We start from the raw sequence: 56842 nt of genomic DNA, 5'->3' as shown, positions 1-56842 counted from the left end.
TAACATTCCTTTACTGCTTGGAATTGAATCAGATCTTCTTGGATCTATCTCGGTAGCCATTCTCATTGCTCTTGAAAAAGCTTTAAAGCACGCCTCAACTATGTGATGTGAATTACTTCCTCGTATTTGGTTAATATGCAGAGTAATACCGCTGTTATTTACAAAGGCAATAAAAAACTCTCTTACTAGTTCAGTATCATAATTTCCTATTCTAGGGGCTTTTAATTGAAGATCATAAGATAGATGCGGTCTACCAGAGCAGTCTAAAGTGACTTGAACTAATGCTTCATCTAATGGGGCAAAGAAATGTCCAAATCTGCTTATTCCTTTTCTTTCTCCCAAGGCTTTTGAAAATGCTTTTCCTAATGCGATTCCTACATCTTCATTTGTATGGTGATCATCAATATGGGTATCTCCAATTGCTTTTATTTTTAAATCGAACAAACCATGACTGGATATTTGATGAAGCATATGATCTAAGAATGGTATTCCGGTATCAATCTCAGAAATTCCATTTCCATCTAAGTTTATAAATACAGAAATATCTGTTTCATTCGTTTTTCTTTTTATTTCAGATTGCCTTAGAGATGACATTTTTATGCAAAAAACTTAGTTTACATTCCATTAATGCAGTAACCCGCATCAACATAAATTGTTTGGCCTGAAATGCCGCTAGAGAGATCACTTAATAAAAAAGCAGCTGTATTACCTACTTCTGTTTGAGTGACTGTTCTGCGTAAAGGAGCCTTTTCTTCAACATTGTGAATCATATCTAAAATGCCACCTATAGCAGAACTAGCAAGTGTTCTAATAGGCCCAGCACTTATTGCGTTAACTCTGACTTGTTTTTCTGGACCAAGTTCTGCAGAAAGATATCTTACTGAAGCTTCTAAAGCTGCTTTTGCAACTCCCATCACGTTATAGTTAGGAATCGCTCTTTCTGAACCTAAATAAGTTAATGAGACAACTCCAGCACCAGCACTAAAAAGTGGTTTTGCTGCTTTACATAAAGGTGCTAACGAATACGCACTTATATTAAGAGCCCTATCAAAACCCTCTGAAGTGGTAGCACTATAATCTCCAATCAATTCATCGCGTCCTGCAAATGCTAGGCAGTGAACTAATCCGTCAATTTGACCCCAATTGTCTTTTATATTTTTAAAGATTTCTTCAATTTGAGCTGGATTTTGAACATCAAGAGGCAAAAATAACGACGGGTTTAAAGGTTCAGTTAGTTCTCTAACTTTAGACTCGAATCTTCCCTTATCATCAGGCAAATATGTGATTCCAAGTTCTGCGCCAGCTTTTGAAAGTTGTTGAGCGATACCCCATGCTATTGAACGATTGTTGGCAATTCCCGTAACAAGAATTTTTTTGCCAGTTAGATTTAGAAGCATTTTGTTTATTATTTCTATTATTCTCCTATATAAAAGTACCTATCTTTACGGATTACTGCAAAATATACAATAATTTTCAAATATCAAAGAATTTTTAACTTGAACATGGTAAGAACAAATTCTACGGTTTTGGAATTAGGTTTTCAATTACCGAATTTTGAAATGTTAAATGCTAATTCTCCAAATCATCAATATTTTAATTTTCATAATCTAGATAATCGGCATTTACTTTTAATGTTTATTTGTGCCCATTGCCCATTTGTTAAATATATTGAGAATCAAATTTTCACCTTAAGTAAAGAAATTCAAAATACTGTTCAAACAGTTGCAATTTCTAGTAATGATATTGTCACTCATCCTTCAGATTCTCCTAAAAATTTGAGATTACAAGCACAAACACAGGGATGGAGTTTTCCTTATTTATATGATGAAAATCAAAATTTTGCTAAGAAATTAAAAGCGGCTTGCACCCCAGATTTTTATCTTTTTTCAAATGAAGGAGATGGTGATTTTTTATTGTATTATCATGGCCAATTAGACGATAGTAGACCAGGTAATAATATCCCTCTATCCGGAAAAGATTTGCGCTCTGCCGTAAAAGATTTGAATCAAGATAATTCTTATCCTTCAAATCAAATGCCTTCTTTAGGTTGCAATATAAAATGGACTCCTGGTAAAGAACCAAGTTGGTTTAAATGAATTAAAAATTTTTTTTACCCATAGAAATATGGTTTAGGGTTAATATATTTACTATGCAGATACCTCCATTTACTTTAGATAGGCAGTTCCAAGAAATTGGCTCTGAAATTGAGAGTGAGGTTTCTAAAGTTTTAAAAGGGGGCCAGTATATTGGAGGACAAGAAATTGCCAAATTTGAGGAGAGTTTTTCAAATCTGATTGGTGTTGAAAATACTATTGGATGTAATAGTGGAACTGATGCTTTAGTATTAGCTTTACGCGCATTAGATATTGGTGTTGGTGATGAAGTTATTACCTCATCTTTTAGCTTTTTTGCAACTGCAGAGGCTATTAGCGCCGTCGGTGCTAATCCTGTTTTGGTAGATATAGATCCAGAAACTTATCTCATTAATACTGAACTAATAGAACAAGAAATAAATTCTAATACCAGGGCAATTATGCCAGTTCATCTATTTGGCAATGCAGTGAATATGACCTTAATAAAATCTTTGGCCAAGAAATATAACTTAAAAGTAATCGAAGATTGTGCTCAGGCAACATGCACAATGTGGGAAACTTCCAAAGTTGGTAGTATCGGTGATATAGGCTGTTTTAGCTTTTTCCCTACTAAAAATTTAGGAGCTGCTGGAGATGGTGGAGCAGTAACAACTTCAGATCAGAAGATTGCCAAAAAAATTAGAGAACTGGCTGTTCATGGCAGCCCAATAAGATATCATCATACCCAAATTGGATATAACAGCAGACTTGATACTATTCAAGCTGCCATATTAAATATTAAATTTAAATATATTTCAAAGTGGATTAATAATCGCCAAAAAATTGCTAATAATTACCTTGATTTATTAGAAAAAAATCCATTTATTAGTTTTCCAAAAATTAGCTCTGATTCAATTTCCCATTCTTGGAATCAATTTGTAATCAAATTAAGAAACGATAAATATTTTTTAAATGAAGATTTTTCAAATTTATTTGATACTGATTGCAAAAAATACTATTCCTTAAGGAATTTGGTAAAACAACAACTTTTTGAAAAAGGTATTAATTCAATTATTTATTATCCAATTCCAATACACGCACAAATAGCTTACAAAAATAAAAATTTTTCTAGAACAAAACTTATTAATACAGAGAGAATTTGTACAGAAGTCCTTAGTCTTCCAATGTTTCCTGAAATTTCTTATGAAGAGCAAGTTTATGTAGCAGAAAATTTAAATAAAGTTTTAAAGAATTGTATAGAAGAAATTCAAATTTCAGCATAAAGTGATTTAAATAATCTTTGCTGCATGTTGTGATTGACAATAGGGCTTGAATAATTATTTTTTTCTAAATTAGATATATCCCCATTTAATAATTCTGAATTTGACACTTTAGATAATTCAGGAATCCAATATTTTATATATTCGCAAATAGGATCAAATTTTTTTGCTTGGGTATATGGATTAAAAATTCTAAGAGGTTTTGGATCCATGCCGCTACTGGCGCTCCACTGCCATCCCCCATTATTTGCAGCTAAGTCTCCATCAACCAAAGTCTCCATAAATTTTTTCTCGCCCATTTGCCAGTTGCATATAAGATCTTTTACCAGAAATGAAGCGACTATCATCCTACATCTGTTATGCATCCAGCCAGTACTATTTAGTTGACGCATTGCAGCATCAACTATAGGTACTCCGGTCTCTCCGTTGCTCCAATGCTGAAACCATTCATTATTGTTTTGCCATGGAAAGTGATCCCATTTTTTTCTATATGGACCTTTTTCAAGCTCAGGGAAATGAAATAAGCAATGTTGATAAAATTCACGCCAAACAAGTTCTTTTTGCCAAGTTTCGATCGATAGATAATTTCCTTGATTTGCAAAATCTGAATTTAAATTTAATGTGGCGTTCCAAATTTTTCTAATGCTAATTGTGCCGAATCTGAGAGATGCACTTAGAAAAGATGTCCCATTATGAGAAGGAAAATCTCGTGCAGAATTATAAGAATATATTTTTTTATCGTTAATGAAGTTTTCTAATAATGTTTCTGCAGCATTCTCTCCAGGTCTACATGGACAAATATTCGAACTAGGAAATTTGATATTTATGATAAATTTCTCTAGAACCGAATCAGATGAATTTATTGTCTTATCTTTCAATTTATTTTCTATATCTTTAAACTGGAAAACAACTTTATCTTGGTCATATGGACCTAATAAATTCATTTTTGATTTAAGGTTTTTATAAAAAGGGCCATAAACTGAATAAGGTTTATTATTTCCGGAAAATATTTTTAAAGGTTCTACTAATAAGTGATCCCAAGTTTCAATAACTTTAATATTTTGTTCTTCTAAATTTTTTTTTATTTTTAAATCGCGATTAATCTCATAAGGTTCAATTGATCTATTCCAAAAAACAAATTTAGCATCTATTTTTTTTGCTAATTGAGGAATTATTAATACCGGATCTCCTTCTTTAATAACTAATCTACTACCCATTTTTTTCCAATTATTTCCTAATTCTTGAAGCGAATTTCCTAGAAACCAAGCTCTTGAACTTGCATTGAAATCGTGTGGGTAATTTTTATCAAATATGTAAGTTGAAGTAATAGCATTTGATAATGAAAATGCTTTGATTAAAGCTTTATTGTCAAATATTCTTAAATCTTTTCTATGCCAAAAAAGTATTCTAGGTTTATTCATAATTTTTCTAAAAATTGTTTAGCCCTGTACCATGCGGTCACAGTTTTTGCGTCAAGAATCTCATCCCCACTAGAGATAAGATTATCTAGTTCCTTCGGATCTAAAATTAATACTTCTATATCTTCATCTAAATCTCCTTTAACCTCGGAATTTAGTTTGCTCAAATCACGTGCTAAAAATAAATAAATTTCCTCATCTGCATAACCAGGAGCTGGGACAAGAGTTCCTAGTTCATCCCATTTGTTTGCACTAAATCCAGTTTCTTCTTGTATTTCTCTTTTAATTGAATTAATAGGTGTTTCACCTATTTCTAATGTGCCTGCTGGAAATTCTAATAAATACCTTGAAACAGCAAATCTATATTGCCGAAGAATGATAACTTTATTGTCTTTTGTAATAGGTACGGCTAATGCTGCACCGGGATGCTTAATGTATCCATATTCACCTTCATGTCCATTTGGAAGCTCAATTCTATTTATTTCGAAACTAAATTTTTTTGACTTTAACTCAGATATTTTTTCTTTAAAAATGGATTTTTTTTTAAGGTTTTTGTTGCCCATAATTTTTAAATAAAAATAGCCTAACAGTTATTTTTTGGTTTTGTAAATTAATAAATAGACCATTTTGGGTCATCAAACTTTGTGATTTTTTGGCTTCTACTTAAGATTTCAGATAGTGGTGTAATAACGAAATTCCGATTCATGAATCTAGGGTGAGGTAATGTTAATTCCTCCTCAAACATATGAAAATCTTCCCACCAAAGAATATCTAAATCGAGACATCTTGATAGCCATTTCTTACCCTTTGGGGTCTCTTCTCGTCCGAAAAATCTCTCTAACTTTTTTAGCTCTTTTAAAAGTAATTTTGCGTTTTTATTTGATGGTTTTGGGAAAGAATTACTTTTTATAAGTAACAGAGTGTTTAAATAGTTTGGCTGCTCATTTTCAACACCATGAGGTAATGTCTCATAAATTGAAGACCAAAAAAAGTTTGCATGAAATTTTTTTTTCTCTTCTTTTTTTTTGTTAGAACTATCTCCCCACTCATTTATTATTTCCTCTATTTTTGGTTTGCAAATTAATAGTGACTCAAGAGGGCTTCCGAATTTACTATCAATATTTGCTCCGAGGGATATACATAGTCCATTTTTGATATTAAGATTTGATAATTCCACTACAAAAAACAAAGTTATTGGATAAATTCTATATCAGGCATTTTTAAAGTGATTTTGAACCCCGAGTTAAAAGAAAAAGAAGAAATAAAAGATTTAATGAAGTCAAAGGATTCTTTTAGAGCTTTCCCTTTGGCAGCAATTACAGGTCATAGCTTATTGAAATTATCTTTACTCTTGGCAGCAGTTGATCCCAGTTTAGGGGGAGTGATTATTGCTGGCGGAAGAGGTACTGGTAAGTCAGTATTAGCAAGGGGTTTACATACTTTACTTCCTCCTATTGAGGTATTAGATAATGAATTAATACTGGAAAAGCTAACTGAGAAAAATAGTGGAATTTCATTAAGACCTATTGGCAGGAACCTAGATCCAGATAAACCAGAGGAATGGGATATTAGTACTAATAAATTGTTGGAGCAGGTAATTGGAAGTGATTATTTGAATCAAATTGAAGAAATTCCAAAAAAAGTAAGAGAGGCCCCATTTATTCAAGTTCCTATTGGCATAACTGAAGACAGGCTTGTTGGATCAATTGATGTTGCTGCATCTTTAAGTACGGGGGAACAAGTTTTTCAACCTGGAATTTTAGCAGAGGCTCATAGAGGTGTTCTTTATGTAGACGATATAAATTTATTGGATGATGGCATTGTGAATTTAATTCTTGAAGCCACAGGTAGAGAGAAAAATAATATTGAAAGAGATGGTTTAAGCCTTTCTCATCCTTGTAAGTCACTTTTAATAGCAACTTATAATCCTGAAGAAGGTGCCCTAAGAGATCATGTTTTAGATCGTTTTGCCATCGTGCTTTCCGCAGATCAATCTATTGATAATGCTCAAAGAGTTGAGATTACAAAATCTGTTTTATCCCACGCAGAAAATAATATTAAATTTTCAGAAAAATGGTCGGAAGAATCTGATAATTTATCCACTCAATTAATTTTGGCAAGGCAATGGTTAAAGGATGTCAAGATAACAAAAGAGCAAATAACCTATTTAGTGAACGAAGCTCTTAGAGGAGGAGTAGAAGGGCATAGGTCAGAATTATTTGCAGTGAAAGTAGCAAAGGCTAATGCAGCTCTTAGAGGCGATGAGAATGTAAATTCTGAAGACCTAAAAGTAGCAGTAAGGTTAGTCATTCTTCCACGAGCAATGCAAATACCTCCAGAAGATGATGATATTCAACCACCACCTCCAGAGGATCAGAGTCCACCACCCCCACCTCAATCAAACAATGAAGAGTCTGAACCTGAAACTAGTGAAAATGATAATGAGCAAGACCAAGAACAAGAAGAAGATAATTCTGATGGAGAAGAAGAATCTACTCCCGAAATACCTGAAGAATTCATACTTGATCCTGAGGCATGTAATGTTGATCCTGATTTATTGCTTTTTTCATCAGCTAAGGCAAAAGCAGGGAATAGTGGTAGTAGATCAGTCATATTTAGTGACAGTAGAGGAAGATATGTAAAACCCATAATTCCAAGAGGTAAAGTCAAAAGAATTGCTGTAGATGCAACATTACGAGCTGCCGCTCCTTATCAAAAATCAAGAAGATTAAGGAATCCCAATAAATCCATAATTATTGAAGAAAATGATTTTAGGGCAAAGCTTCTTCAAAAAAAGGCGGGAGCTTTAGTAATTTTCCTAGTTGATGCTAGTGGCTCAATGGCTTTAAATAGAATGCAAAGTGCCAAAGGTGCTGTCATAAGACTTTTAACAGAGGCATATGAGAATAGAGATGAAGTAGCTCTTATTCCTTTTAGAGGTAATCAGGCCGAAGTGCTTTTGCCACCAACAAGATCAATAACTGCTGCAAAAAGAAGATTGGAAACAATGCCTTGTGGTGGAGGATCTCCTTTGGCACATGGACTAACACAATCAGCAAAAGTAGCAAAAAATGCTCTTTCAACAGGAGATATAGGTCAAGTGATTGTTGTGGGGATTACTGATGGCAGAGGAAATGTACCATTAGGATTATCTCTAGGACAAAATGAGGTTGAAGGAAAAGATAATGAAAATATCAATTTAAAACAAGAGGTTCTTGATATCGCTGCAAAATATCCCATGCTTGGAATAAAACTTTTAGTTATTGATACAGAGAGAAAATTTATAGCGAGTGGATTTGGTAAAGAATTAGCAGAGGCAGCTCAAGGTAAATATGTTCAACTGCCAAAAGCTACAGATAAAGCAATCGCAGCTATGGCTTTAAATGCAATAAATGAATTCTAAATATTTCTTATGGGTAAATTTCGTTAAGGAATTTTGAAAGTCCAATCGTTAGATCTCTTATAGATTTAGTTAATTCTTTATCTTGTGTTAATTTTTTAAAATCATCACTCATATCATCTATTTTGGTTGAGATAGACCTAGCAGCATTAATTGTCAATTTAATATCATTAAGGGTTTCTTTGTCATCAATAGTAGACAAAATGTTATTCAAATGATTAGCAGCAATTGTAATTTCTTTTATTAGAGGTTCAATTCTTTGTAATTCTTGTTTGGACAAATAAATTAATTCATCAAGATTTTCTTGCGTGCTATCAAACTGGTCAATTGAGTTCACGATGTTCTCAATTAAGTTTTCTTGATTTGTTTCTTTTAGAAGTTGGCTAATTCTATTAGTTATATTTGAGAGACTTGATAGTTGTTTACCAGTGATAGTATCTCCCTGACAAATAATTAACTTGGTATCGCATTTTTCGGATATAGGTTTTGCAATGTTTTTGGGAATTGTCTTATCACTAGTTTCTAAAGCGACTTGAACATCTCCTCCAAGGAAAGAATTTGTAACTACCCTTGCAAATGCTGGCCTAGGAAGAATAATTTCAGGATTATTTAAAACTATTTTTGCTTTAATTGATTCGTTCGTAAACAAGATATCTTCTATCGATCCTACTAAAATTCCTCTGTAAGTAACTGGAGATTTTTTTGATAAACCGCTTGCGTTATTAAATTCTGCAAAAAGGTACCAATTTTTTGAAGATAATCTTACTCCTCTGAGCCAGAAAGAAAAAAATGTGAATATTAAAATTCCCCCTAATAAGGAAAACCCAACTATTGAATCTCGTAAGCTTCTACGCATAATATCTAAATGTCTTTGGGTTGCATTGGACCATCGAGTTTTCCATTCCTAAATTGAAATACATAGGGGTCATTACTCTCTTTAAATTCATCGATTGAACCTGCCCATCTAAATTTACCCCCATAAAGCATTAAAACTTTATCTGAAGTCCTTTCTATAGTACTAAGAACATGGCTAACCACAATAGATGATCCGCTAGCTTTATCATTTGTTTTATTAATTAAATCTTCAATTCTTGATGAGGCAATTGGATCTAAGCCTGCAGTTGGTTCATCAAAAAGTAATAAGGGTTTAGTTTTTGTAGTAAGAGTTTGATCAGTAATTAAAGCTCTAGCAAAGCTCACTCTTTTTTGCATGCCTCCACTTAATTCATTTGGGAGTTTATTCTCAACATTAAATAATCCTACTTCAGCTAAGCATTCACATACTATTTCGTGAATTAAATTTTTAGATAGGTTTTTATTTCTCTTAAGGAGAAAGCCAACATTTTCTTCAATAGTTAAAGATCCTAATAAAGCCGGGTTCTGAAAAACTAGTCTTACATCAGGTGGATTATTTTGATCTAATCTCAAATATGTTTGCTTCTCACCAAATATTCTTAATTCTCCTTTGGTAGGTAAAATTAGTCCTGCTAATATTTTTAATATGGTTGATTTACCAGAACCTGAGGGGCCAACAATAGCTAATTTTTCTCCATCATTAAGTTCAAAATTTATTTGATTAAGCACATTAACTTCCCCCCAGCTTATTGAGAGGTTTTTTGTTTCAACTGCATGCTTTGATTTTTTCAAAACTTATATAAAAACATCTATATATTTTATTTTGCCTATTTTTAGAAATAAAAAAAGGATGTATGAATTTGATTTATAATGATTTTATATAGTCTAGAAATTTGAGAAAAATAATTTAAGAGGTTTTTTAATGAATAAGCGTAAAAAAAGGGTAAGAAGGTACTATAAAAACTTTAAAAAGACTAATTTTGTCTTGTTAAACAAAATCTTAAGAATTTTGAGTTGGCTTTTGCCAGGACTGGTAATAAAAAGATGGATGCTTACATCGGCGATAGGATTTTTGACTACATTATTTGGCTTGGTAATTTGGACAAATTTAAGACCGCTCTATTGGCTTATTGAAATCTTTTTTGGGGTAATAACAGGTTTAACACGTATTTTGCCTGTTTCATTAATGGGACCATTGATTTTTTTTATTGGATTAATATTAATCGGGATTGGACAAAATAGAAGTATTAATGCTATTCAAAAAGCGCTTGTTCCAGAAAAAGATACATATTTAGTTGATGCATTAAGAGTTAAAAGTAAATTAAATAGAGGTCCAAATATTGTTGCAATTGGGGGCGGTACAGGATTATCGACTTTACTGAAAGGCTTAAAAAATTACAGTAGCAATATTACAGCAATCGTAACTGTGTCTGATGATGGTGGAAGTAGTGGAATTCTCAGAAAACAATTAGGTGTACAACCTCCAGGAGATATTAGAAATTGTTTGGCAGCCTTATCAAACGAAGAACCTACTTTAACAAGATTATTTCAGTACAGATTTTCAGGGGGAAGTGGTCTCGAAGGTCATAGTTTTGGAAATCTATTCTTGTCAGCTTTAACAACAATTACAGGCAGTTTAGAAAAAGCAGTTCAAGCCTCTAGTAAGGTTTTGGCCGTACAAGGTCAAGTTTTACCTGCAACAAATATTGATGTTATGTTGTGGGCCGAATTAGAAGATGGTGAAAAAATTTATGGTGAAAGCAAGATCAGTAAATCAAAAAAATTAATTTCGAGAATTGGTTACTTACCAGAAAATCCATCAGCTCTACCAAGTGCTCTTGAATCTATAAAAGAAGCTGATTTAATTGTTCTCGGCCCAGGTAGTCTATACACCTCTTTATTGCCTAATCTTTTAGTACCAGAGATAGTAGATGCTTTATTGCAAAGTAATGCTCCTAAAATTTATATAAGTAATTTGATGACTCAGCCTGGAGAAACAGATGGACTCGATGTCTATCAACATATCAAAGCAATAGAAAAACAATTATCAAATTTTGGAGTTAATACTCGAATTTTTAACTCAATATTATCTCAGACTCAATTCGAAAAATCTCCATTAGTAGACTATTACGAAAGTAGAGGGGCAGAGCCTGTCCAATGTAATAAAGAAAAATTATTATCTGAGGGTTATTATGTTTTGCAAGCACCATTGTATTCAAGAAGAATAACTCCAACTCTTAGACATGATCCAAGGAGACTTGCAAGAGCAGTTATGTTTATATACAGAAAATTAAAAAAATTAAATTAATAAGCATCTTGAAGTTCGTAGAAATCTGGCTGAATATAATCTTTCCTTAATGGCCATCCTCTCCAATCTTCGGGCATTAATAGTCTTTTGGGATTTGGATGATCAATAAAATTTATTCCATACATATCAAAAGTTTCTCTTTCTTGCCAATCACTTCCTTTAAAAATTTTATACAAACTAGGGATTGATAAATCAGAATCTCTTTTTAGGAAAACTTTTAATCTGACTTCTTTAATTTTTTCAATTTTTTGTAAATCATCAACAGTTATAAAATGGTAGAAACTCACGAGATTTTTTCCTGGTCCCTCATCATATCCTCCTTGACATTGGAGATAATTAAAACCGTAACTTCTTAAGGCAGATACTGCTTCATATAATTTGCTAGGTTCCACAGAAATGTTTTCAATTCCTATGTGATCATCAGATAAAGATTGATTTGGAATTCCATCTTTAGACAAAGATTGGCTTATAAACCCTTCTTTTTCTATTAAAGTATCTGAGGATGTGGCTGTACCGTCTTTTTCCATCAATCTTCTACAGGATTAATAATTTTAGTTTTTTCGGTATTTTCAGGTAATTCGGTTATTTTTTCTTTTTTGGAAGGGGTTATTACGTTAGCTGAAGTTTTGTTTAGATATTCACCTGTATTTTCAGAGAAAACGAGATTCATTTCATGATCAGATGTTATGTATCTGTGGGTTTGCTCTGTTTTTGTGCGCTCTAAAATTGATTCATTACCAACTTTTTTTCTTAATTTAATAACAGCATCAAAAATTGCTTCTGGTCTTGGTGGACATCCTGGAAGGTATAAATCAACTGGTATCAATTTATCAACTCCTCTTACAGCAGTTGTAGAATCTGCGCTGAACATTCCGCCTGTGATTGTGCAAGCACCCATGGCAATCACATATTTTGGTTCAGGCATTTGTTCATAAAGTCTTACAAGCGCGGGTGCCATCTTCATTGTTACTGTCCCTGCAACTATTATTAGATCTGCTTGCCGTGGTGAGCTTCTAGGTACTAATCCAAATCTATCAAAATCAAATCTTGATCCAATTAAGGCAGCAAATTCTATAAAACAACAAGCAGTTCCGTACAAGAGAGGCCATAGACTGCTTAGTCTGGCCCAATTATGAAGATCGTCTAAGCTTGTCAATATAATATTTTCGCTTAAATCTGTAGTAACTTGGGGTGCCCCAAGAGGGTTGCAAGTCCCTTCTCGAATTTCTCTTATTGCTTTTGGGGATAATTGTGGATTCAATTTTTTAACTCCATTCTAAAGCACCTTTTCTCCATGCGTATGCTAAGGCAATAACAAGTATTGCTATGAAGATTAAAGCCTCAATAAAAGCTAATAAGCCTAATCTATTGAAGGCAACAGCCCAAGGATAAAGGAATACTGTCTCAACATCAAATATAACGAAAACCAAGGCAAACATGTAATAACGAATATTAAATTGAATCCATGCTCCCCCAATAGGCTCCATTCCAGATTCATATGTAAGTTTTCTTTCCCCTGTTCTGCCTTTTGGGGCAACGATGAGATTAGTAACTAGAGCTAATACTGGAACAGCTGCGGCAATTAGAAGGAAACCTAAAAAGTATTCATAGCCAGTTAATAAAAACATCTTAAAAAATTAATTTTGAATAAAAGTCGCTTAATTAAGCAAAATCTTTTAAAGTTCTTAAAGAACAATAATAAACCGTGAGTGAAAACATTCAACCAGCCTCTGAGGAAAACAAAATAGTTGAAGACTCTCAGAAAGAAAACCTTTCTGAAAACTCCACAGGAGTAAATGTTGAACAACCTACTCTTAATTTAGAACAAAATAGATTCGAATGTAGAAGTTGTGGATACATTTATGATCCGTCTGAAGGAAATAAAAAATTAAACATACCTAAAAATACTCCTTTTTCAGAGTTGGATGGGAATACTTTTGCTTGCCCTGTTTGTCGAGCCGGTAAAAATTTTTATAAGGATATTGGATCTAGAGCAAAACCTAGTGGATTTGAAGAGAATTTAGTTTATGGATTTGGATTTAATAGTTTACCTCCTGGACAAAAAAATATATTGATTTTTGGAGGTTTGGCGTTTGCTGCTGCTATGTTCCTTTCTTTGTACTCTTTGCATTAAAATAATTAAATGAAAAATTTTTTTACCAGTATTCCTAACCTCCTTTTATCTGTAGTTCTCTGTTTTGTTTTAAGCAGTTGTTCATCTACAGGCGTCAAGATGAATGAAAGCAGCCCTTGGAAAACAATTCAGTTTGAAGATCAGGCTAATGCTTTAGATGTTGATTTTATAGATGATAATCATGGGTTTTTAGTAGGCTCAAACAGATTGATTATGGAATCTACTGATGGTGGTGAAACATGGGAAAAAAGATCATTAGATATTTCTGCGGAAGAGAACTTTCGCCTTCTCGATATCGATTTTAAGGGTTCTGAAGGTTGGTTAATAGGGCAACCCTCTCTTGTAATGCATACTTTAGATGAAGGTAAAAATTGGACTAGGCTTTCACTTGGGAAGTTACCAGGCCAACCTTTCTTAGTTACCACTATTGATGAAGGAGTTGCTCAATTGGCAACAACCTCAGCAGCTATTTATGAAACTTCCAATAGCGGTGAAACATGGGAGGCAAAAGTGTCAGATCCTTCGGAACAGGGAGGTATAAGAGATTTAAGAAGAACATCTAGCGGTGATTATGTGAGCGTAAGCAGTCTTGGAAATTTCTTCTCTACTCTTGATAGTGATAGTAATACTTGGATTGCTCACCAAAGAGCAAGTAGTAAGAGAGTGCAAAGCATTGGTTTCAATCCAGAAGGAAGTTTATGGATGCTTTCAAGAGGTGCGGAAATTAGATTTAATGAAGATTCTAATAATCTAGAAAGTTGGTCAAAGCCTATTATCCCTATTCTTAATGGTTACAATTATTTAGATATGGGATGGGATCCAAATGGTGACATATGGGCTGGCGGTGGTAATGGCACTTTAATAGTAAGTAAAGATCAAGGTGAAACTTGGAATTCAGATCCTCTTGCTTCTGCATTGCCTACTAACTATATAAAAATAGTTTTTCTTGATAAGGAGTCTTTAGATAATCAAAAAGGATTCATACTTGGCGAGCGTGGTTACATTCTTAAATGGAATGGCTAAATCTGTAATAACTAAAAAAAAATAATAAAAAAAATATTAATTTTGGATTAATTTAACAACTGTCTGTAACCAAGCTGTTAAATTCTTCGCGAACTTATGATTTTACACTGTAAGATCATATGGTAAACATTTGTGATTATGGCCGCAGGTTCAACGGGTGAACGCCCATTCTTTGAAATAATCACCAGTATTAGATACTGGATTATTCATGCAGTAACATTACCAGCTATCTTTATAGCAGGCTTTTTATTTGTATATACAGGCTTAGCCTACGATGCTTTTGGAACTCCTCGTCCAGATAGTTATTTCCAATCATCTGAATCTAAAGCACCTGTTGTAACACAAAGATATGAAGCCAAATCTCAACTAGATTTAAGAACAAAATAACAATGACTAATTCTCAAGCTCCAATGCAGGCTGCGGAAGTCCGCGTTTATCCTATTTTTACTGTCCGTTGGCTAGCCGTTCACGCTCTAGCTATCCCATCAGTATTCTTTTTAGGTTCTATTGCTGCTATGCAATTTGTAGCCCGATAAATTTAACTATCATGCAAGTAAACGAAAATCCTAACAAAGTTCCAGTTGAACTTAATCGTACAAGCCTTTATTTAGGCTTATTATCAGTCTTTGTATTGGGAATTTTATTTTCCAGTTACTTTTTCAATTAAATTAAAATCATGAGTAAATTAAAAGGACCAGATGGAAGAATTCCAGATAGACTTCCAGACGGTAGACCAGCAGTTGCATGGGAAAGAAGATGGACTGAAGGAACTCTTCCTCTATGGCTTGTAGCTACAGCAGGAGGGATTGCAGTTATCTTCGTTTTAGGTATATTTTTCTATGGTTCATACCAAGGCGTTGGAGCTGGAGGCTAACAAATCCTTACCTTGACCTGACAATCACTTATATCAAATAAGCCTAATAAGAATCAGTAAATATCCTTAGTTTATCTTTTGTGGAGCTTGGGATATTTTCTTTTTGGGTTATCAATCCATCTTTTAATGAAAAATGGGATTTACTTTTTGGTCTTTCTTTTTCAATTAATTTAGCTACTTCATATATTATTTTATTAGCCACTTCAGTATTTGATCTAAGATTATCTAAAACCATCTCTACAGAAACTTCTTGATGAGTTTGATGCCAGCAATCATAATCAGTAACCATAGATAAGGAGGAGTAAGCTATTTCAGCTTCTTTAGCTAATCTTGCTTCTGTGTGGTTCGTCATTCCAATTATTGAACATCCCCAACTCCTAATATAAATTAGATTCTGCTCTAGTTGAGAAAGCGGGACCTTCCATTGCTAGATAGGTACCCCCTCTATGCAATTGTCTACCGCCAGGAATATTTTTTTCTCCGATTTCACTTAGTATACGTGATAAATTTGTGCAGAAGGGATCTCCCATAGTTACGTGAGCGACAGCTCCCTCGTTAAAGAAGGTTGCAGGTCTATTTTTTGTCCGGTCAATAAATTGATCTGGAACCACTATATCAAGTGGCCTTATCTGTTCTTGTAATGAACCAACTGCTGATGGAGCAATAATCCATCTTACTCCTATTGATCTTAGAGCCCAAATATTAGCTTTGTAAGGGATTTCAGAAGGATTTAAACTATGTGTTCTGCCATGCCTAGGAATAAATGCTATCTCTAGGTTTCAAAGATTATATACTTTTATTGAATCAGAAGGTTTACCATAGGGAGTATTAATTTCTAGTTCTCTTAAGTACTCTATTTGATCCATTGAATAAAATCCACTTCCACCAATCACTCCTAATCTTGATTTTTCAATTGGTAATAAATGTTCTTTATTCATAGTGATGTAAATGACTTTTAATCATCTGGTACTAATTGGAGGGGGACACTCAAATGTTTCTTTATTGAAGAAATGGTTAATGTTTCCGAAATTAATGCCAGAAATTCCTGTTTCAATTATATCTAGAGATTCTCATTTGGTTTATTCGGCGATGTTCCCATCGGTGATTTCAAAATCAATCACTTTAGAAGAGAGTTTAATTGATGTAAGATCTTTAGCAAAAAATGCAAAAGTATCTTTTATAGAAGAAGAAGTAAAGGATATTAATTTCAATTTAAAGAAAATTGTTTTAAGTAATAGACCTTCAATTAATTATTCGAAGTTGGTGCTTAATTATGGAAGTCAAACAATAATTCCAAAAGAATTTGAATCACTAGTTAAAAATCGAAATGCTTTTTCAATTAAACCTTTTTTAAGGGCTTATGACTCAATACTAAAAGAGGACATTTTTGATTCAGTTAATGAACTCCCATTTGTAATTGTTGGGAGTGGCCTTGCTGCAATTGAAGTATCATATGCTTTGAGAAAAAGATGGAGAGATAGACCCTTAAAACTATTATGTGATTCAAGAAAAATTAATAATAGAATTCTAAAAAGTTTACGGAATTCCAATATTGATTTAGTTGAAAAACTTAATTTTGATTATGGCAAGATTCTTTTATGTACTGGAAATACGTCTCCGTCATGGGCACAAAAAAAATTATTAGATTCGGATTCTTATGGCAGAATAATTACAAATCAGAATTTGCAGATAAAAAGTTTCTCTGGAATCTTTGCTATTGGTGATTGCGCAGTTGTAGGTTCAGCAAAAAGACCAGCATCGGGAGTTTTTGCAGTAAAAGTTGTAAATACATTAGTACAAAATCTAAAAAAAGATATAGAGGGAAGATCATTAAAAAAGTGGTCTCCTCAAAAAATCGGATTGCAAATAGTAAATATATTTCCAAGCCATCATCCAAAGGCTTTTGCTATTTATCGCAATCTTGTTTTCGGCCCTTCTTTTATTTTTTGGATTTTAAAGCATAAAATTGATCTCAATTTTATCAAAACGTTCAGAGCAAAAAGGCTAATTATGAAAAGTAGTGAAAAAAATATTTCATTGAATGATTGCAGAGGATGTGCAGCTAAAATTCCTCAGTTTGTTTTGAATAAATCATTAATAAATTCTAATTTAAATTCTTTTGCTTCATCTCCTGAAGATTCAGTGGAGATATATCAAAATGGTCAAGATATTATCTTACAAAGTTTAGATGGCTTTCCTGCTTTGGTAAGTGATCCTTGGCTTAATGCAAAAATTACTACTTTGCATGCATGCTCAGATTTGTGGGCATGCGGAGCAAAACTTTCATCCGCGCAGGCCTTAATTTCATTACCAAAAGTTGAAAGGGAATTTCAGAGTTATCTCTTTTCTCAATCACTTCAAGGTATTAAATCAACAGTTCATGATCATGGAGGTGAATTACTTGGAGGCCATACTTTCGAGGCAAGAAGTTTAGTAAATAAACCTTATTCATTAGGAATAGATATTTCTTTAACAGTTCAAGGTATTTTAAAAAATGGAGCAAAACCATGGCTTAAATCTGGAATGAATATTGGAGATATTCTCATGATGTCTAGACCTCTGGGCGTTGGGATTTACTTTGCCGGTCAAATGCAAAATATTAATAAGCTAGGTAGTTCTTCTGAAGTAATTAATAATTTAGTAAAGAGTCAGCAATATTTAATTGATGAAATTTATCTTTTTCAAAATCAATTTAAAGAATCATTAGTCAATGCTGCTACTGACATTACTGGATATGGATTTATTGGACATCTTAAGGAAATGGTTGAATCATCAAATTTATATAGGAAAAGCAATAATCTTGAGCCATTAAAAGTTTTATTAGATTTATTTGCATTTAAAGCTTATCCTGGAGTATTTGATTTAATAAAAAAAGATGTTAAAAGTACTTTCTTTGAATCTAATAAAGAAATTTTTGACAAAATTTATAAAGTAAATAAGCAAAAAAGAATACTTAATTTTTTAAACGAAAATTCATTAGAGCAAGAGACTTTTAACGAGAGAATATCATTATTATTAGATCCTCAAACATGTGGACCCTTGTTGATTAGTTGCAATCGTAAATATGAAAATGTTTTAAAGGATAAATGGTACAAGGTTGGAGAGGTTGTAAAAATGTAATTAATTTCTATTTAATTTGTCAATTTCCAAATATCTCAATCTTTTGATTTCCTTTCCCATCTCCTTCCCTGGATCCCATCCTTCTTTTTTTAATGTTTCTCCATCTTTTTTTGATTTTATGAATTTGTAAATAAATAACCACTTAAACAATTTACGCCAGTATGGTCCTCCATCACAAATTAATAATTTGACCGTCTCATCATTAAGGTTTCTCTCCTCAATAAATTCTGTCCAACTTGATGAAGAAAAATGATTGAAATTTTTTTGGTTTGTATTTAAAATCTTTTTGATTTTTAAATAATCTTCTAATATTTTTATCTCACTATTATTGACCAAAAATCTTTGACATGCTTTGTCTAAATCCTCTGAATCTTTTAATAAGTAAAGCATATGATTTCCCTTTAACTTCTTAATCCAATTTAGTCCTCTTAAAAACCTTTTATCGACTTTAATATTTTCATTTAAGATTGAGATAATTTCCCATTTATGAATTATCGAAATTACATTAGTCAAACTATCTTGTTTGCATATTTCAGCTAGTTCCATCCTTATTCGTACGCCTAGTGCAGGAGGGTAAATCATTTTCTGATGAGTTTCTGAACTTTTCCATGGCCATTGTCTAACTGTTTCTTGAGATTGTTTGAGGGAATTATTTGAAATATTAAAATCTAACCTTGAAGCATATTTTGCACATCTAATTAATCTACTTGGATCATCTGAAATACTATTACTGTGAAGTAAGTTCAATCTTTTACTTTTAATATCAGAAACTCCTCCATAAAGATCATAGATTTTCCTTGTCGAGACCTCGAAGGCGATTGAATTTATAGTGAAATCTCTCCTCTTAAGATCCTCTTCAATAGTACTTTTATTTACTATGGGATTTACGCCTGGAGCAGAATAAATTTCTTTTCTAGCAGAAGCAATATCAATTTTATAATCATTAATATTTATTTCTACAGTGTTGTATAAATTAAATTCCTTGATTAAACATAAATCTACATTTACAATATTCTTTTTTATAAATTTTGCAAGAGAAATAGAGGATCCTTCAATAACAAGATCTATATCTACAGGTTTAGAAAACGATTTTTTGTGGAATTTACTAATTAATAAATCTCTTAAATAACCCCCAACGAAAGCTACTTTAGTATTGTTATTGGATTCTATGTATTTAGCAATTAGGTTATATAGATTAAATGGAGTTTTGATTAATTCCCCTTGGATGTAATCAGAGATATCGTTCATGAGTTTTAACTTACATAACGAATTGGAGCTAATCTGGGATCTAGAATTTTACTTCCTTTATCACCAAATTTTACTGCTAAAGATATTTTTTCCCCACTCCCAAAAATATGTATGATTTCACCTTTCCCAAACTTTGAGTGAATTAGCTTATCTCCAACTATCCAGCTTTTCCCTTTACTGGGACCTGAATATAATTTCCTTACTGCATTTATTGGTTTGCTAACAAATTCATTTGGATTGTTTCGATCAACTCTAGTTAAACGATCAAGATGCCAATCTCTTCTAATTGAAGCACCACCAGTTTGTGGTAATTCGCCATCCAATAAATCTTCAGGTATTTCTGAAAGGAATATTGAAGGAATTGTTGCTTCACGCATTCCACCCCATAATCTTCTTTCTCTGGCATGACTTAAGAAAACTCTTTCTTTAGCTCTAGTAATACCTACATAGCATAATCTTCTTTCCTCTTCAAGAAGTGAGGGAGTATCTATTGATCTATGGCTAGGGAAGAGACCTTGTTCTAGTCCAGTGATAAAAACATTTTGAAATTCTAAACCTTTACTATTATGCAGAGTCATGAGAGTTACAGAGTTGGGATTGTTTTTCTTCGTATCATTATCTGTTGTTAAGGCTGCTGTAGAAAGAAATCCCTCTACATCTCCACTTTCTGTTTCTTCTTCATATTGAGTAGCTGCATTAATTAGTTCTTGTAAGTTATTTCTTCTATCTTCAGATTCTTCGGTCCCACTAGAAAGTAAGTCACTTAAATAACCACTTTTTTCTAAGATTAGTTGTAATAGTTGAGCAGGGCCTGAATTTTGAAGATAACAAAGTAGATCATTCATAACTTCAGTAAATTTATTAATTCCTTTTGATGATCGGCCTATTGTTTCTTCAAGACTTTGCTTATCATTGAGAACCTCCCATAATGGGATATTTAACCTATTAGATAGTTCATTAAGTTTTTGAATAGTAGTCTTACCAATCCCTCTTCTAGGAACATTTATGATTCGTAAAAGACTAACGTTATCTGAAGAATTAACCAGAACTTTCAAATATGCGATTGCATCTTTAATTTCTCTTCTATCATAAAAACGCAATCCTCCAAATATTGTATAAGGAATGCGCCACCTTACAAGAGACTCTTCTAATACTCTTGACTGAGCTCTGGTTCGGTATAAAATCGCAAAATTTTTCCAAATTGGTTTTTGATTATGGTTATTGAGTGATTTTATTTTATTGGTAATTGCCTCTGCCTCGGAAATTTCATCATCACAGCTGAGTAAAGTTAAAAGTTCCCCTTTTTCTTTAGTAGCCTTTAAAACTTTGTCAATTCTTTCAGAGTTGTTTTCAATTAGTGAGTTTGCAGCATCAAGGATATTAGAAGATGACCTATAATTTTCTTCTAATTTAATTAAAGATGATTTTGTTTCTTCATTAAGAGAAGTTTTAAAATCCTCTTGAAAACCAATTAAAATTCTGAAGTCAGCTGCTCTGAAACTATAAATACTTTGATCAGCATCCCCAACTACAAAAATTGATCGATCTTCCCAATTGAAGAATTTTTTTGGTTCAGTATTTCCAGCCGTAATTAATTTTATAAGTTCATATTGTGTTCTATTTGTATCTTGATATTCGTCAACTAAAATATGTTTAAATCTTTTGTGCCAGTAATCTCTGACTATATCATTTTGCCTCAATAAGAAAACTGGCAAAAGTAGAAGATCATCAAAGTCTAAAGAATTATTTTTTGAGAGAGAAATTCTATATCTCTTGTAGGCTTCTGCAACTGTTTTATCAAAATTATTATCTGCTTTTTCTAAAAGATCATTAGAAGTTAAGCATTGATTTTTAGCATTACTTATTAATCTTTTAATCTTTTTGGGATCATATCTTTTTGGATCAAGATTCATATCTTGACTAATAATTTCTTTTACTAATGTTTGAGAATCTGTTTCATCGTAAATTGAAAATTGCCTTGTCCATTTTAGCCCTTCTGGATCAGTATATTTTTCAATATCGTATCTAAGAAGTCTTGAAAATAAAGAATGGAAAGTACCGATCCAAAGGTTCTGAAGCCTTTCTTGGTGAACGTTTGTTCTTAATTGATTTTGATCAATATCTTTGAGAGTTGTCCAAGGCTGACCAAATTGATTTAAAGCTAATTCTTGGGCTAGAAGAACCTCTAATCTTGCTTTCATTTCTTTGGCAGCTTTGTTAGTGAAAGTGACTGCGAGAATGTTATAGGGATCTATAGAGTTACCCTCAATAAGGTTTGCAATTCTGTGAGTAAGAGCCTTAGTTTTTCCGCTACCTGCACCGGCAACAACTAATAGTGGTCCATAAACATGTTTTACCGCTTGAAGTTGTTGATTGTTTAGGGACTTAAAAAGGAAATTGTTGGTTTGAGGCACTTTTGGAAGGGTTTTTCAAAAATCAGACTTTACTATGAGATTCGGATTCCGTTTCTAGAACTTCTAACATTTTTTTTAAATTGATAAGTTCATTATTGTTATTAATTATTTCTTCAAATTTATTTTGAGGCATCTTTAATTTCATACTTCTGTCTAGAATTTCTTTTTCCAATCTCTTTTTATAAGAGGAAATAAGTTTCTTTGATAATTTTAAATCCTGTTGATCCAAAACTTTATTAAAATGTAGTTTTATTTTAGCGGAAAAAAATTTTTTATTTGAATTATTTCAACTATCACTTTGGAATGAAGTTATTAATTAAGAAGCGTTGCGTTAAGTTTGAAATTATATTGTTTTTACTACCTTTGTATTATTCTTAAGATCGGTCTTTAATTTTTTACTACAGGAATGTCAGTTTCAAAGAATAATCAACTATTGTCAGCCGATAAGAAATTAAATGATTTAAGCAATATAAAAGAATTTATTAATACTGCAAACTCAAGATTAGATGCAATAACCTCAATAACCAATAATTCACATGCAATCGCAGCAGACGCTGTAACAGCAATGATTTGTGAAAATCAAGATTCACTTAATTCAAAAATATCTTTAAATACAACTAACAAGATGTCCGTTTGTTTAAGAGATGGAGAAATAATCCTAAGGATTGTTGCTTATCTTTTAATTTCAAATGACGAATCAGTTTTAGAAAAAAGTTGTTTGAAGGATCTTAAAAATACTTATCTTGCTCTTGGGGTACCTCTAAGAAATGCAAGAAGGGTTTTTGAATTAATGCGAGATGCAACTATCTCTGATTTGAATTCAACAGTTAATAATATGCGTGGAAACAAAGGCTTTCTTCCTAAATTAATATCTGAAACAGAGTTTCAATTTGAAAGGATAATTAATCTTTTAAACTAGCTAAATTCCTTATCTCTGAAGTATGGGACGTTTGTATAACTGAGTTATTTTCAAGATTTTTAATAGTAGAAAATCTGGATCTTACATGCGTGGATAAAAAGGAAATTCTTTCTTCAGAAATTGTTGATTTATAAATAGTTTTAATGTGTAAATTATTTTGTTCATCAACAAAATAATTGGATGATGAAATGAAGGATTCTGCATAACCTTTATTTCTTAAAACAATTCCTGAATTTTCATCTTTGGGTAAAAAAATCAGAATAGTTTCATCTCCCTCACGGATATCGTTATTGTCCCAATCACTAATTGCTTGCCAGTTTATAGAAATGGCTATGCTCTCTAGCTTTAAACTAAATTTATAATTTTTAAAAATTTCAACGACTTTTTTATTTTTTTTGTTGATATGTTTTATGTATATTTTACTGGTTGAGTTTTCAAATTCCTGAAAAGCTAGAGTGTGAGTACTTCTAATAGATTTCCACTCTCCTATACTTTTATCAATGAATTGATTAATTATTGTTAGATTCTTCGTCAAGTTTATCTTCTACAGAATGATTTTCTGCTTTTTGTATCATTCTTACCATTGAATCCACCATTAATCTCTTTGCAGTAGTTACTTTTAATCCAGAAGGAGTAGTTGATATTTGTTCCCCAGGGCGATCATATGAAGTTGGTCTAAATGGAGTCATCTAATAACTTTAAAAATTAATCGATTTCTATTCTTGCATGAATCATTATTTATATAGTTATTGTTTGCGAAAATGTCATATCTTTCTTCTTGATTGCAAAATTATCAACTGTTTTGTTATTTAGGCATTTTATTTTTTGCCAATCCTGAAATAGTCGCTAAAGCAAACATTCCCAATAGAGCAATCCCAAGAAATAATCCTGCTCCCTGACTAACTCCAGCTCCTACTGCGACAAGTATAGAGTCACTGATTAGAAGACTTATTAATAATGCAGGAGTAAATATTTTCCAGCGAGTTCCTCCAATACCAATTGCGTAGCTTAGAAAATCAAAAAGGCCAGTCATTAGTAAACCAGTCATAAGAAAGAAATTTTCTTCTAGCTGGTTTTGATTAAAACTTTCAATCTTTTTCATTGCTTTCGGGCCTACTAAATTACGTACAGGAACTCGACCAAAATTTCTTGCAATAAAGAAAGCAGCTTGGCAAAAAACAATATCAGAAAAGATTATTGTGATGTAACCTTTTTGAAATCCTAGTAATGAACCAGCTAGCAGAGAATAAGCTGAACTTGGAAGAGCGGGTAAAATAATACTTACTCCTCTAAGTATGAATATTCCAAAAGGTGCCCAAATTCCCATACTTTCTATTTTGTTTCTCAGAGGTTCAATCCCATAATTTTGGATTAAGTAAATCAATACAACGAATATTGCTATAAAAAAAACTACTGAGAGAAATTTTTGTATTTTATTCATTATCTTTCTAATTAACTTATTGGAAGTAATTTTTGAGTTTAATATTTGATTCTATCTATAATGGAAATACTAATCAATAAAAATTTTTACAAATTTTTAATCTTATATTTACTCTAGATAAAAGATTTTTGTATTTAACAAGTATTCATGGTTGATTCTAAGAATAAAGTTAGTTCAATATTTATTAGCAATAGCATTGGCCTAGTTCTGTCAATAATCGTTTCCATTTGTATTTTTATAAAACAAGCAAATGCTTTGCCTCATGAATGGGTTGGAGTCCCTAAGAGTGAATATGGAGAACAGTTGTGGGATAGGCAAAGTATTAAAAGGAATGAGGATGGTTCTGTGAGAGTATTGAGTAAATATATTCCTAAAACAAAAAGTGATATTACTAAGGATATTCTCTATACAATGGATATAAATTGTTTTGAAAAATCATTTAGAGACGTTGATGTCACTATTGATGAAGTAAATAGTAATTTTAATGATTTAGCTGATTGGCAAGATCCAAATGGTGATGAATTGATTTTGGGTGTTATTGGTCAAGTCTGCAGAGTAGAAAACTAACAAATTTTAAATTCTAGAAACAAAATAAAAAGTAAGTTTCTACTACTTTAGAAAATATAAAACCCCTTCATAGAAGAGGTTTTAAAGGTGCCAGGACCCAGATTTGAACTGGGGACACGGCGATTTTCAGTCGCCTGCTCTACCAACTGAGCTATCCCGGCTCTAACCTATATACTTTAAATTAAGATGTGTAGTTTGTGAAACCCTTTTAATTAAAAATTTTATATCTTCATCAAATATCTAAAAAAAACTTTTATTTTGCGTTCATCGCTAACAAGGCTGTACCAAATGAAGTGGTTTTTTTACATGAAACTATTGGTATATTGATTATATTTTCTCTTATTTTTCTCCACTGAGGGTTTTTTGAACCTCCACCAATAGTTATAATTTTTTTTGGAAGTGAACCTGTTAGTTCGCCTAGCTTTTCCCATCCTTTTAGTTCGATGTTAGCTAGACCCTCGAATAATGCATGTAAATAAAGTGAGTCGCTTACTGGCCTTGGACCAAGTATCGGCTTTAAATTAGAATCATTAACAGGAAATCTTTCTCCTTTGCTATTAAGAGGTAAAAGATTTAAAGAAGTGTTTTTTGATGGATTTATTTGTCGACTGAGCTCTTTTATTTCTAAATCAGAGAAAAACTTAGACAATATACCACAGCCTGCGTTTGATGCCCCTCCGCATATCCAATTGCCGTTTACTCTATGGTTTGTAATTCCTTGTTTTTTTATAGGATTATCAATAATTTTCTTAACTACAATAGTTGTTCCTAAAACTGTGAGACCATCTTCTTTCCCTAAACCTGCAGCTATTACACTTGCATTAGAGTCAGTAGTGCCTGAGATTAATATTAATTTCTTATTCAAGTTAAATCTCTCTGCTAAATCAAAGTTCACTTGTCCAATAATTTTCCCACTTTTTATTATTTGAGGCAGGCATTTTCCCCATGAAGTATTGAGATAGCTTTTTGGCCATGATTCTTTTTTTAGATCCCAACCAAGTTTTAGATTATTACCTTCTTCTCCATAAGTCCAATCTTTTAAAAACCAACCAGTGATCCAATCAGATTGATGTCGTAAAAGTATATTTGTCCCATATTTATCTATTAGTTTTAATGCTTTAGCAAGACTACTGTATGGAGTTCGCAGATGATCTTCTCCAGAAGTTAATGATTCAAGAAGGATCTTATGTTCATTACATGCTTGGTCATAAGATATTGCTTCTCCTATTGACTCTCCTCGTAAAGTTGATGCTGTTAAAGTTCCTGATGTGCCAGATATAGCCAATTTTTGAAGGTTACTTTTTACCTCAATAGGTAAACACCCTAAGAGTTTTTCACAAGAATTGATCCAAGAATTTGGATTTTTAAAGCTACATAAATAAGGAACTGAATTTGAATATATCAATTCTTTATGAATATTTATTATAGATATTCTTGCGCCACTAGTTCCAAAATCTAATCCCCCATAAAAATTATCAGGCATAGAATTAATATTTTTATAAAAATACTTTGGAGGCCTCCGCTAATTGGGCTGCTTTTTCTTCTACCTTTTCCCAAGGGAGAACTAGATCTCTTCTGCCAAAATGTCCATAGGATGCAGTCTTTCTGAAAAATGTACCACCCATTTTTTTTGGTAGATTTCTTAGATCAAATTCTTTTATAATTGCTGCTGGTCTTAAATCAAAGTACTTATTAATGAGCTCAGTCAAATTAGCTTGTGAAATAACGCCAGTATCAAAAGTTTCAACAAGAATGGAAATCGGTTTTGCAACTCCGATTGCATAACTTAATTGTACTTCTGCCTTTTTTGCTAATTTTGCCTTAACTATACTTTTAGCTACATAACGTGCTGCATAAGCAGCTGATCTATCCACTTTTGTGGGATCTTTACCCGAAAATGCCCCTCCTCCGTGTCTTGCGTAACCCCCATAAGTATCTACTATAATTTTTCTTCCAGTAAGTCCGGCATCTCCTTGAGGCCCCCCTACGACAAATTTGCCCGTGGGATTTACTAGAAATCTTGTTGTATGAATGTTTGGTTTGATTTCTAAATCTTCAGTAGCAGGAATTACAACATTCTTCCATAAATCTTCTTTTATTCTTTGACGAATTTCTTCTTCATTTGTCATGCCATCTATCTCAGGATTATGTTGAGTTGAAATTAAAATGGTATTAATCGATAGTGGTACTCCATTTTTATAATCAATACTTACTTGAGTTTTACCATCAGGGAGTAGATAATTAAGTACGTTTTCGTGCCTTACCTTTGAGAGTTGAATGGCTAATCTATGAGCCAAGCTGATGGGTAAGGGCATTAATTCAGGCGTCTCATCGCATGCATAGCCGAACATTATGCCTTGGTCGCCAGCACCTGTATTTTCTTCCAAATCATCGTTATCATCATCTGCTTCGTTTACTCCTTGAGAAATATCTGGTGATTGCTCGTCAAGTGCTACTAAAACCGCACAACTATTTGCGTCAAAACCACCTGCTCTATAGCCCTCATATCCAATTTCTTTAATTACATTTCTTACAAGTTTTATATAATCGACTTTTGCTTTTGAAGTTATTTCTCCAGTAAGTAAACAAAGACCCGTATTAACAACTGTTTCGCATGCAACTCTGCTTTCTGGATCTTCTGTCAATAAAGCGTCTAAAACAGCGTCACTAATTTGATCACATATTTTGTCAGGATGACCTTCAGTTACGGATTCTGAAGTAAAAATGAAATCACTCATTTACAAATAATATTAGAATTAGGAAATATCCTAAATTAGATTATCGTTACAAATCAATTATTGTTAATTAAAAATACTTGTATAAGAATAATGAGGCTTAAGTTCTGATATTCGTGCACAAAATAAATTAAGTGAAGTTATACTGATTCAGCTGAAGCTGAGGGAATCTCTTCGTTCTCGTCAGTTTGTTCAAATAACATTTGTTTATATTTAGCAGCCATTTCTTCAGCTTTACTAAAAACTTTTTGAGGGTCAGTTAGCATATCTCCTGGTTCGGGTTCAAGTGCTTTAGTAGATAATGAAATTCGTCCTCTTTCTGAATCAAGGTCAATTATCATAACTTTCATTTGGTCATTCACATTTAAAACATTATGAGGAGTCTCAATATGTTCATGACTAATTTCAGAAATGTGCAATAGACCACTAACTCCACCAATATCAATAAAGGCTCCATAAGGTTTAATACCTTTTACAGAACCAACAACAACTTCTCCTACCTCAAGTCGGTTCATTTTTTTCTCAACCAAAGCTCTTCTATGACTTAGTACTAATCTATTTCTCTCTTCATCAACTTCAAGAAATTTTAAAGGTAAATATTCGCCTTCTAAGTCATCTTTAATTTTTCGAGCACTTATATGAGAGCCAGGGATAAAACCTCTCAAGCCCTCTACTCTTACAAGAGCTCCACCTCTGTTTGTTGCAAAAACTTCAGAATATATAGTTGCATCTTCTTTTTGGAGTTGTCTAACCCTTTCCCATGCTCTCTGATACTCAATTCTTCTAATGGAGAGGGCTAATTGGCCATCTTCATTTTCCTCACTCATTATAAAAAATTCTCTACTTTCTGAAGGTTGTAAAACATCATTAAGTCCTTCAACTCTATTTATTGAAACTTCCTGGACAGGCATAAAAGCAGCTGTTTTTGCCCCTATATCTATCATGGCTCCTTTAGGCTCTAGAGCAAAAACGGTACCTTTAACTAGATCGCCAGGCTTAAAGTTATAGTCATACTTACCTAAAAGTGATGCAAATTCTTCTTGCGTGAATCCTGCATTTTCAAAATCGGTATTTGTTCTGCTCGAGGAAGAGTCTGCTGAAGGGATATCGGTATTCTCAAATGATAAATCTACCTCATTTTGGGATTCTGAATCTTTGCCTAATTCAGATGAATTTTTAATTTCTTGATCTTCAGAAAGTTCTTTAATGGTTTGAGAAGAATTTTCGTTCATTTTTTGTATCGCAGACTACCTTAGGTAGTTAGAAAGGAATGCTACAAGCCTGCAAACTAATAGCAAAGAACATTTGTGATATGTATTCTACACTTTAAGATGCTGTATTTTATGAAATTGAAGCTAATTGGTTTTTTGAATTTCCTTTGAGAGACTCAAGAGTAGAAATAAAATCTTTGACCCCATTAAATTTTCTGTAAACCGAGGCGTACCTTATATAGGCAACTTCGTTTTCTTTCCTAAGATTTTTAAGTATTAATTCTCCGATTTTTGAGGATTTAATATCTTTATTAGAGTCTTGAACTATTTGTGATTCAATTCCATCTACGAAATTAATAATTGCTTCACTACTGAAGTTAGTCTTTTCACAAGCTCTTGATATACCAGTAAATAATTTTTGTTTATCAAACAGTTCTCTGCTACCGTCTTTCTTTATAATTGAAACTGGCATTGATTCAACTCTTTCATAAGTTGTAAATCTAAAGCTGCAATTTAAGCACTCTCTTCTTCTTCGAACACTTTTACCACTATCAGCAGATCTTGATTCCAAAACTCTGCTATCTGTGTTTTGACAGGTTGGACACTGCATGTGGTGAAATAAGTTACACTTTAACCCTAATAGTAGAGTAATACTTTAATTATGGAAAGTAAAAAAAAAACCTCTTAGTAAAGAGGTTTTTTAAAAGTTCATTTTCTATCGAATTTAGGTGGATCTCTAAAAGCGACAGCAAAGAATAATGTAACAACTGCGAGAGTTAGGATAAGAACGTAAGCAAAAGCTTCCATAAGATTAAGTAAATAAGTTTAGTTTAAACCCTTCCTGGGATTCTTCTTGTGGTTTCGTCACCAAGTTTCTTGAATAAACCAAATTCAACTTGGTCTCCAATCTCAGCATCAATACCAGCAAAGGAATTTCTGTAAAGAGTTCTTGAAGCATGCCACCAGTGGCCAAACAAGAATAGCAATCCGAAACATAAATGTGCATATGTAAACCATGCCCTCGGTGAGCTTCGGAATACACCGTCAGATTTATATGTCTCTCTGTCAAACTTGAATGCTTCTCCAAGTTGAGCCTTTCTAGCTAATCTTTTAACAACTGCAGGATCTGTAAATGTTTGTCCATCTAGATCTCCTCCATAGATAGTTGCAGTGATACCAGTCTGTTCAAATGAATACTTTGCTTCAGCTCTCCTAAATGGAATATCTGCCCTTACATTACCTTCTTTGTCTTCAAGAATGACAGGGAAGTTTTCAAAGAAATTAGGTATTCTTCTAACTTCTAATTCATTACCTTCCTTATCTTGAAATGCAATGTGACCTTGCCAACCAGTTGGTAATCCATCACCATTTACAAGAGCTCCAACTCTAAATAGTCCTCCTTTAGCTGGACTATTGCCAACATAATCGTAGAAGGCTAGTTTTTCTGGGATCGATGCATATGCCTCTGATTTAGTGGCACCATTGTCTATAGCTGCTTGAACTCTTCTATTGATTTCAGTTTTGAAATAGCCTGAATCCCATTGATATCTGGTAGGACCAAAAAGCTCTACTGGGGTTGTCGCTGAACCGTACCACATTGTTCCGGCAACAACGAAAGATATAAATAATACAGCTGCTAGAGCGCTTGCTAAGACTCCTTCAAGACTTCCAAGTTTTAGTGCTCTATAAAGTCTTTCTCCAGGTCTATTGGTGATATGAAAAATACCTCCAATAATACCCATAAGTCCCGCCGCAATGTGATTCGCTACAATACCTCCTGGATTGAAAGGGTTAAACCCTTCGACTCCCCATGAGGGCGCTACAGGCTCTACATGACCAGTTAACCCATAAGGGTCAGAAACCCAAATCCCCACATTTGCGCAATGAAAAGCTCCAAAACCAAAACAGGTTAGTCCTGCAAGAAGAAGGTGAATTCCGAAAATTCTTGGTAAATCAAGAGCAGGCTCACCAGTTCTTGAATCTTCCCATAAATCTAAGTCCCAGTAGGTCCAGTGCCAAATAGAGGCCAACATCAATAGACCACTAAATACTATGTGAGCTGCTGCAACCCCTTCGAAACTCCAGAATCCAGGATCAACTCCAGTAGCACCCGTAATATCCCATCCATTCCAACTACTTGTGATACCTAGTCTTGCCATGAAAGGCATAACGTACATCCCCTGTCTCCACATTGGATTGAGAACAGCATCAGAAGGATCAAAAATGGCTAATTCATAAAGAGCCATTGAACCGGCCCAGCCGGCTAATAATGCAGTATGCATAAGATGCACAGCAAGTAGTCGACCTGGGTCATTAATAACTACTGTGTGAACTCGATACCAAGGCAATCCCATCGGTTAATTTCTAGTAACTATGCTGTATAAACAGCTAAACATCACGATAGTAAGGGTTTTTTAGTCTTTGAGGGATTTTTGTAAATAAATTTATTTTCTTGCAAAAATTGGGCAAATCAATTAGCACAACTAAGTTTATAAGGAATTTTTGGCTAAAAACTGTTAATATTTTGGTCACAATTCTCAAAGTAAAACGTCAAAATAAGAAAAATAACTAAAAAAATGGCAACTATCAGATTTATTCGTGAGGATTTAGAGGTTCAATGCAATCCTGGTGAAAATTTAAGGGAACTTGTAATGAAAGAGAATTTACAGCTTTATGGATTAAAAGGCATATTAGGAAATTGTGGAGGTGCAGGACAATGCAGTACATGTTTTATTTCAGTTGAAGGCGGAAATAAAAATTCTTTGAGTCCTCTTACATCTGTTGAAGAAGAAAAACTCAAAAACAGACCAGAAAATTGGCGTCTTGCATGTCAAACATTGATAAAATCATCTGCCGTAATTTTAACAAAACCACAATCCCCCCCCTCAAATTTGGAAGAACTAAAAAAAATTAGTGAAAATAAAAAATTACCTCGATAAATTGTTTAAGACTGTTAATCAGTTTATAAAATTTGTTTATTTTTCCACTTTATTCCAATTTATACGTCTATAGTCTTAATACCTAATATAGAACTACCAATTAAATGGAAACAACTAACTTTGGATTCGTAGCTAGTCTTTTATTTGTGGGGGTGCCAACAATATTCCTAATAGGTTTATTTATTTCTACACAAGATGGAGAAAAATCAAGTTTCTACTCTGACTCTAGTAAAGGTAGGCTTGGGCCAAAACGCTAATGCTTTAATAAATGCTTTGCATTTCTGTAAAAGAATTTTTATTTTGGAAAAAAAAACAACTTTCTAAAGGAGGCGATCAACCTTCTTTTGCTGTTTTACTTGATTGTATAGGCGGTATATCGACTAGCGATCTAAACTTGAAAAGTTTAAATCCTGGGGGAAATTTACATTTAAAAAAAAATTTAGAATTTTTGGAATCTGTTTGGGATGATCATCTTTTTACATCTTGCCCAATTCAACATCTTTGTGGAATAACTTTTTGGAGAGACTTAAAATTAAAAGTTACAAACAAAGTACTTATTCCCAGACCAGAAACAGAGCTCATAGTTGATATCGTCTTCAGTATATTTCGAAAGAAATCAGAAAAATTATTTTTTGCTGAATTAGGAACTGGATCAGGTGCAATTAGTATCGCTTTGGCGTTGGCTTATCCATTGAGTAAGGGAGTAGCAACTGACATAGAGCAAGATGCATTAGAAATAGCTAATAAAAATTTTATAAATTCTTCTAAACAATCAAATTTGAAATTTTACTGTGGAAATTGGTGGTCACCTCTTGAAAGTTTTAAAGGAAAATTAGACCTTGCTATTTCAAATCCGCCATATATTCCCATAGATATTTATGAAAAATTACCCAAAGAAGTGAAGAATTTCGAACCTAAAGTTGCTTTATTAGGCGGCGAAGATGGTTTAAAACATATTAGGGAAATAATACAAAAAGCCCCATTATTCTTAAAAGAGAAGGGTTGGCTAATTTTAGAGAACCATTTTGATCAAGGTGAAAAAGTAAAACAACTACTTATTAAAAATAAATTTACATCAATAGAAATTGTGAAAGATCTCTCAGGTATTGGTAGGTTTACCATTGGAAGATATAAATAAATTATTATATGTTCATAATCTAAATGAATTTAGTAGACTGCAAATCCGCCTTGAAGACTCTTAAAAGTGGTTTACCTATTATATTCCCAACTGATACATTACCTGCAATTGGATGCTTGCCAAAATTTTCAAATACTATTTATAAGTTTAAAAAAAGAGATAGAGATAAACCCTTAATTCTTATGGGATCAGAATACAAACAACTAATCGATTTTGTTCATGAATCTGCTAAAGAAGATTACGAAAAAATAGCTTCAAAATATTGGCCTGGAGCTCTTACAACAGTTATTCCTGCATCAGAAAAGCAGACTACAATCCTCACAAGCAATGATCTTACTATTGGGTTGAGGATTCCAAATTCATATATGGCTCAATCTCTCCTGCAAGAAACAGGCCCATTGTTAACTTCAAGTGCAAATATTTCAGGTTTTGAAGGTTCAACTACAGTTGAAGGTATTGCTAAAGATTTCCCTTCTGTAAAAATTTTGGGCCCTATCCCCTGGGGAAAAAGAAGTGGCAAAGCTAGTACCATCATATTTTGGAAGAAAAGTGGAGATTGGAGACTGATTAGAGAAGGAGAAGTATTAGTTAAGGAATTGAATTAATGTTTTCATTATTATTTTTCGTTTTATTAATTCAATTTTTTACTTATTGGATATTTGAACCCCTCGCATTTTTTTTAGAATATATTCTCGAAGTAAGATCATTTCCTATAATTGCTCTGATAGGTTTAGTTTTTTTATTTTCAGCAAAGAATATTGAACAGAATTAAATAAATCAAAATGCCGGCTAACAGATTTGAACTGATGACCTTCGCTTTACAAAAGCGCTGCTCTACCGCTGAGCTAAGCCGGCAATTTCTTAATCTTACAATTAGGGAGGAACAATTATAAGAATTTTTTTAGCTTTTTTTAAATTTATTATTTTTTGATATCTTTACTAGCTTTATCAGTTTTATCAGTTTTATCAGTTTTCTTGAATTTTATTTCTCCTGAAATAGTTCTTTTGATTGGTAAATTGGCAACTAATGCAGTCATTCTATCCTCAGTCTCTAAACTTACTGCCACCTCATCAAAATCAATTTCAACATATTTAGCAACAACATCAAGAATTTCTTTCCTCATTTTATCTAAAAGATCAGTTGTTAAGGAACTCATATCAACTCTGTCATGAGCAAGTACAAGTTGTAATCTTTCTCTAGCAGTGTTTGCGCTAGACGTTTCTCTGCCTAGTAATTTATTTATAAGATCTCTGAGAGTCATCATTTTAAAAAACCTTTGTTTGCATTAATCTCATGAATTTATCTTTGAGACTTTTGCCTTCTTTTTTTGGATCGATAATTGGTACATCTTTATTTGTAAGTCTTTGAGAAACATTTAAATAACATTTTTTTGCAGGAGATCTACCATCTGAAAGCGTAAGTGGCTCTCCTCTATTTGTACTTATTATTACCTGTTCATCTTCTAAAACAATACCTAACAAAGGTAAAGAAAGGATCCCTTGAACATCTTCGATAGATAACATTTCTTGACTAGCCATCATGTTAGGGCGAACTCTATTAATTACAAGCTGGATAGGCTCAATATCTGACGTATTGAGAATCCCTATTACTCTATCTGCATCCCGCACTGCGGATAATTCTGGGTTAGTAACAACAATAGCTTCTTTACAGGCTGCAAGTGCATTCTTAAAGCCATCTTCTACACCAGCCGGACAATCTACTAAGACAAAATCAAATTTCTCACTAAGTAACTCACTAATTTTTTTCATATCTTCGGGTTTCATCCAATCCAACATTCTTGGATCTCCAGCAGGTAGAAGGGCAAGATTAGGTTCTTTTTTATGTCTAACCAATGCTTGGTCAAGACGACAATTATTGTCTAGAACATCTTGAGCTGTATAAATAATGCGATTTTCTAATCCTAGAAGAAGATCTAAATTTCTTAAGCCAAAATCAGCATCTAAAACAGCAGTTGTTGCTCCACTATTAGCAAGTGCTATTCCTAGGTTTGCAGTTAAAGTTGTTTTACCAACCCCACCTTTGCCTGAACAAATTAATATTGTGCGAGTATTCTTCCCCACGATTTTAAAGATTTTCCAAATAATAAAGCCACTTGCAGAAAGTTAAATATTTTAAATATTAAGTAATTCTTAAATTTGTCTTGTTTGAATTAATTTATTGCAAATGATTGATTAATTTTTACTTTCGATTAGGTGTGGTTTGATAATTATCGTTTGTTTTTCTATTAACGCAATTTCTGGATAATAATTTTTGGGCTTTTCATTTGGTCCAATAGCTATTACATCCGCAATTCTTAACTGCAAAGGTTTTAGATAAAGTGATGCAATAGAGGAATTCTTATTTCCACTTTTCCCTGCAAATGCGATCCCTAGCAATTTGCCCCAAACGTAAATATTTTCCTTGGCGGAAACTATTGCTCCTGGATTGACGTCTCCAATAATGAATAGGTTTCCATTTGAAGATATTCTTTCACCCGATCGTATTGTTCCTTTGTGAAGAAAATCGTCTTTCTTTTTTGGATTGTGTAGTATTAATTTATTTTTAATCTCTTGCTCTTTATTAAAAGCTGAATTTATTCTTAAAGACTTTCCACTTATTATTGTATCTCTATTATTTGAGTAAATGCATAAGGAACAAATATTAATTTTGTCAAAATGATTTTTTAATTTTGATAATTTATTAGAACTTATTGACTCATTAATTGCGAAAATTTTTACTTCTAAAGGTTCCTTTATGTAAGAAAATCTTTTTAAAATTTCGTGGATATTATCTAAATCTAATAAAGAAAAAATTTCTGAATTTTTACTTTTGGTGTTAATAAAAACAATTTCCATTGAATTAAATCTAGGACTTATTTTTTATTAATGCAATTTCATTTTTAATTTCATTTTTGATCATACCTGGATAAATAATAAAAGAGCTTTCCTCGGATCTCATTAAAGTTTTTATTAATGCAGAATTATTTTCTAATGCGCTTTGATAAGTGCCGTCCCAAATTTTAAGTGCATTGTTAGATTCAAAACCTTTAAAAGACCTTTCCTTAATCCCGCAAAATATTTCTGAATCATAACCGTTCCTTTCACATAATTTTCTGGCAAATGCAAGGATTTTTAATCTATTTATTTTACTTAAAAAACTTATGTCTGATGCCTTTAATAAATCTCTGTCAATAAACATTTTGCATAGTGTAGAAAGTGGCTCATAAGATTCATCTTTCCATCTAATCAAATGATAATAAAAGGTTATATCATCATTTTTTATGAAATCATCAAAATCAACCTTTGAAGGTGAAAAAATCCATTTATATAAAGAATTATCCAACCAAATTTTTTTTTCATAATTATGTTTTATTGTGTGTAATATTTTTTCCAGAATCCATGTTGATATTTCGTTTATCCTGTGATTGTAGATTGTTCTATACATCAAGTTTCTTAGTACAAGGAAATGCTCGATAGCAATCACTCCTTTTGGTTTGATTCCAATATTCCCATCAGGTAAAAAAGTCAGTGCCGAAATTATTCTTTCCAAATCTACCAAGCCATAATTAGTACCTGTGTTGTAACTATCGCGTAATAGATAATCGAGACGATCGCAATCTATCTCACTACTTATCAATGTTTTTAAAGGTTTTGAAAATAATTGTTTTGATTGAAATAATTCAGCAATTTTTCTGGGTAATTCGTTGTCATACTTTTTGAGTATTGAATTTATTGGAGAATAATTTTTAACTAATTTTTCAGACCATTGTTCGTGATTATGCCTAAATATTGTTTCACTAGTATGGCTTAAAGGTCCATGACCTAAATCATGTAGTAGAGCTGCTCCGTAAAGAACAAATTTATTTTCACAAAATGAAGATTTTCTTTCAATTAATCTCTTATAAATTTTTCTAGCTATGCAAAAAACACCTATTGAGTGAGTAAATCTACTCGATTCGGCACCATGAAAAAGTAATGATGCCGCTCCTAATTGTTTTATTCTTCTTAGTCTTTGAAAAGCAACTGTATCAATTAATTCCATTATCATTAACTCTTCTGGCTTCCCTGCATCAAATACTATTTCTTTATGAATTGGGTCATGAAAAATTCTCTTAATGCTCATAATTTTTAAGATTTTTTATTTTCAATCTTTAGCCATTTCAAGATTTATTTTCTACATCGTTTAATTCAATAGTTTGAACTGATACTTCTTCTTTTTCTAGCAGTGAGCCCAGAAATAATTCTGCATTTCTCACCCATTTATCGTCAGTACTTCCATAATCACTTGAATCCGGGAGATCAAGTAATTTGTCAGGAGTCATACCTTGGCCTTGAATATTATTGCCTTTGGGGGTTAAGTAACTAGCAACTGTGATAGCAATACCACTATCCTCTCCCAAACTTTTTAGGGATTGAATTAAACCTTTCCCATAAGTTTGTTCTCCCATAAGAATTGATCTCTCATTATCTTGTAAAGAACCAGCTAATATTTCACTGGCACTTGCAGTACCTTTATTTACTAAAGTTACCATTGGTCCATCAAAAGATGTCTCTTTTTGAGAAATAATTGCATCTTTGATTCCATTTCTATCTTTTGTCTCGACTATAGGTTTCTCACTTAATAATGAGTCTGCAACTGCTATACCTGAGCTTACTAGTCCACCTGAATTATTTCTAAGGTCCAAAATCAAGCCCTCAACTTCTTTATCTTTTAACTCTTGAAGTGCTTCTTCAACTTTTTTGGGTACACTTTCGCTGAATTGAGTAATCCTTAAATATCCTATCGTGTGAGAATCGTCTCTTAATCTTTTTGTTCTAACTGGTCTGAGATCTACTGATCTCCTTTCTAAATCAACTTCCCTAGTTTCTCCTGATTCCGAAGATACTTCAACTAAAACTTTTGTTCCTGATTCACCTCTTAACTTAGAGGCAGTACTTGCAAGCCCTAATTTTTCTGATGAGATTCCATCCACTGTCTCTATAAAGTCCCCGCTTTCTATTCCAGCTTCTTCAGCTGGCGAACCTCCAAGAGTAGAGATAACCTTAACTTTTTTGTCATCATCTTCACCTAATTGGAGCCCAACACCATTAATTTCACTACCAAAATTACTTGATTTTAGTAGTTCATAATCTTTTGGACGTAAAATTCTTGTATATGGATCTTCAAGAGGTCTTAACATGTCTTCAATAGCGGAATAAGCCTCTTCACTTGTTTCAATTTGTTTCTGTAATGTTTTTTGTCTAATTCTTTTCCATTGGACTTCATCAAACTTTTCTGGATCATAAAAACCTTCGTTTACCAAGGTCCAAGCGTCCAGTACTAATTGCCTGCTATCACTGAGAGCATCCACTCTTTCAATCAATAGAAGATGAATAGAAAAAACGATGATCATTAATGCAGTGATCATAGTTTTGAATGTTAAAAGTTTGTTAAAAGATGAATTCATTGGGTTAAGTGTTAACACCAAGTATAAGAATTTTAAGTAAGCTCTTTATATCAAAGCTAATTTTTTTGGATGGCGAATTCTTCATCTGTTTATGATTGGTTTCAAGAAAGGCTTGAAATCCAAGACATAACTGACGACGTAACTTCCAAGTACGTACCCCCTCACGTAAACATTTTTTATTGTTTAGGAGGCATAACTTTAGTATGCTTCCTAATTCAATTTGCAACAGGTTTTGCAATGACTTTTTACTATAAGCCAACAGTTACTCAAGCTTATAGTTCAGTAAGTTATTTGATGACCGATGTGAGTTTTGGATGGTTAATACGATCTGTTCATAGATGGAGTGCATCAATGATGGTTTTGATGTTAATCCTTCATGTTTTTAGAGTTTATCTTACCGGTGGTTTCAAAAGACCTAGAGAATTAACTTGGGTTACAGGTGTTGTAATGGCAGTTATAACAGTAGCTTTTGGAGTGACAGGATATTCATTGCCCTGGGATCAAGTTGGTTATTGGGCAGTCAAAATTGTTTCAGGTGTACCTGCTGCAATACCAGTTATTGGTGATTTTATGGTCGAACTACTCAGAGGCGGGGAAAGTGTTGGGCAATCAACTCTTACAAGATTTTATAGTCTTCATACTTTCGTATTGCCTTGGTCATTAGCAGTATTCATGTTGATGCACTTTTTAATGATTCGTAAACAGGGTATTTCAGGTCCCTTATAAACTTTTATACTTAAATCAATTCAAGTCTTTAGCATGTCTACATTAAAAAAACCAGATTTATCTGATCCAAAATTAAGAGCAAAACTGGCTAAAGGTATGGGTCATAATTATTATGGTGAGCCAGCTTGGCCTAATGATCTATTATATATATTTCCAGTAGTTATTTTAGGCACTATTGCTTGTGTAGTTGGTCTAGCAGTTCTTGATCCTGCGATGCTTGGAGACAAAGCAAATCCATTCGCTACCCCTTTAGAAATTCTACCCGAATGGTACCTATACCCAGTTTTCCAAATACTCAGGGTAGTTCCTAATAAACTTTTGGGTATAGCACTTCAAACATTAATTCCACTTGGATTAATGATTTTACCTTTTATTGAAAACGTTAATAAGTTTTCAAACCCATTTAGAAGACCAATAGCAATGTCAGCTTTCTTGTTTGGAACCTTCTTAACAATATATCTTGGAATTGGGGCCTGTTTGCCAATTGATAAATCACTAACCCTAGGATTATTTTAGGCTTAAATTTTAAACATATCTAAATCATTATTCTCGTTTCTTAGAAAATGATTCATTAATAAAAATCCAACAATTGTCCAGGTTTGATACGTTCTTGATTGTTGTCCAACCCAAGTACCTGTAGGTCCATCAAAATATTCTGCCCATTCTTGCTTAGGTAATTGATTAAGTTGACACCAATACGATTCCTCTACTAAGGATTTCATTTCTTCCATGAGAATCACATCATCAGAACCATAATTTTTTTGATGCAATAGAACGGCTGCACCAAAAAACCAAAGTAAACTTGGCCAATGACCACCATTATGGTAGCTCCAAGGCCAATTTTTTGGATCCGATCCAGTTTTATTTTGCCATTCTTCAACATCCATATGAGGATGACAAATTCTCATGGGCATCTGAGCCATTAAATGCTGTCTGTTATGTAAAACTAATCGAAATAATGCTCTTTGTTCTTCTGCAGGCAGTACTCCGAACATACATGCTAAAGAATTACCTAAACTGTAAAATCGAAAGTCAGGCCTTCCTGTCCTAATATTTCCAATTAAGTAACCACCTCTATTCTCTAACCAATCTTGTAGCCATGAAGGAACTACTTGAGGTTGAACGTTAAATTCATTGAAGTGTTGATCATCTCCATATTGTTCAGTTGGCCTCCTTCTTAAAATTTGCATTGTTTGGCTAGTAACCCAATAATGTTTTAAAAGAAAACTTCCTAAATCTTTAACCCATTGATTTGTAAGAATAAGTCTTTGGTCTAAAAGTCTACTAACATGATCTGCTCTACTTAATTCCATTAGGTTTATACAACTTTTTAGACAACCATGAAGTAAAACTTCAACTTCAAGAGGTGCTCCCCATACATCCATAGGTCTATCAATCATAAATGCACAATCTGGAACAAAAAGTACTGGGGTACCCTCAAATGTTGGATGTAGAACTAGATCTAATAGGAGTTGAATACCTCTTTGAACGCTTTGACTTTTTCCGAAGGCATAATCGCCGCTTTTATTGACATAATACCAACATAAAATTGGCCACCATAAACTTGCATCTGCTGAAGTAATCCTCCCTATTGATCTCTGACCATAGTCTCCAATGAGCTTTCCATTTTCTTCAACGAAACTTGTAGGAAATACCCCACGTGTTTGGTAATTTGCGCTTTGCAATTCAAGACATACACTTAGAAACTTTTTTACAATTTCGTACCGTTTTTGGGTAATGAGGTAAATCATTACAGGGACGTTGTCTCTTAAAAATATTTCACCATAATTTAATTTTTTGTTTTTTGTTGGGTGTTCTAGTGCAGCAACACTTCCCACTAACTCTCCTGATATTTCAACCAAAGTCTTTTCGAAGTGTTTTTTTGCATTTGTTACAATTTTTTCTTCATCGGAACTTGGCCTTACTCTTAAATTTTTTTGACTAAATCTTTCTGCCATTTCATTTATATCCCTTTATTTAAGCCTAGTTGTTTAAAGAGACTTTGAACAAATAAAAAATTAATAAAAAATTTTTGTATAAAAGGTTGCACAATTACAGTCAGATGGTTTAGTATTTTCTTCTGGGCAAAAATATTCTTTTTGCATCATTCAAGCAATTTACCTTAAATCTAATTTTTGGTAAGTGATTGAATCTTCTGGAGATTTGATTTAGATCATTATTTTCAGCCAGAAGAAGGGTTTTCCCTTCAAAATGAGTTATTCACATGTTGTTTAGCTCTGCACCTAGAAAATTTAAAAACTTAGGAACTGATGCTTTTATTGCGTCATGACAACTAAATTTTTTTAGTTATTTCATGATGTATATGCAATAAAGGTGTGAGGTCCCGTCAAGAATATATAAAAATGTCATCAATTGCTAACTTTTGCTTTGATGTAAACGGATCTGAGATCTTGGAAAGTCACTTTAGAAATATTTTAATGTGCACTCAATGTAATCCTTAAATTTTAAGGAGGCTGAAGCTAAATACAAAAACTGAATTTTTTATTTGGATAAAGCAATTCAATTTGAGTAGATTTATCTACAAAAGGATTTGAACACAACGGAGAGTTTGATCCTGGCTCAGGATGAACGCTGGCGGCGTGCTTAACACATGCAAGTCGAACGAACCTTCGGGTTAGTGGCGGACGGGTGAGTAACGCGTGAGAATCTGCCCTCAGGAGGGGGATAACGGTTGGAAACGACCGCTAATACCCCATATGCCTACTGGTGAAATGAATTTCGCCTGAGGATGAGCTCGCGTCTGATTAGCTAGTTGGTGAGGTAATGGCTCACCAAGGCTTCGATCAGTAGCTGGTCTGAGAGGATGATCAGCCACACTGGGACTGAGACACGGCCCAGACTCCTACGGGAGGCAGCAGTGGGGAATTTTCCGCAATGGGCGAAAGCCTGACGGAGCAACGCCGCGTGAGGGACGAAGGCCTCTGGGCTGTAAACCTCTTTTCTCAAGGAAGAAGATATGACGGTACTTGAGGAATAAGCCACGGCTAATTCCGTGCCAGCAGCCGCGGTAATACGGGAGTGGCAAGCGTTATCCGGAATTATTGGGCGTAAAGCGTCCGCAGGCGGCTTTTCAAGTCTGCTGTTAAAGCGTGGAGCTTAACTCCATCATGGCAGTGGAAACTGAAAGGCTTGAGTATGGTAGGGGCAGAGGGAATTCCCGGTGTAGCGGTGAAATGCGTAGATATCGGGAAGAACACCAGTGGCGAAGGCGCTCTGCTGGGCCATTACTGACGCTCATGGACGAAAGCCAGGGGAGCGAAAGGGATTAGATACCCCTGTAGTCCTGGCCGTAAACGATGAACACTAGGTGTCGGGGGAATCGACCCCTTCGGTGTCGTAGCTAACGCGTTAAGTGTTCCGCCTGGGGAGTACGCACGCAAGTGTGAAACTCAAAGGAATTGACGGGGGCCCGCACAAGCGGTGGAGTATGTGGTTTAATTCGATGCAACGCGAAGAACCTTACCAGGGTTTGACATCCTGCGAACCTCTTAGAAATTTGAGGGTGCCTTCGGGAATGCAGTGACAGGTGGTGCATGGCTGTCGTCAGCTCGTGTCGTGAGATGTTGGGTTAAGTCCCGCAACGAGCGCAACCCACGTTTTTAGTTGCCAGCATTTAGTTGGGCACTCTAGAAAGACCGCCGGTGATAAACCGGAGGAAGGTGTGGATGACGTCAAGTCATCATGCCCCTTACACCCTGGGCTACACACGTACTACAATGCTACGGACAAAGGGCAGCAAACTCGCGAGAGCTAGCAAATCCCATAAACCGTGGCTCAGTTCAGATCGTAGGCTGCAACTCGCCTACGTGAAGTAGGAATCGCTAGTAATCGCAGGTCAGCATACTGCGGTGAATACGTTCCCGGGCCTTGTACACACCGCCCGTCACACCATGGAAGTTGGCCATGCCCGAAGTCGTTACTCCAACCCTTGTGGAGGAGGACGCCGAAGGTGGGGCTAATGACTGGGGTGAAGTCGTAACAAGGTAGCCGTACCGGAAGGTGCGGCTGGATCACCTCCTAACAGGGAGACAACAAAATGTTTAATATTATTTTGTCACCTTAGGTCGATCGGTATCTCACGTTCTTAATTTATTAAGAATTTCATTTCCTAAGTTTTTCTAGGTCACACCCATTATTTTTCCTGGGCCATTAGCTCAGGTGGTTAGAGCGCACCCCTGATAAGGGTGAGGTCCCTGGTTCAAGTCCAGGATGGCCCATATCTCTATGTTGGGGGTATAGCTCAGTTGGTAGAGCGCCTGCTTTGCAAGCAGGATGTCAGCGGTTCGAGTCCGCTTACCTCCACTGATTACCACCTCTTTCGTAATCTGTAGAAAGGAAATGTATTGAGTTGTGATCAAATTCTGAACGAATCTAGCTTCCTAATTAAATTATTAAGATGCTGGACTCATTGAATTAATTTCATTGTTTTCAGAGAACCTTGACAACTGCATAGATTATTTTTAAAGACAATTAGCATCTTTTATGATGCAGATTTATTATTTGTGCGAATGCATTAATAACAATTCTATTAAGCTGATGCTTCAATTTTGAAGTTATTGGTCAAGCTACAAAGGGCTCACGGAGGATACCTAGGCACACAGAGGCGATGAAGGACGTGGTTACCTGCGATAAGTCTCGGGGAGTTGGAAGCACACTTTGATCCGGGAATTTCCGAATGGGGCAACCCCATGTACGGCCAACTGAATATATAGGTTGGTGCGAGCTAACCCAGCGAACTGAAACATCTTAGTAGCTGGAGGAAGAGAAAGTAAATAACGACTCCCTCAGTAGCGGCGAGCGAACGGGGAACAGCCCAAACCGATAGTCTTGACTATCGGGGTTGTGGGACAGCAATATGGATCAATAAGTCTAGAAGAAACGTTTGAATGGCGTGCCACAGAGGGTGAAAGCCCCGTAATCGAAAGATAAGTTGACCTAGCTGTATCCCGAGTAGCACGGAGCACGTGGAATTCCGTGTGAATCTGCGAGGACCACCTCGTAAGGCTAAGTACTACTGTGTGACCGATAGTGAAACAGTACCGCGAGGGAAAGGTGAAAAGAACCCCGGGAGGGGAGTGAAATAGAACATGAAACCGTGAGCTTACAAGCAATGGGAGCCCGACTAATCGGGTGACCGTGTGCCTGTTGAAGAATGAGCCGGCGACTTATAGGCACTGGCGGGTTAAACCGGAAATGGTGAAGCCACAGCGAAAGCGAGTCTTAATAGGGCGTTTGTCAGTGTTTATAGACCCGAACCCTGGTGATCTAACCATGGCCAGGATGAAGCTTGGGTGATACCAAGTGGAGGTCCGAACCGACTGAAGTTGAAAATTCAGCGGATGAGCTGTGGTTAGGGGTGAAATGCCAATCGAACCAGGAGCTAGCTGGTTCTCCCCGAAATACGTTGAGGCGTAGCGTCTAGTGCTCCAGCAGGGGGGTAAAGCAACCATTTCGGTGCGGGCTGCGAAAGCGGTACCAAATCGATATGAACTCTGAATACCCTGTGTGTAACTAGGCAGTCAGACTGTGGGGGATAAGCTCCATAGTCAAGAGGGAAACAGCCCAGACCGCCAGCTAAGGTCCCAAAATTAACGCTAAGTGATAAAGGAGGTGGGATTGCCCAGACAACCAGGAGGTTTGCCTAGAAGCAGCCATCCTCAAAGGAGTGCGTAATAGCTCACTGGTCGAGCGATCCTGCGCCGAAAATGAACGGGGCTAAGCGTTATACCGAAGCTGCGGATAAATTTATTTATGGTAGGGGAGCGTTCTATGTAGGGTGAAGCGTTAGCGTAAGCGGACGTGGACAGCATAGAAGTGAGAATGTCGGCTTGAGTAGCGAAAACATGGGTGAGAATCCCATGCCCCGAAACCCTAAGGGTTCCTCCGGCAGGCTCGTCCGCGGAGGGTTAGTCTGGACCTAAGGCGAGGCCGAAAGGCGTAGTCGATGGATAACAGGTCAATATTCCTGTACCAGATGTGTTTTGAGAAGGGGGACGGAGAAGGCTAACCAGGCCAGATGTTGGTTACTGGTTCAAGCGTTCGAGGCTTTGAGAGATGGAGAAAACATCTTGAGCTAAGGCGTGAGTACGAGCTGCTACGGCAGCGAAGTTGGTGATGTCATACTTCCAAGAAAAGCCCTACACTCGTTAAGACACAAATGCCAGTACCCGAAACCGACACAGGTGGGGTGGTAGAGAATACCGAGGGGCGCGAGATAACTCTCTCTAAGGAACTCGGCAAAATGGCCCCGTAACTTCGGGAGAAGGGGTGCCAGCGAGAGCTGGTCGCAGTGAAGAGGCGCAAGCGACTGTTTACCAAAAACACAGGTCTCCGCTAAGTCGCAAGACGATGTATGGGGGCTGACACCTGCCCAGTGCCGGAAGGTTAAGGAAGCTGGTTAGCTTTTAGTGAAGCTGGCGACTGAAGCCCCGGTGAACGGCGGCCGTAACTATAACGGTCCTAAGGTAGCGAAATTCCTTGTCGGGTAAGTTCCGACCCGCACGAAAGGTGTAACGATTTGCGCGCTGTCTCGGAGAGAGGCTCGGCGAAATAGAATTGTCTGTGAAGATGCGGACTACATACACCCGGACAGAAAGACCCTATGAAGCTTTACTGTAGTTTGATATTGTGCTCGGGCTCTGAATGCGCAGAATAGGTGGGAGACGTTGAAATAGTGCTTGTGGGCATTATTGAGTCATCGGTGAGATACCACTCTTTCAGAGCTAGGGTTCTAACGCTTACCCGTTATCCGGGAAGCGGACAGTATCTGATGGGCAGTTTGACTGGGGCGGTCGCCTCCTAAAAGGTAACGGAGGCGCACAAAGGTTCCCTCAGGCTGGTTGGAAATCAGTCGTTGAGTGCAAAAGCAGAAGGGAGCTTGACTGTGAGACCTACAAGTCGAACAGGGACGAAAGTCGGTTTTAGTGATCCGACGGTTCTGCGTGGAAGGGCCGTCGCTCAACGGATAAAAGTTACTCTAGGGATAACAGGCTGATCTCCCCCAAGAGTTCACATCGACGGGGAGGTTTGGCACCTCGATGTCGGCTCATCGCAACCTGGGGCTGAAGTCGGTCCCAAGGGTTGGGCTGTTCGCCCATTAAAGCGGTACGCGAGCTGGGTTCAGAACGTCGTGAGACAGTTCGGTCCATATCCGGTGTATGCGCAGGAATATTGAGAGGATTTCTCCCTAGTACGAGAGGACCGGGAGGAACGCACCTCTGGTGTGCCAGTTATCGTGCCAACGGTAAACGCTGGGTAGCCATGTGCGGAGTGGATAACCGCTGAAAGCATCTAAGTGGGAAGCCCACCTCAAGATGAGTATTGCCATGGCTTAAGCCAGTAAGGTCACGGGAAGAACACCCGTTGATAGGCTCTACGTGGAAGCTTGGTAACAAGTGCAGCGGAGGAGTACTAATAGACCGAGGGCTTGACCAAATAAACTTAATTTATTGTTTTTAATTTATATAATTTTCTATGCAGTTCTCAAGGTTCAACCTATCCTGGTGTTCATGGCGATGTGGAACCACTCCGATCCATCTCGAACTCGGTTGTGAAACGCATCAGCGGCGAAAATATTTAGGGGGTAGCCCCTTGAGAAAATAGCTCAATGCCAGGTAAAAATATTTAAAAGGGTTTACTCTTCTTGAGTAAGCCCTTTTTTATTTTTGACATTTAGGACACCAATGGGTACTTCTTCCAGTAATTTTTTGTCTTTCAATTAAATTTCCACATTTACGACATTCTTTTCCAGTTCTCCTATAAACATTTGTCTGCAAACCAAAATTTCCATTCTCTCCTTCCAAGTCCCTAAAATCGCTAAATGTCGTCCCTCCAGAACCAATACTTTTTTTTAATATAGTTACGATTGATTCTTTAAGCTTAATTAATTCATTCTTTTTTATTGTTCGAGCTTCTCTAAAAGGTGAGATGCCAGCAGAGTATAAACTTTCATCAGCATAAATATTACCTATACCTGCCACTATTGTTTGATCTAATAAGATAGCTTTTATAGATTTTGTTCTTTTTGAAATAACTTTCTTAAGGTAATTTGCATTAAAGTCTTTAGAAAATGGCTCTGGTCCTAATGAACCTAATCCCTTAATTATTTTGTCAAGCGATAGGTCTTTATTAATCCACCACATTTGACCAAAACTTCTTACGTCAATGTACCTAAGCTCATTATTATTTTTATCGAAAAATCTTATTCTTGTATGTTTACAGGGATGACTTGAGTTTTCAATAAATTTAAAATATCCAGTCATTCTTAGATGAACTACAAGAAATCCATTATTTTGTGAATTTTCTAGAGGAAGTTGTGTATTCTTCTCATTTTGTACTTCTTTTAATTGGGCTATTAAATATTTTCCTCTTCTATCCCATTTATAAATAAGTGAGTTCCGAAGCCCTTGAATGAATTCTTCTTTGTCTGTTGGGAATGCAACAGTTGAATATCTACAGACTTCTACTTTTTTAATAATAAAGTTATTAAGTTTTTGCTCTAAACCTCTTCGAACTGTTTCAACTTCAGGTAATTCAGGCAATTATTTAAGCTTTCTCTAATTCACTTTCAGCAAAATTATTTGTATTTGCTCCACCATCAGTTCCGCTTATCCCTGCGTAATTTACTTTATCGAATCTGACTACGCAGTTATATTTAATGCCTGAGGTATCAACTGAAGCAACTTTACCGATTTCATTATACCAATATGACTCTGGTCTTTTTACTCTTACGAGATCTCCTCTTGAAATAGCCATTACTATTAATTTAACTTTTTGTAGAATAACTCATCATTAATATTCTTAGACAAATTATTCACACATATTAATTAAAGTTTTAACAAAAATCATTTATTAAATTATTTTCGAATTCTTCTTTAACAGGCTTACTTCCCATCCATTTCCTGCCAGGTATTCTTACATCTAATTCATTTTTATCACAATTGATTGAAATAATCAGTTTTTTATTTTCTTGATTTAGAACGTTTAAAACTTTTCTACCTTTAATATCTTTATATGATTTACTTTGGATAATTATAGGACCATAAATTTTTTTATCTAACTCAATTAAGTCATTATTTTTTTTATTTTCGGTTGTTTCATATTTTTCTGAATTAATTGTGTTCTTTTTTCTTATTGTGAGCTTTTGACCAATTTTTATTGAATCAGGATTATTGATATTATTAATCTCTATCAGATCGATTACTTTTAAATCATATTTGTTTGATATCTCAGTAAGATTTTCACCAGTTTGAACAATATGATAATTTTTAATTAAATCTGATTGTTTTGTAAGATTTTCAGAAGATTCGGAGATAATAAGATTTTGGCCAACAAAGATATAATTTTCATCTTTTAAGTTATTCAATTTAATAATTAAATCTTTATTAATTGAATAGAATTTTGAAATACTTGATATCGTATCTCCACTTTTTACAATATGAAATTTTTTTATTTCAGTTTTTTCTTCAGTAATTGATTCGTTTCTAGCAAAATTCTCAATTTTATTTTTTGATGGAATTATTTGTTCTTCTGATTTTATCAATGATTGATTAAAAAAATTAATAAATATGGCAATTACTAAAAATGCAAATTTCATAAAACTCACTATTTATTTAAAGATAATCTTTAAATTTAAAATCGCTAGGTTTTTGAAAACAATTTAAGTAATTTAAACCTGAAAAATAAACTTTAAAAATTTCTTTACTCTTTCATAGGGGGGGTACCGCAGATTTGAATCAAATAAAAAACCTTTAAAAGTAATAGATTTTTGATTTGAAAAATTTCGAAAACCTTCTTCTCCATGAAATTTACCAATACCACTTTGCCCAACGCCTCCAAAAGGTAAATTTGGAATAAGGACTGGTAACATCACATCATTTATACAAATTGTTCCAGAGCTTGTTACTTTTGAAATATGATTATGGATTTTTTTATTGCCTCCAAATAAGTAGATTGCTAAGGGTTTTGATGTTTGACTAATCTGTTTTAAAGCTGATTCCTTATCATTAATTCCAACTACAGGAAGTAGTGAACTGAATAATTCTTTCTGCAAAATATCTGTTTCATTTAATTTAGTTCTCAAAATTGTAGGAGATATTTTCAACTTTTTTTTGCTAAAAGTCCCCCCAAATAAAATTCTTTTTTCTTTTTCATATTGTTTGAGAATTTCTACAGTTGATGTAAATTGTTTTTTCTCCAATTTTGATAGGTTTTCGGAAATAATTGGATTATCTCCGTAAAAATTTACTATGTATTTCTTTAATTTTTCTATAAAAATATTTTCAATTTCTTTATCTACAAAGATATGATTCGGAGCCATGCAGGATTGACCAGAATTAAAAAATTTACCCCAAACAATTCTTTTTGCAGCCACTTCTAAATTTGCATTCTTGAAAACAATTACAGGATTTGTTCCGCTTAACTCAAGAGTTAATGGAGTTAAGTTTTTTGAAGCTAATTTCATTATAGATTTTCCAGTTTCAGTGCTTCCTGTAAAAAAAATGTGGTCAAAATTTTGTTCAATTAATTTTATGGATTGTTTATTATCACCCTCTACTGTCATTAGGACATCTTTACGGAAATATTTGGAAGTAAGCTTTTTAATAAGTTTTGAGGTCGCAGGACATTTCTCTGATGGTTTTATAACTGCAGTATTTCCTGCTGAGAAAATATTTACCAATGGCTTTAAAATATAAAGTAATGGATAATTATAAGGACCAAGAATTAAGACACACCCAAGAGGTTCATAAATAACTTTGGAGGATGATGGAAAAAGATAAAAAGGGGTATCAATCTTTTTTGGTCGCATCCAAGAATTGAGTTTCTTTTTTATAAGTGAAATTTCTTCTTTCACTAAAAGGATTTCTGAAAGCCCTTCAATTTCAGATTTGCCGAGATCAACAAAAAGTGATTTAATTATCTCTTTTTTATTTTCATCCAAAAGTTTAGAAACTATATTGATATGATGGATCCGCCATTTTATATCTTCAGTTTTACCAGTGAGAACTGTATTTTTTAATTTATAGATGTCTTCTAAATGAAATTTATCAGAAATTTTCATTTTTTACCTTTGAATAGTATTAAATATATCAGAGGATAAATTATAAATAACTAAGGTTTTTAGGCAGTTAAATCAAAGCGAATGATTCATGAGAAATAATCAAATTTATTAATATTGCTTTTGAAAATTCAAATTTTACTTGGTTAGTATATTTTTATGAGGGAAAATTTTTCAATTAGATTGATATCTATAAATGAAATACCAGAAGTCACAAACTGGGCAAGGTTAGAAGGATTTTCTCCTGGAATGGATGATTTATCAATTTATAGAAATACAGATAAACAAGGGGTATGGGTAGCTTGTCTAGACAATAATCCTATAGGCTCTATTGCGTGTATAAAATATAATTCCTCGTATGGTTTTATAGGTTTATTTATCGTTAAAAAAGAATTTCGGAATAATGGATATGGAGTGAGATTATGGAAACATGCCCTCGAATATTTGAAAAATGTTGATTGTATTGGTCTTGAGGCTGCCCCAAATAGATTAAATGATTACGCAAAGTGGAGTTTTAGAAAATCTTCCATTACAAATCGATGGAAATTAAATGGTTCTCAAGATTTGCCATTGAGAAATTTCTATAATGATCAATTTCATTCTTTTAAAGTTGTCCCGGGTAATAAAATTTCTGCTGAAGCAGTCTTAATTTATGATGCTCAAAGAGAACCTAGTCCCAGACCACATTTTCTAAATGACTGGTTGAAAAATTCTCATGGTAATGTCAGTGCAATTGTCGATAATAATGGGATGTGCCATGGATTTGGCAGGATAAGACCTTGTGTATTGGAGGATAATGAACAAGGCTGGAGAATTGGCCCACTTTTAGCGGATACTCCACCACTTGCTGAATTATTAATAAGGGAGTTAGTTGGTGATTTAGATGCTCAAATCTTATTGGATTGCTCTAATCTGAACCCTTATGCAAATTATCTTTTATCAAGTTTGGGATTTGAGGAAATATCAAAAACTTACAGAATGTATAAAGGCATTCAACCTCCCTGCCCTATGAATCAAGTATATGGACTTGCCTGCTTGGAACTTGGGTGATCTCCTTTAAAGCGTTCATTCCCCCTTTTGTTTCTGTAATACTGAAAGAAATTTGTTTGATTAAGATTAACTTCCAGAAGATTTCAAAATTTTTTCTACAATATCGGCGTTGATTATAGTGATCTCTCCATTGTCAATATTGGCAACTTGAAACAAGGTCCATGAATTTGGATTTCTAGCTCCTCCAATACAGTCGATAACTTGACCGACCCAATAATTTCCATCCTTTTCCTTAGTATCTTCGCAATTTTCTTTTTTAATTGCGACATAATCCCCAGGCCTAACGAAAAGAAACTCAGGAGTTGCCGAGCTCACAATAAATAACTAATAGTATATACGTACTATAGTAGGTTATTAGTTTTGTTGCTGAGCTTTGAATTATTTAGCAAACTAGGGGTAATTCAAAAATAAAATGGAATCAACTGAAATTGCTATATTTTCAACATTATTGGGGTTAATCCTAGCTTTAACTGACGCTTATATAGAAAGAAATATTCCTGGATAATATTTCCAATTCATTTTTTAAATTAAATAAGATTTAAGCTGGTCTAATATGTCGGCACGGTTGGAAACTAATTTTGTAAAAACTAGATATATCAACCCTCCCATTGCGAGCCTTCCGTTAATTTTTTCTAACTGCTTTAGTTTTCTCAAAAATTACCCTTGCTGTTAAATAGAATTTAAAGGGTATAGGAAATAAAAAAGTATTGATTAATTCAAAATTAAAAAAAAATTATAGGGATATTATTTCAAACACGAATTAAATTTAAAGCCAAGCTTCTTTCATCTCTAGATAAAGTCTCTCGCTCTCAGCAGAATTAATTTTGCTGTCTGAATAGGATTGCTGCTGTTGCTGCTGTTGCTCTTGAGTTGAGTTAGTATTAGGGTTTTGGACTTCGCTCATTAGAGGGACTTTATATTTGTGTTTATTCTCTCATATTTATAGCTTTTTTTGTCAACTTAAATTCTTAAATTTTATTTAAATTTTCTACTTTTTTAATTTTCCTGTTTTGAGTGAATTTATTTCGCTACAGTAGTTTTGGTATATAGGAATTTAACTTCCCAATATACAATTCCTAGGAAGATAGCACTTGCAATAATAATTTCAGAAATGGCTAACATTTTATTTTTCAATACTAATACAATTTTGGTATCAATTTACACAGAATGCAATAGGTACTAATTACATTTTAGATTTTAAAAAATCTTATTTAATAAAATAACGCGTCGAAATAATATAAAATTTTAAGTTAGATACATATTATTTCCGTGGGAAATTTCATAAATTCAACAACTCTTATACCTTTAATACCTTTAGTAACCTCTTTATTTATTCTTATTTTATTAGCAAGTTTTAACAGAACACTAAACAGGTTAACAAAACCAGTTACTGCACTGGTTGCATTATCTTTATTAAGTTCTGCTTTTATAAGCTTATTTGACTATTTTAAGAAAATAGAAGAAGAATTAGTTTTATCTGAATTTCTCAAATTTTTTGAAGAAAAAAATTTAGTTATACATCTTAATTTAGTAAATGAAAAAATTATAATTTTTTTCGCATTAATAATGATTTTAATTATTGGAATATCTTTTTATAAATTGCCTAGAAAAAAAGGTTATGTCTCATTAATGATTAGCCTAGGATTAATTTCTTCTTCGGTGATGCTCACAATATTGCTAATAGATTTCTCAGCACTAAGCTAAACTTTTGTAAGCATTGACAAGGCTTGGTTAAGTTCTTGGACATGATTTAATTCATCTTGAGCAATTTCTTTTATTTTTTGGTCATTTGGATTATCTATTAAATATTTGGAATAAGTTTCAAATGCATGTTCTTCGATTTTTATGTTGACATCATAAGCATTAGCCGGAGAGAGGAAATAATAAAAAACCATGACCCAGTAATAGACAAGCACAAGGTGTCTCGCAAAAAATCTATCAATCCAGAACCTATCTCCTCCTCTTTTCTCCATTTCTTTAAGATGCTCAGTTTCGTTAATAGCTTGATAAAAATGTTCTTTCATTAAAATCATTGTCTTCTCATTTTTAATTCCTAGGGATTCTTTAAAATGAAGAACTGAGAGAAATGCAAAATAAGGTGATCTAGCTATAACTTCTAAAACCCAAAATCTTTGTAAAGATCTACCAGAGTATATGAAGTCTAAGAATTTAACTGTACTATTCAAAATCAAAGAATTTAATTTCTTCATAAATTTAGTTTTTCTTTAAGTATAATTACTTAGTCACTCGAGGGCCATAATATATTGAAGTAATTAACCAAAAATTAATCTTTATAGTCTAAAAATTGTTACTTTCATTGAAATATTTTTTTTTCATGCATTAATTGGATAGATAAAAATTTTATATGACAACTACTGAAAAAATTGCAAATGCTAAAAAGAGGATTGATGAATTAGAAAGACTCATCAAATATTGGAATGATTCAGACCATGATGAGGCAAAAATAGTAAATTTTTCAAGGAGCATTGAAAATCAAGTTGCTTAGATTGCGATGATAAGGCTGATTAACTTTATCTATTTAAAGCGATTTAATATCTTTGAGGTTTCGAATATTGTTTAATTTATAAATAGAGCAATTAAACCTATTCTCAAAAACGGTAAGGAAGAAATAATCTAAAAGAAAAATCTATATGAAAACCTTTTCAAAAAAATATTTAGTGCCGATTAAATTTATACCATGGGTTTTTTGGGTATTCATATCTTCTATGAGTATATATTTGTGTAAGATAGCTTGGGTAAATTGAATAATTAATGGATCTAGCTTCTCCTTAGCCAACCAGGAGCACCGCCAAACCAATCCGATATATCATCTTCATTTGGGTTGAAATGATTTTCTTTATCTAGTCCATCTATCCCAAATGATTGTAAGAGGTTATCAATCCCTCCATCATTTTTTGTACCATTCCTTCTAAAGCTGTTAGCTTTTTTCAGCCAAAGAGAAATTGTCGAATTATGGTGTGCAAATTTCTCAACATATATCCTTTCTTCTAATGTAATTGATTTATCTTGAGCAATTCTTTTAATTATTCCTTGGATTTTTAGTCTTTTAGAATTACTAAGAAGCATTTTTGATCAATTTATTATTCTTTTTATAGGAAGGATTACTAAATATATCTTGTCAATGTTAATTTCAACAAATTAACTGTTTTAAGAGGTTTTTAAGCAAGAAAAGTCTTAAGACACTAAAAAAAGGGATCAATAAGTTACTGATGATACTTTTATTCATTTATCAAACTTATAATTCCTAAAAATTAGATAAAAAAAATCAATCCATTCTCCAAGACACTTTAAAATTAAGAAAAGTCGACACAATTGTTGCATAATAGTAAATCTGTACTACTCTTAGTACAGATGTATTGTTAAGACATGAAAGTGATTTCATCTTCTCCTTATGCCCCTTTTAATTCAAAAGAGTGGAATTCTCTAATAAGCAAAAATGTAAAGTATGAAAATACTCCAATAAAGATTCAAAAAAAATTTTATAGAACTCTTACTCTAAAAAAGATTGAAAAAGATAAACTTTTGCAAGAGAAGAATGAATTGCACCAACAAATGCAACTTGTATTCGGATAGAAAAATATTAACTTACAATCTTTTTATTGAATATTATTTTACGAGATCCAATTTTTTGTTAGATTAGTAGAAATACAAGAAGGATTTAATTTGGCTGTTGATCGAGAACTTTTAAAAGAAGTTACCCAAGAACTTTGGAATACCGTAAAAAAACTAAGACCTGAAATAGATCGGCAAACTCGGCTTCAATTAGTTTTAAAGGCCTTATTAACTATTGGAGATTTACCAGATCAAATGCAAGCTGCCATGGTAGTAGGTGTTTGCGCAGAAATGGATAAAAGTGATGTTGATAATGTTGAAACTAATCCACAAACTAAAGATTCAAGCGGAGTTGATACTTCCACTGGCAGAAAAGTAGTCAGAAGAAGTTCAGCTAAATAAACCTTAAACTATCATCCTTTGATTTTCTTTGATTCGTTTTTATTAATTCTATTGAATAGGTAATATGAAATTACAAGAAAGAGAGGAACGAATATTGAATGTAAAGTCATCATTAATTCTGTTTGGCCCATTCCTATAAGATTTGACTCGTTTGGAAGTTGTTCTGACCAAGTGCCAACTAAATGCCAGGCTTGAGGAATTGATAAGAAAAACATATAAGAGCTATAAGTTAAGTTTATGTTCAGATAAAGATTATCATTATTGAACCTTTTTGCTTTCTTTATTCTTATTTCTTAACTAAGTATTAGTAGAGTTATAAAAAAGAACTTGATTCATAAATTTATTTTCTTAAGAAGAGTTTTGAATTCTTTTTTACCAATAATTTTTTCAGCTGCGTAAGCGCCACTTGCTGAAACAGCAGGAATTCCAATACCTGGAAATGTACTTGCACCGCAAGTAAATAAATTTTTCACTGGAGTTTTGCAGCCTGGGAAAAGACCTTTTGCTGCAGATAATGCAGGGCCGTAACTACCGCAATAGGTATTGGTGAATTTTTTATGAGTGATTGGGGTTCCTAGCATCTTTAAATCAATCCTTTCATCTATATCAGGGATGAATTTTCGCACTGCATTAAGGAATATTGAACATCTTTCTTCTTTCAAATTTCTATATTCTAGTTCCTTTGGATTTAGGTTTCCCCAAATTTCCCAAGGTTCATTTGCGGGAGTATATCCATGAAGAACATGTTTTCCTTCAGGGGCCATATTTTTATCTAAAACAGATGGGATTGAAAATACAGCTATATTTCTTTCTGCGGTTATACCTTTTTCCCACTCATCCACATGTATCGCATGTATTGGCAAATTTTCAAGACCATCAGCATCAAAACCTAGATGTATATGAAGGAAAGAATCACATTTATTAGGGTTCAAAACTTTGGGTTTCCATTTTTTTGAAATTTCATTTGGAATTAACTTTTTTAAATTCCAAACATCAGTATTCGTGACAACAGATTCACAACTATAACTAGAACCATTATTAAGAGTTATACCTGTGGCTAAATTTTTATTGAAGTTAATTGTCTTTACTCTCGAAGAAAGAATTAATTCTCCTCCATTTTTTTTAAATCCATTAGTTAAGGCTTTTACGATAGATTCACTACCTCCTTTGGGGTATTCAAGATATGAATTTGGTTCAAACCATTCGTTAAATAAAGTAGCCATCGCAGCTGTATTTGTATCATGCATTGACATACCACTTATCAAAAAGCTCAACAAATCAACCCAATTTCTCAGAAAAGGATCCTCTAGATAATTATTAACTAAATTCCCAAAGCCTTTATTAATTTTTGGTATTTGATTGATATTAGGTAAAAATTTTGAGGTTAAATTTATTAGATCTAAGAAATTTATTGATTCGGGAGAAAATGAGAGTAAAGGTATTTCATTTATTATTTGGCTCAGAGGTTTTA

62 protein-coding genes, 4 tRNA genes, 3 rRNA genes and 1 pseudogene (2 of these 70 cut by a window edge) are annotated in these 56842 nt (G+C 33.8%); 29 read left to right on the top strand and 41 right to left on the bottom strand.

The window, feature by feature from the left end:
• On the bottom strand, positions 1-594 hold the 5' portion of the coding sequence (gene hisB / locus EU98_RS04800; protein ID WP_025953397.1) for an imidazoleglycerol-phosphate dehydratase HisB. Its footprint begins 12 nt before the window's first position; only the first 594 of its 606 coding nucleotides appear in the window; the start codon lies at positions 592-594; its stop codon lies beyond the left edge, outside the window.
• Between the two features lie 20 nt (positions 595-614).
• Positions 615-1397 carry an enoyl-ACP reductase FabI gene (fabI, locus tag EU98_RS04805; RefSeq protein ID WP_032515668.1) on the bottom strand — a complete coding sequence of 261 codons (783 nt, stop codon included), beginning with the start codon at positions 1395-1397 and terminating at the stop codon, positions 615-617.
• Between the two features lie 105 nt (positions 1398-1502).
• Here fabI and EU98_RS0108910 point away from each other — a divergent pair, with 105 nt between their 5' ends.
• Together EU98_RS0108910 and EU98_RS04810 are read left to right on the top strand one after the other, a co-directional pair.
• On the top strand, positions 1503-2096 hold the full coding sequence (locus EU98_RS0108910) for a thioredoxin family protein (protein ID WP_032515667.1): 594 nt from the start codon (positions 1503-1505) through the stop codon (positions 2094-2096).
• Between the two features lie 53 nt (positions 2097-2149).
• On the top strand, positions 2150-3355 hold the full coding sequence (locus tag EU98_RS04810; RefSeq protein WP_032515666.1) for a DegT/DnrJ/EryC1/StrS family aminotransferase: 1206 nt from the start codon (positions 2150-2152) through the stop codon (positions 3353-3355).
• Here the strand turns inward: EU98_RS04810 and EU98_RS04815 are convergent.
• Genes EU98_RS04815 through folK form a run of 3 tightly spaced genes read right to left on the bottom strand, consistent with a single transcriptional unit; the run spans position 3340 to position 5947 of the window.
• Positions 3340-4773 carry a cryptochrome/photolyase family protein gene (locus EU98_RS04815; protein WP_032515665.1) on the bottom strand — a complete coding sequence of 478 codons (1434 nt, stop codon included), beginning with the start codon at positions 4771-4773 and terminating at the stop codon, positions 3340-3342. The two genes, EU98_RS04810 and EU98_RS04815, sit on opposite strands and share 16 nt — an antisense overlap.
• The gene (locus tag EU98_RS04820) at positions 4770-5333 is read right to left on the bottom strand and encodes an NUDIX hydrolase (protein ID WP_032515664.1); all 564 of its coding nucleotides are present in this window, start codon (positions 5331-5333) and stop codon (positions 4770-4772) included. The genes EU98_RS04815 and EU98_RS04820 overlap by 4 nt, the downstream gene beginning before the upstream one ends.
• 47 nt (positions 5334-5380) lie before the next feature.
• Positions 5381-5947, bottom strand: coding sequence for a 2-amino-4-hydroxy-6-hydroxymethyldihydropteridine diphosphokinase (gene folK / locus EU98_RS04825; RefSeq protein ID WP_032515734.1), 567 nt, complete (start codon positions 5945-5947; stop codon positions 5381-5383).
• A 48-nt stretch (positions 5948-5995) separates the two neighbouring features.
• Here folK and bchD point away from each other — a divergent pair, with 48 nt between their 5' ends.
• On the top strand, positions 5996-8173 hold the full coding sequence (gene bchD / locus EU98_RS04830) for a magnesium chelatase ATPase subunit D (protein ID WP_032515663.1): 2178 nt from the start codon (positions 5996-5998) through the stop codon (positions 8171-8173).
• Between the two features lie 7 nt (positions 8174-8180).
• On the opposite strand, the gene EU98_RS04835 is transcribed toward bchD, so the two are convergent.
• The gene (locus EU98_RS04835; RefSeq protein WP_032515662.1) at positions 8181-9026 is read right to left on the bottom strand and encodes an MlaD family protein; all 846 of its coding nucleotides are present in this window, start codon (positions 9024-9026) and stop codon (positions 8181-8183) included.
• 5 nt (positions 9027-9031) lie between these two features.
• Positions 9032-9817, bottom strand: coding sequence for an ABC transporter ATP-binding protein (locus EU98_RS04840; RefSeq protein ID WP_072165450.1), 786 nt, complete (start codon positions 9815-9817; stop codon positions 9032-9034).
• Between the two features lie 130 nt (positions 9818-9947).
• Between EU98_RS04840 and EU98_RS04845 the strand changes: the two genes are divergently transcribed.
• Positions 9948-11333 (top strand): gluconeogenesis factor YvcK family protein, encoded by a 1386-nt coding sequence (locus EU98_RS04845; RefSeq protein WP_032515661.1) that lies wholly within the window; start codon positions 9948-9950, stop codon positions 11331-11333.
• Here the strand turns inward: EU98_RS04845 and EU98_RS04850 are convergent.
• Genes EU98_RS04850 through EU98_RS04860 form a run of 3 tightly spaced genes read right to left on the bottom strand, consistent with a single transcriptional unit; the run spans position 11330 to position 12961 of the window.
• A complete protein-coding gene (locus EU98_RS04850) occupies positions 11330-11860 on the bottom strand; it encodes an NAD(P)H-quinone oxidoreductase subunit J (RefSeq protein ID WP_032515660.1) in 531 nt (176 codons plus the stop codon). The two genes, EU98_RS04845 and EU98_RS04850, sit on opposite strands and share 4 nt — an antisense overlap.
• Positions 11860-12594: an NADH dehydrogenase subunit K gene (locus EU98_RS04855; protein WP_032515657.1), complete on the bottom strand. Its 735-nt coding sequence runs from the start codon at positions 12592-12594 to the stop codon at positions 11860-11862. The genes EU98_RS04850 and EU98_RS04855 overlap by 1 nt, the downstream gene beginning before the upstream one ends.
• 4 nt (positions 12595-12598) lie before the next feature.
• Positions 12599-12961, bottom strand: coding sequence for an NAD(P)H-quinone oxidoreductase subunit 3 (locus tag EU98_RS04860; protein ID WP_011817786.1), 363 nt, complete (start codon positions 12959-12961; stop codon positions 12599-12601).
• A 77-nt stretch (positions 12962-13038) separates the two neighbouring features.
• On the opposite strand from EU98_RS04860, the gene EU98_RS04865 reads away from it, so the two are divergent.
• The 6 genes from EU98_RS04865 (at position 13039) to EU98_RS04885 (ending at position 15364) form a co-directional block, all read left to right on the top strand.
• Positions 13039-13467 carry a rubredoxin gene (locus EU98_RS04865; protein ID WP_032515656.1) on the top strand — a complete coding sequence of 143 codons (429 nt, stop codon included), beginning with the start codon at positions 13039-13041 and terminating at the stop codon, positions 13465-13467.
• Positions 13468-13476: 9 nt separating this feature from the next.
• A complete protein-coding gene (locus EU98_RS04870) occupies positions 13477-14490 on the top strand; it encodes a photosynthesis system II assembly factor Ycf48 (RefSeq protein WP_032515655.1) in 1014 nt (337 codons plus the stop codon).
• Positions 14491-14628: 138 nt separating this feature from the next.
• Positions 14629-14877 (top strand): cytochrome b559 subunit alpha, encoded by a 249-nt coding sequence (psbE, locus tag EU98_RS04875; RefSeq protein WP_002806020.1) that lies wholly within the window; start codon positions 14629-14631, stop codon positions 14875-14877.
• 2 nt (positions 14878-14879) lie between these two features.
• Entirely contained in the window at positions 14880-15026 is a 147-nt protein-coding gene (gene psbF / locus EU98_RS04880) for a cytochrome b559 subunit beta (protein WP_011375863.1), read from the top strand.
• A gap of 11 nt (positions 15027-15037) precedes the next feature.
• Positions 15038-15157, top strand: coding sequence for a photosystem II reaction center protein L (locus EU98_RS09500; protein WP_002806119.1), 120 nt, complete (start codon positions 15038-15040; stop codon positions 15155-15157).
• 9 nt (positions 15158-15166) lie between these two features.
• Positions 15167-15364, top strand: a complete 198-nt coding sequence (locus EU98_RS04885; RefSeq protein WP_011375864.1) for a photosystem II reaction center protein J — start codon at positions 15167-15169, stop codon at positions 15362-15364.
• A 43-nt stretch (positions 15365-15407) separates the two neighbouring features.
• Here the strand turns inward: EU98_RS04885 and mtnP are convergent.
• A pseudogene (gene mtnP, locus EU98_RS0108905) lies at positions 15408-16302 on the bottom strand (S-methyl-5'-thioadenosine phosphorylase).
• Between the two features lie 10 nt (positions 16303-16312).
• On the opposite strand from mtnP, the gene selD reads away from it, so the two are divergent.
• The gene (gene selD / locus EU98_RS04890) at positions 16313-18484 is read left to right on the top strand and encodes a selenide, water dikinase SelD (protein WP_032515654.1); all 2172 of its coding nucleotides are present in this window, start codon (positions 16313-16315) and stop codon (positions 18482-18484) included.
• Here selD and EU98_RS04895 read toward each other — a convergent pair whose 3' ends face one another.
• Genes EU98_RS04895 through EU98_RS04905 form a run of 3 tightly spaced genes read right to left on the bottom strand, consistent with a single transcriptional unit; the run spans position 18485 to position 22375 of the window.
• The gene (locus EU98_RS04895; RefSeq protein WP_032515653.1) at positions 18485-19732 is read right to left on the bottom strand and encodes a CCA tRNA nucleotidyltransferase; all 1248 of its coding nucleotides are present in this window, start codon (positions 19730-19732) and stop codon (positions 18485-18487) included.
• 5 nt (positions 19733-19737) lie between these two features.
• Positions 19738-22146 carry a UvrD-helicase domain-containing protein gene (locus EU98_RS04900; protein ID WP_032515651.1) on the bottom strand — a complete coding sequence of 803 codons (2409 nt, stop codon included), beginning with the start codon at positions 22144-22146 and terminating at the stop codon, positions 19738-19740.
• A gap of 22 nt (positions 22147-22168) precedes the next feature.
• Positions 22169-22375 carry a hypothetical protein gene (locus tag EU98_RS04905; protein ID WP_032515650.1) on the bottom strand — a complete coding sequence of 69 codons (207 nt, stop codon included), beginning with the start codon at positions 22373-22375 and terminating at the stop codon, positions 22169-22171.
• 177 nt (positions 22376-22552) lie between these two features.
• Between EU98_RS04905 and EU98_RS04910 the strand changes: the two genes are divergently transcribed.
• Positions 22553-23065, top strand: coding sequence for an R-phycoerythrin subunit beta (locus EU98_RS04910; protein ID WP_032515649.1), 513 nt, complete (start codon positions 22553-22555; stop codon positions 23063-23065).
• On the opposite strand, the gene EU98_RS04915 is transcribed toward EU98_RS04910, so the two are convergent.
• The 3 genes from EU98_RS04915 to EU98_RS04925 all read right to left on the bottom strand — a co-directional run bounded on the left by EU98_RS04915 (position 23049) and on the right by EU98_RS04925 (position 24506).
• Complete coding sequence (locus EU98_RS04915) at positions 23049-23600, bottom strand: phycobiliprotein lyase (protein WP_032515648.1); 552 nt, start codon at positions 23598-23600, stop codon at positions 23049-23051. The genes EU98_RS04910 and EU98_RS04915 overlap by 17 nt on opposite strands.
• Complete coding sequence (locus EU98_RS04920; RefSeq protein ID WP_032515646.1) at positions 23575-23754, bottom strand: hypothetical protein; 180 nt, start codon at positions 23752-23754, stop codon at positions 23575-23577. Before EU98_RS04920 ends, EU98_RS04915 begins: the two co-directional genes overlap by 26 nt.
• Before the next feature lie 116 nt (positions 23755-23870).
• Positions 23871-24506, bottom strand: a complete 636-nt coding sequence (locus EU98_RS04925; RefSeq protein WP_032515645.1) for a TVP38/TMEM64 family protein — start codon at positions 24504-24506, stop codon at positions 23871-23873.
• A 147-nt stretch (positions 24507-24653) separates the two neighbouring features.
• Between EU98_RS04925 and EU98_RS04930 the strand changes: the two genes are divergently transcribed.
• Positions 24654-25073, top strand: a complete 420-nt coding sequence (locus tag EU98_RS04930; protein WP_032515644.1) for a hypothetical protein — start codon at positions 24654-24656, stop codon at positions 25071-25073.
• An 88-nt stretch (positions 25074-25161) separates the two neighbouring features.
• Here the strand turns inward: EU98_RS04930 and EU98_RS04935 are convergent.
• The 7 genes from EU98_RS04935 to psbB all read right to left on the bottom strand — a co-directional run bounded on the left by EU98_RS04935 (position 25162) and on the right by psbB (position 31373).
• A tRNA-Phe gene (locus EU98_RS04935) sits at positions 25162-25234 on the bottom strand.
• A 92-nt stretch (positions 25235-25326) separates the two neighbouring features.
• The gene (locus EU98_RS04940; RefSeq protein ID WP_032515643.1) at positions 25327-26556 is read right to left on the bottom strand and encodes an FGGY-family carbohydrate kinase; all 1230 of its coding nucleotides are present in this window, start codon (positions 26554-26556) and stop codon (positions 25327-25329) included.
• 13 nt (positions 26557-26569) lie between these two features.
• Positions 26570-27811 carry a methionine adenosyltransferase gene (gene metK / locus EU98_RS04945; RefSeq protein ID WP_032515642.1) on the bottom strand — a complete coding sequence of 414 codons (1242 nt, stop codon included), beginning with the start codon at positions 27809-27811 and terminating at the stop codon, positions 26570-26572.
• Between the two features lie 137 nt (positions 27812-27948).
• On the bottom strand, positions 27949-29040 hold the full coding sequence (locus EU98_RS04950; protein WP_032515641.1) for a 30S ribosomal protein S1: 1092 nt from the start codon (positions 29038-29040) through the stop codon (positions 27949-27951).
• Positions 29041-29149: 109 nt separating this feature from the next.
• On the bottom strand, positions 29150-29629 hold the full coding sequence (gene nrdR / locus EU98_RS04955) for a transcriptional regulator NrdR (RefSeq protein WP_032515640.1): 480 nt from the start codon (positions 29627-29629) through the stop codon (positions 29150-29152).
• Between the two features lie 98 nt (positions 29630-29727).
• Positions 29728-29826, bottom strand: a complete 99-nt coding sequence (locus EU98_RS09495; RefSeq protein ID WP_011131951.1) for a photosystem II reaction center protein T — start codon at positions 29824-29826, stop codon at positions 29728-29730.
• Positions 29827-29849: 23 nt separating this feature from the next.
• A complete protein-coding gene (gene psbB / locus EU98_RS04960) occupies positions 29850-31373 on the bottom strand; it encodes a photosystem II chlorophyll-binding protein CP47 (protein WP_032515638.1) in 1524 nt (507 codons plus the stop codon).
• Between the two features lie 222 nt (positions 31374-31595).
• Here psbB and EU98_RS04965 point away from each other — a divergent pair, with 222 nt between their 5' ends.
• From EU98_RS04965 to EU98_RS04980, 4 genes are all read left to right on the top strand, one after another.
• Positions 31596-31958 carry a 2Fe-2S iron-sulfur cluster-binding protein gene (locus EU98_RS04965; RefSeq protein ID WP_025893996.1) on the top strand — a complete coding sequence of 121 codons (363 nt, stop codon included), beginning with the start codon at positions 31596-31598 and terminating at the stop codon, positions 31956-31958.
• Positions 31959-32062: 104 nt separating this feature from the next.
• A complete protein-coding gene (gene psbM / locus EU98_RS04970; RefSeq protein ID WP_011817804.1) occupies positions 32063-32215 on the top strand; it encodes a photosystem II reaction center protein PsbM in 153 nt (50 codons plus the stop codon).
• A gap of 11 nt (positions 32216-32226) precedes the next feature.
• Positions 32227-33096, top strand: coding sequence for a peptide chain release factor N(5)-glutamine methyltransferase (gene prmC / locus EU98_RS04975; protein WP_032515637.1), 870 nt, complete (start codon positions 32227-32229; stop codon positions 33094-33096).
• Positions 33097-33119: 23 nt separating this feature from the next.
• Complete coding sequence (locus EU98_RS04980; RefSeq protein ID WP_032515636.1) at positions 33120-33701, top strand: L-threonylcarbamoyladenylate synthase; 582 nt, start codon at positions 33120-33122, stop codon at positions 33699-33701.
• 178 nt (positions 33702-33879) lie between these two features.
• Here EU98_RS04980 and EU98_RS04985 read toward each other — a convergent pair.
• The 6 genes from EU98_RS04985 to ctpZ all read right to left on the bottom strand — a co-directional run bounded on the left by EU98_RS04985 (position 33880) and on the right by ctpZ (position 38543).
• Positions 33880-33951: transfer RNA gene (locus tag EU98_RS04985), tRNA-Thr, on the bottom strand.
• A gap of 65 nt (positions 33952-34016) precedes the next feature.
• Complete coding sequence (gene minE, locus EU98_RS04990) at positions 34017-34361, bottom strand: cell division topological specificity factor MinE (protein ID WP_032515635.1); 345 nt, start codon at positions 34359-34361, stop codon at positions 34017-34019.
• Position 34362: 1 nt separating this feature from the next.
• A complete protein-coding gene (gene minD, locus EU98_RS04995; protein WP_032515634.1) occupies positions 34363-35178 on the bottom strand; it encodes a septum site-determining protein MinD in 816 nt (271 codons plus the stop codon).
• A 111-nt stretch (positions 35179-35289) separates the two neighbouring features.
• Complete coding sequence (locus tag EU98_RS05000; RefSeq protein ID WP_032515633.1) at positions 35290-35952, bottom strand: septum site-determining protein MinC; 663 nt, start codon at positions 35950-35952, stop codon at positions 35290-35292.
• Positions 35953-35962: 10 nt separating this feature from the next.
• Complete coding sequence (locus tag EU98_RS05005) at positions 35963-37219, bottom strand: HD domain-containing protein (protein ID WP_032515632.1); 1257 nt, start codon at positions 37217-37219, stop codon at positions 35963-35965.
• A 37-nt stretch (positions 37220-37256) separates the two neighbouring features.
• Positions 37257-38543: a carboxyl-terminal processing protease CtpZ gene (ctpZ, locus tag EU98_RS05010; RefSeq protein ID WP_032515732.1), complete on the bottom strand. Its 1287-nt coding sequence runs from the start codon at positions 38541-38543 to the stop codon at positions 37257-37259.
• Between the two features lie 69 nt (positions 38544-38612).
• On the opposite strand from ctpZ, the gene petB reads away from it, so the two are divergent.
• Complete coding sequence (petB, locus tag EU98_RS05015) at positions 38613-39269, top strand: cytochrome b6 (protein WP_011817812.1); 657 nt, start codon at positions 38613-38615, stop codon at positions 39267-39269.
• A gap of 33 nt (positions 39270-39302) precedes the next feature.
• Entirely contained in the window at positions 39303-39785 is a 483-nt protein-coding gene (gene petD, locus EU98_RS05020; RefSeq protein WP_032515631.1) for a cytochrome b6-f complex subunit IV, read from the top strand.
• Between the two features lie 2 nt (positions 39786-39787).
• Here petD and EU98_RS05025 read toward each other — a convergent pair whose 3' ends face one another.
• The gene (locus EU98_RS05025) at positions 39788-41227 is read right to left on the bottom strand and encodes a glycoside hydrolase 100 family protein (protein ID WP_032515630.1); all 1440 of its coding nucleotides are present in this window, start codon (positions 41225-41227) and stop codon (positions 39788-39790) included.
• 599 nt (positions 41228-41826) lie between these two features.
• Between EU98_RS05025 and EU98_RS05030 the strand changes: the two genes are divergently transcribed.
• The 5 genes from EU98_RS05030 (at position 41827) to rrf (ending at position 46905) form a co-directional block, all read left to right on the top strand.
• Positions 41827-43311, top strand: a 16S ribosomal RNA gene (locus EU98_RS05030).
• Between the two features lie 122 nt (positions 43312-43433).
• A tRNA-Ile gene (locus EU98_RS05035) sits at positions 43434-43507 on the top strand.
• 12 nt (positions 43508-43519) lie between these two features.
• Positions 43520-43592: transfer RNA gene (locus EU98_RS05040), tRNA-Ala, on the top strand.
• Positions 43593-43848: 256 nt separating this feature from the next.
• Positions 43849-46724 (top strand): 23S ribosomal RNA (locus EU98_RS05045).
• Between the two features lie 64 nt (positions 46725-46788).
• Positions 46789-46905: ribosomal RNA gene (gene rrf / locus EU98_RS05050) — 5S ribosomal RNA — on the top strand.
• The 16S, 23S and 5S rRNA genes sit together here with 2 tRNA genes alongside, the layout of an rRNA operon.
• Positions 46906-46948: 43 nt before the next feature.
• Here rrf and EU98_RS05055 read toward each other — a convergent pair.
• From EU98_RS05055 to EU98_RS05070, 4 genes are all read right to left on the bottom strand, one after another.
• Entirely contained in the window at positions 46949-47830 is an 882-nt protein-coding gene (locus EU98_RS05055; RefSeq protein ID WP_032515629.1) for a DNA-formamidopyrimidine glycosylase, read from the bottom strand.
• Between the two features lie 4 nt (positions 47831-47834).
• The gene (locus EU98_RS05060) at positions 47835-48044 is read right to left on the bottom strand and encodes a photosystem I reaction center subunit IV (RefSeq protein WP_011817817.1); all 210 of its coding nucleotides are present in this window, start codon (positions 48042-48044) and stop codon (positions 47835-47837) included.
• Positions 48045-48123: 79 nt separating this feature from the next.
• On the bottom strand, positions 48124-48885 hold the full coding sequence (locus tag EU98_RS05065; RefSeq protein ID WP_032515628.1) for a LysM peptidoglycan-binding domain-containing protein: 762 nt from the start codon (positions 48883-48885) through the stop codon (positions 48124-48126).
• 72 nt (positions 48886-48957) lie between these two features.
• Positions 48958-50349 carry an aldehyde dehydrogenase family protein gene (locus EU98_RS05070; RefSeq protein ID WP_032515626.1) on the bottom strand — a complete coding sequence of 464 codons (1392 nt, stop codon included), beginning with the start codon at positions 50347-50349 and terminating at the stop codon, positions 48958-48960.
• A 156-nt stretch (positions 50350-50505) separates the two neighbouring features.
• Here EU98_RS05070 and EU98_RS05075 point away from each other — a divergent pair, with 156 nt between their 5' ends.
• Positions 50506-51396: a GNAT family N-acetyltransferase gene (locus EU98_RS05075; RefSeq protein WP_032515625.1), complete on the top strand. Its 891-nt coding sequence runs from the start codon at positions 50506-50508 to the stop codon at positions 51394-51396.
• Between the two features lie 66 nt (positions 51397-51462).
• Here EU98_RS05075 and EU98_RS05080 read toward each other — a convergent pair whose 3' ends face one another.
• Entirely contained in the window at positions 51463-51711 is a 249-nt protein-coding gene (locus tag EU98_RS05080) for a DUF3104 domain-containing protein (protein WP_032515624.1), read from the bottom strand.
• Positions 51712-52162: 451 nt separating this feature from the next.
• Positions 52163-52300 carry a hypothetical protein gene (locus tag EU98_RS09850; RefSeq protein ID WP_193743009.1) on the bottom strand — a complete coding sequence of 46 codons (138 nt, stop codon included), beginning with the start codon at positions 52298-52300 and terminating at the stop codon, positions 52163-52165.
• A gap of 365 nt (positions 52301-52665) precedes the next feature.
• Between EU98_RS09850 and EU98_RS05085 the strand changes: the two genes are divergently transcribed.
• On the top strand, positions 52666-53100 hold the full coding sequence (locus EU98_RS05085; protein ID WP_032515623.1) for a hypothetical protein: 435 nt from the start codon (positions 52666-52668) through the stop codon (positions 53098-53100).
• Here the strand turns inward: EU98_RS05085 and EU98_RS05090 are convergent.
• Positions 53097-53606, bottom strand: a complete 510-nt coding sequence (locus tag EU98_RS05090) for an alternative oxidase (protein ID WP_032515622.1) — start codon at positions 53604-53606, stop codon at positions 53097-53099. The genes EU98_RS05085 and EU98_RS05090 overlap by 4 nt on opposite strands.
• Before the next feature lie 155 nt (positions 53607-53761).
• On the opposite strand from EU98_RS05090, the gene EU98_RS09845 reads away from it, so the two are divergent.
• Positions 53762-53902 carry a hypothetical protein gene (locus tag EU98_RS09845; protein ID WP_193743008.1) on the top strand — a complete coding sequence of 47 codons (141 nt, stop codon included), beginning with the start codon at positions 53762-53764 and terminating at the stop codon, positions 53900-53902.
• A 272-nt stretch (positions 53903-54174) separates the two neighbouring features.
• Here EU98_RS09845 and EU98_RS05095 read toward each other — a convergent pair whose 3' ends face one another.
• Positions 54175-54483, bottom strand: coding sequence for a hypothetical protein (locus EU98_RS05095; protein ID WP_025890437.1), 309 nt, complete (start codon positions 54481-54483; stop codon positions 54175-54177).
• Between the two features lie 300 nt (positions 54484-54783).
• Here EU98_RS05095 and EU98_RS05100 point away from each other — a divergent pair, with 300 nt between their 5' ends.
• Together EU98_RS05100 and EU98_RS05105 are read left to right on the top strand one after the other, a co-directional pair.
• A complete protein-coding gene (locus tag EU98_RS05100; protein ID WP_032515621.1) occupies positions 54784-54990 on the top strand; it encodes a hypothetical protein in 207 nt (68 codons plus the stop codon).
• Between the two features lie 90 nt (positions 54991-55080).
• Complete coding sequence (locus tag EU98_RS05105) at positions 55081-55371, top strand: TIGR03894 family protein (RefSeq protein WP_032515620.1); 291 nt, start codon at positions 55081-55083, stop codon at positions 55369-55371.
• A gap of 11 nt (positions 55372-55382) precedes the next feature.
• Here the strand turns inward: EU98_RS05105 and EU98_RS05110 are convergent, their stop codons facing one another.
• Together EU98_RS05110 and EU98_RS05115 are read right to left on the bottom strand one after the other, a co-directional pair.
• Entirely contained in the window at positions 55383-55586 is a 204-nt protein-coding gene (locus EU98_RS05110) for a hypothetical protein (protein ID WP_032515619.1), read from the bottom strand.
• Positions 55587-55703: 117 nt separating this feature from the next.
• Positions 55704-56842, bottom strand: the 3' portion of a protein-coding gene (locus EU98_RS05115) for a phytoene desaturase family protein (protein WP_032515617.1). The gene runs 391 nt beyond the window's last position; the window shows 1139 of its 1530 coding nt (coding positions 392-1530); its start codon lies beyond the right edge, outside the window; the stop codon is at positions 55704-55706.

It is taken from the genome of Prochlorococcus marinus str. MIT 9314 (genome assembly GCF_000760035.1).
GTDB classification, from domain to species: Bacteria; Cyanobacteriota; Cyanobacteriia; order PCC-6307; family Cyanobiaceae; genus Prochlorococcus_A; species Prochlorococcus_A marinus_B.
The sequence above is the reverse complement of the archived record's forward strand: the minus strand, read 5'-3'. Positions and strand labels throughout refer to the sequence as shown.

Coding starts and splice junctions, on each gene's coding strand:
- EU98_RS05070 (WP_032515626.1), bottom strand. CDS start 50,349: ATGAAAATTTCTGATAAATTTCATTTAGAAGACATCTATAAATTAAAA.
- petD (WP_032515631.1), top strand. CDS start 39,303: ATGTCTACATTAAAAAAACCAGATTTATCTGATCCAAAATTAAGAGCA.
- EU98_RS05065 (WP_032515628.1), bottom strand. CDS start 48,885: ATGAAATTTGCATTTTTAGTAATTGCCATATTTATTAATTTTTTTAAT.
- EU98_RS04860 (WP_011817786.1), bottom strand. CDS start 12,961: ATGTTTTTATTAACTGGCTATGAATACTTTTTAGGTTTCCTTCTAATT.
- EU98_RS04920 (WP_032515646.1), bottom strand. CDS start 23,754: ATGACTCCATTTAGACCAACTTCATATGATCGCCCTGGGGAACAAATA.
- EU98_RS04925 (WP_032515645.1), bottom strand. CDS start 24,506: ATGAATAAAATACAAAAATTTCTCTCAGTAGTTTTTTTTATAGCAATA.
- EU98_RS0108910 (WP_032515667.1), top strand. CDS start 1,503: ATGGTAAGAACAAATTCTACGGTTTTGGAATTAGGTTTTCAATTACCG.
- EU98_RS05095 (WP_025890437.1), bottom strand. CDS start 54,483: ATGCTTCTTAGTAATTCTAAAAGACTAAAAATCCAAGGAATAATTAAA.
- EU98_RS04940 (WP_032515643.1), bottom strand. CDS start 26,556: ATGCCTGATAATTTTTATGGGGGATTAGATTTTGGAACTAGTGGCGCA.
- EU98_RS04850 (WP_032515660.1), bottom strand. CDS start 11,860: ATGGAAAAAGACGGTACAGCCACATCCTCAGATACTTTAATAGAAAAA.
- EU98_RS04950 (WP_032515641.1), bottom strand. CDS start 29,040: ATGAACGAAAATTCTTCTCAAACCATTAAAGAACTTTCTGAAGATCAA.
- EU98_RS09495 (WP_011131951.1), bottom strand. CDS start 29,826: ATGGAAGCTTTTGCTTACGTTCTTATCCTAACTCTCGCAGTTGTTACA.
- psbM (WP_011817804.1), top strand. CDS start 32,063: ATGGAAACAACTAACTTTGGATTCGTAGCTAGTCTTTTATTTGTGGGG.
- EU98_RS04965 (WP_025893996.1), top strand. CDS start 31,596: ATGGCAACTATCAGATTTATTCGTGAGGATTTAGAGGTTCAATGCAAT.
- EU98_RS04910 (WP_032515649.1), top strand. CDS start 22,553: ATGTCAGTTTCAAAGAATAATCAACTATTGTCAGCCGATAAGAAATTA.
- ctpZ (WP_032515732.1), bottom strand. CDS start 38,543: ATGAATTCATCTTTTAACAAACTTTTAACATTCAAAACTATGATCACT.
- EU98_RS09845 (WP_193743008.1), top strand. CDS start 53,762: ATGACAACTACTGAAAAAATTGCAAATGCTAAAAAGAGGATTGATGAA.
- prmC (WP_032515637.1), top strand. CDS start 32,227: ATGCTTTGCATTTCTGTAAAAGAATTTTTATTTTGGAAAAAAAAACAA.
- psbE (WP_002806020.1), top strand. CDS start 14,629: ATGGCCGCAGGTTCAACGGGTGAACGCCCATTCTTTGAAATAATCACC.
- EU98_RS04980 (WP_032515636.1), top strand. CDS start 33,120: ATGAATTTAGTAGACTGCAAATCCGCCTTGAAGACTCTTAAAAGTGGT.
- psbB (WP_032515638.1), bottom strand. CDS start 31,373: ATGGGATTGCCTTGGTATCGAGTTCACACAGTAGTTATTAATGACCCA.
- EU98_RS05090 (WP_032515622.1), bottom strand. CDS start 53,606: ATGAAGAAATTAAATTCTTTGATTTTGAATAGTACAGTTAAATTCTTA.
- EU98_RS04885 (WP_011375864.1), top strand. CDS start 15,167: ATGAGTAAATTAAAAGGACCAGATGGAAGAATTCCAGATAGACTTCCA.
- EU98_RS09500 (WP_002806119.1), top strand. CDS start 15,038: ATGCAAGTAAACGAAAATCCTAACAAAGTTCCAGTTGAACTTAATCGT.
- EU98_RS05000 (WP_032515633.1), bottom strand. CDS start 35,952: ATGGAAATTGTTTTTATTAACACCAAAAGTAAAAATTCAGAAATTTTT.
- EU98_RS05025 (WP_032515630.1), bottom strand. CDS start 41,227: ATGGCAGAAAGATTTAGTCAAAAAAATTTAAGAGTAAGGCCAAGTTCC.
- EU98_RS05100 (WP_032515621.1), top strand. CDS start 54,784: ATGAAAGTGATTTCATCTTCTCCTTATGCCCCTTTTAATTCAAAAGAG.
- EU98_RS04930 (WP_032515644.1), top strand. CDS start 24,654: ATGGTTGATTCTAAGAATAAAGTTAGTTCAATATTTATTAGCAATAGC.
- EU98_RS04895 (WP_032515653.1), bottom strand. CDS start 19,732: ATGAACGATATCTCTGATTACATCCAAGGGGAATTAATCAAAACTCCA.
- selD (WP_032515654.1), top strand. CDS start 16,313: ATGACTTTTAATCATCTGGTACTAATTGGAGGGGGACACTCAAATGTT.
- minE (WP_032515635.1), bottom strand. CDS start 34,361: ATGATGACTCTCAGAGATCTTATAAATAAATTACTAGGCAGAGAAACG.
- EU98_RS04820 (WP_032515664.1), bottom strand. CDS start 5,333: ATGGGCAACAAAAACCTTAAAAAAAAATCCATTTTTAAAGAAAAAATA.
- EU98_RS09850 (WP_193743009.1), bottom strand. CDS start 52,300: ATGAGCGAAGTCCAAAACCCTAATACTAACTCAACTCAAGAGCAACAG.
- EU98_RS04845 (WP_032515661.1), top strand. CDS start 9,948: ATGAATAAGCGTAAAAAAAGGGTAAGAAGGTACTATAAAAACTTTAAA.
- EU98_RS05075 (WP_032515625.1), top strand. CDS start 50,506: ATGAGGGAAAATTTTTCAATTAGATTGATATCTATAAATGAAATACCA.
- petB (WP_011817812.1), top strand. CDS start 38,613: ATGGCGAATTCTTCATCTGTTTATGATTGGTTTCAAGAAAGGCTTGAA.
- EU98_RS04810 (WP_032515666.1), top strand. CDS start 2,150: ATGCAGATACCTCCATTTACTTTAGATAGGCAGTTCCAAGAAATTGGC.
- EU98_RS05060 (WP_011817817.1), bottom strand. CDS start 48,044: ATGGCTATTTCAAGAGGAGATCTCGTAAGAGTAAAAAGACCAGAGTCA.
- EU98_RS04870 (WP_032515655.1), top strand. CDS start 13,477: ATGAAAAATTTTTTTACCAGTATTCCTAACCTCCTTTTATCTGTAGTT.
- psbF (WP_011375863.1), top strand. CDS start 14,880: ATGACTAATTCTCAAGCTCCAATGCAGGCTGCGGAAGTCCGCGTTTAT.
- EU98_RS05005 (WP_032515632.1), bottom strand. CDS start 37,219: ATGAGCATTAAGAGAATTTTTCATGACCCAATTCATAAAGAAATAGTA.
- nrdR (WP_032515640.1), bottom strand. CDS start 29,629: ATGCAGTGTCCAACCTGTCAAAACACAGATAGCAGAGTTTTGGAATCA.
- fabI (WP_032515668.1), bottom strand. CDS start 1,397: ATGCTTCTAAATCTAACTGGCAAAAAAATTCTTGTTACGGGAATTGCC.
- EU98_RS04815 (WP_032515665.1), bottom strand. CDS start 4,773: ATGAATAAACCTAGAATACTTTTTTGGCATAGAAAAGATTTAAGAATA.
- metK (WP_032515642.1), bottom strand. CDS start 27,811: ATGAGTGATTTCATTTTTACTTCAGAATCCGTAACTGAAGGTCATCCT.
- EU98_RS04835 (WP_032515662.1), bottom strand. CDS start 9,026: ATGCGTAGAAGCTTACGAGATTCAATAGTTGGGTTTTCCTTATTAGGG.
- EU98_RS05110 (WP_032515619.1), bottom strand. CDS start 55,586: ATGTTTTTCTTATCAATTCCTCAAGCCTGGCATTTAGTTGGCACTTGG.